This window comes from Micromonospora sp. DT46 (genome assembly GCF_049841735.1).
GTDB lineage: Bacteria > Actinomycetota > Actinomycetes > Mycobacteriales > Micromonosporaceae > Micromonospora > Micromonospora reichwaldensis.
In genome coordinates this window covers 475,908-532,084 of sequence record NZ_JBNCKW010000005.1, presented here as the reverse complement: position 1 = coordinate 532,084, position 56,177 = coordinate 475,908, and the positions used below count along the sequence as shown (strand labels likewise).

The following is a 56,177-nucleotide window of genomic DNA, read 5'->3' as shown; positions in this document are numbered from 1 at the left end:
ACCGCGGGGCTGGCGATGATGCGCCAGGAGCTGGGCGAGAGGGGCATCGGCCGGGCGGCTCCGGCGCGTCCCGCGACCCGCGCCTCCGGGTTGACCGCGTCGGCCGGTTACTGGGCCACCAAGGTCGACGCGGTCCGGCTGAGCGACGACGAGGAGCCCTGGATCAAGGGCGACGCCGAGATCTACAACCTCGTGGCCGGGTTCGGGTTGGACGGCAAGGTGAAGGTCGACCTCGTGCAGATGCCGTACCTGGATCACGACGGCACCACCTACTACCCGAACCAGCTGCTGGTGCACTTCTCGTCGTACAAGTACAACCTGGCCGACGTGGTGATGATGGAGGACGACGGGGACACCAACTACGCGGCCCTGGTCAAGGCCATCGCGGGCGCCCTGCTGGTGATCGTGGACGGTGGCGTGTACACCCCGGTGGTCAACGCGATCCTTGACGCCATCCCCACCTCCTGGTACACCGACGACCCGGACTTCGTGGACGCCTGGTACACCCTGAGCACCGCCAGCAGCGGCCGGAAGCACGGCGCGGGCGCCAACGGCTGGATGGACGTCACCCCGTACTGGGTCGCGCAGTTCTGACCGGCCCGCTCGACCCCGTTGGACGTCTTCGAGCAGCGGGTCTTCCCATCTACGTATTTCCATGCATTACAGTGACGCCGTGCCAGCCCGTACGGGTACAGGCGGCCCACGACGGCCTCCCGGCACCCCCTACTTTCCGTGGAGAGGTGCTCGTGATCAGTAACTCCTCAGCGCGCCGCCGCACCCTGCTGGCTGCCGCCGCTGGTTTCGTCGTGGCTCCGTGGGCGGCGACCGGCGTCGCGCACGCGGCGGTCCCGAAGGTCTACCTCGACCCCGGGCATGGCGGCACCGACCCCGGCGCCGTCGGCAACGGCCTGACCGAGAAGGCCCTGACCCTGAGCATCGCGCTTCAGACCCGCGACATCCTCAAGGCCAATTACAGCGTCGACGTACGGATGTCCCGCACCTCGGACATCACCCGCAGTCTCACGTACCGTACGAGCGACGCCAACGCGTGGGGCGCCACGATCTTCGTCAGCATCCACATCAACTCCGGCGGCGGTACGGGTTTCGAGAGCTACCGGTACCCGGGCACCTCCAGCGCCCTGCACAGTCCGGTGCACTCCCGGGTCCTGTCGGGCATGCGCACCGTCGGCTCGGTCACCGACCGCGGCCTGAAGACCGCCAACTTCCATGTGCTGCGCGAGACCGCCATGCCCGCCGTCCTGACCGAGAACCTGTTCATCGACACCGTGGCCGACGCGAACCTGCTCAAGCGCGCCGCCTTCATCACCGCCACCGCCCGAGGGCACGCCAACGGCATCGCCGCCTACCTCGGCCTCTAGGGTGCTGCGTCGCTGAATCGCCTGCCAGCCGCGGCGGGTCCGGCGAGGACGCCCGTCCGTGGTCCTGGCCGTACGTACGGGGGTGGCTGCTCGTTCAGGTCGGCAGCCACCCCATGTCTGGCCGTGACGGAGTCAGCCAGCGGCTTTGGCGACGATGCGACTGATCTCCTCTTGACCGAAGGCCCGCATGGTCGTGGTACGGACGTTGCCCGCCCCGCCGAGCCGCAGGAGCGCCGCGGAGGCGGTTTCGTCGTCCGGCGCCTCGACGATGGCCACGAGGTCGTACGGACCGGCGGTCCACCAGATGTTCAGGAGATTCGCCCCGAGCTTCTGTGTCGCTGCGGCGAAGGCCTCGGCGCGCTTCGCGGTGTCCTTGAAGCCTTGGATCCCCTGATCGGTCCAGTTCAGCAACGCGACATACGTCGGCATGGCCCTCCACCTCCACGAAGAGATCTCATCGTAAGGCAATTTCTGGGGCATAATGGTCGAAAGTGACCAGCCAGTCGGCGCCGGTGGTGGACTGGAGCGCGACCGGTGTGGCGTGACGAGCTGATGGCATTCCGTCAGTATGCAGCGGGTATGGTCGGAGTATGACTCGCCGCATCACGATCAGCCTGCCCGACGACGTGGCCGCGTACGTCGAGCGCACGCAGGGCACCACGTCCGGTTTCATCGCCGGGATCCTTCGGCGGAAGATGCGTGCCGACAGTCTTCGTGCGAAGTGGGCGCAGCTCGGCTACGTGGTCACCGACGAGGACGTCGAGCAGACCCGCGACCGCCTGGCGGCCCTCGCGCCCGTCAGCGACGAGCAGCACGCCCGCAACGTCGAGTGGCTCAGCCAGTTCGACAACGAGGGGACCGCCACCGCGTGAACGGTCTCGTCCTCGACACCTCCGCCCTGCTGGCGTACGCGTCGGGCACGAGCGTCGAGCCCGGTGCCATGCTGACCCTGGCCGAGGAGGATCCCGACCAGCAGGTGTGGATTCCGGCGCTCTGTCTCGGGCAGGCGCAACTCGAACTCGCGGGCACGCCCGCCGCCGCCATGCTCGATCTGCTGTTCACGGAGGACCGCGACATCCAGGTAGCGGTCTACGACGCTGCGACGAGTCGGCGGGTGGCCCGTATCGCGGCCGCGTTCACCGTGTCACTGGACGTCGCGCACGCGATCGCCACGGCGATCCTCTACCGGTGTTATCTGGTGACCCGGGACCGGAAGTCCATCGAAGCGGCGGCGCCGCCCGGCTTGGACGTCTTCGACATCGGCGAGACCTGGGACTGACGCGCACAGGTCGGGTGGTCCTCCGCTCTTGAGCCAGTCGGCGAACTGCCGCCGCTTCTCGTCGCCATGCCGACAGCCGGCCGGGTCCGAGTCTGTCCGCCCCGTCGGGGATAGTGGCGAGGTGGCTGGGTTGACCGTGGAGAGCGACGACGCGTACCTCTGGCTGGAAGATCTTGATGGCGCGGACGCCGCGCGGTGGGTGCGGGACCGCAACGCGGAGACCGTGGCCGCCCTGACCGGCGGAGAGGCGTTCGCGGCCCTGCGCGCCGAGCTCCGCCAGGTGCTCGACGCGGACGACCGCATCCCCTACGCCGGGTGGCGCGGCGACCACCTCTACTACAACTTCTGGACCGACGCGGCGCGCCCGCGCGGGGTCTGGCGACGGACGACGCTCGAGCAGTACCGCCGGCCGGAGCCGGAGTGGGACGTGCTGCTCGACCTGGACGCGCTGGCCGCCGAGGAGGGCGAGAACTGGGTCTGGGGCGGCGCGACGGTGCTGCGGCCCGGCTACGGGCACGCCCTGGTGAGCCTCTCCCGGGGCGGGGGCGACGCGGTCGTGGTGCGGGAGTTCGACCTCGACCGCCGCGTCTTCGTCGAGGACGGCTTCACGCTGCCCGAGGCGAAGAGCGACGTGGGCTGGATCGACGCCGACCAGATCTACGTCGCCACCGACTTCGGGCCCGGCTCGCTGACCTCCTCCGGCTATCCCCGCGTGGTCAAGCGGTGGCGGCGGGGCACGCCGCTGGCCGAGGCCGAGACCGTCCACGAGGGGCACGCCGACGACGTCGCCGTCTGGGCCTCGCACGACCCGACGCCCGGCTTCGAGCGCGACTTCGTGGGCCGCCGGCTGGACTTCTTCCGCTCGGAGCAGCACCTGCTGACCGCGACGGGGGAGCGGATCCCTGTGGCCGTGCCGGAGGACGCCGGGTGGGACGTGCACCGGGAGTGGCTGCTCGTCCGGCCGCGCTCGCCGTGGGCGGTCGGCGGCGTGACCCACCCCGCGGGCGCCCTGCTGGCTACCCGGTTCGACGCGTTCCTCGCCGGGGAGCGGGCGATGACGGTGCTCTTCCGCCCCGACGACCGTACGGCGCTCAGCGGCTGGTCCTGGACCCGTAACCGGCTGATGCTGGCCACCCTCGTCGACGTGAAGAGCCGGCTGGAGGTGCTGACGCCCGACGGGGAGGGTTGGCGGCGGGAGGCGCTGCCCGGGGTGCCGGAGTTCGACCACAGCGAGGTCGTGGACACCGACCCGGACAACGACGACGCCTACCTGCTCGCCTCGGAGGGGTTCCTCCAGCCGGCGACGCTGCGCCTCGGGCAGGTCGGCGGCGCGGTCGGGACGCTCAAGCGGGCACCGGCGTCCTTCGACGCGGACGGCCTGGCGGTACGCCAGTTCTTCGCCACCTCGGCCGACGGCACGCGGGTGCCGTACTTCGTGGTCGGGGACGCGGACGCGCCCGCCGGTCCGACGCTGCTCACCGGCTACGGCGGGTTCGAGATCCCCCTGACCCCGCACTACAGCGGGGTGATCGGCCGGGGGTGGCTGGCCCGGGGCGGCACCTACGTGGTGGCGAACATCCGGGGCGGCGGGGAGTACGGCCCCGGGTGGCACCGCGCCGCGCTGCGGGAGGACCGGCCCCGCGCGTACGAGGACTTCGCGGCGGTGGCGGCGGACCTGGTGAGCCGGGGTGTCACCACGCCGCAGCGGCTCGGGGTCGAGGGCGGCAGCAACGGTGGCCTCCTGACGGGGGTGATGCTCACCCGCCACCCGTCGCTCTTCGGGGCGGTCGTCGCGCACGTGCCGCTGCTGGACATGCGGCGCTACCACCGGATGCTGGCCGGCGCCTCGTGGATGGCCGAGTACGGCGACCCGGACGTGGCGGCCGACTGGGAGTTCCTGCGCGGCTACTCGCCGTACCACAACGTCGACGGCGACCGGGCGTACCCGCCGGTCCTGCTCGTCACCTCGACCCGCGACGACCGGGTGCATCCCGGGCACGCCCGCAAGATGGCGGCCCGGCTGCGCGAGCACGGCCACGACGTGGCCTACTACGAGAACGTCGAGGGCGGGCACGGCGCGGCGGCCAACAACGAGCAGCGCGCCTTCGTCTGGGCGCTGACGCTGGAGTTCCTGTGGCGAAAGCTGGCCGGGCAGACGCGCCCGCCCCTGCCGCGCCGGCCCTCGCCGGCCGCCCTGGACGAGCGGATCGCTCCCTGACCCGGACGCGACGCGATCCGGGGACGCTGCCGGCCGGCCGTGGGTGCCGGCGAACGGAACCGTCAGGCCGTCGGGGGCGGGGCGGGTAGCTCGTCGACCACCACGACCTCGGTGCCGGGGCGGACCTTCGCCAGCAGTTCCCGCTGCCCGCTCTTCGTCAGCCGGACGCAGCCGTTGGTGGTGTTCCGGCCCAGTTCGCCGTCGTGGTACCAGCTGTGGATGCCGATGTGCGCCCCGCGCAGGCCGGCCGGCACCGAGTCGGGGTCGTCGGGCACCGAGCCGAGGGCGTAGATGTCGACGCCCCCGTACACGCTCTGCGGCGGCGGGGTGCGGCCCAGGATGAAGGTCCGGCCCAGCGGGGTCTCCTGGCCGCGCTGGCCGAGGCTGACCTCCCAGCTGCGCACGGCCCGGCCGGCGCGGTACCAGGTGAGGCGGTGGTGCTTGCGTTCGATCACGATCTGGTCGGTCAGCGCCACGGTGGTGTGGCCGCCGGGCGGCAGCCAGGCGAGCGTGCGGTTGGCCGACGGGAGCAGCACCGCCGTCCAGCCGGCCCGCCGCTGGGCGATCGGCATGGTCAGCTCGACGCCGCTGATGGTGGGGTCGAGGAACGCCAGCGGCCGGCCGCCGGGAGCGGTGTAGGCGGCGATGCGGCGGGTCGGGTGCAGGCCCGCGGTCAGCGGCGTGGTGTCCATCGTGTCCTGATCGGCCGGGAAGCCGGTGGGCGCCGGGCCGTAGTCGACCACCGGCAGGTCGTCCGGCGCGGGCGCGGCGACGGGCACCCGCTCCGGCGCGGCGCTGGTCGGGGCCGCGCCGGTCGGCGCGGGCGGCCCGACGACGACGGGCGGCGCGGTGTGCTCGGCTCCGGGGGTCAGCACCCAGCCGGTGGCCCCGCCGGCCAGCAGGAGCAGGGGTACGCCGACGGCGGCGGCCAGCGCGCGGACGTGTCGCCGGTTCATTCGGTCAAAACGCACAAACTAACTGTAACGGGTGAACGGCGGCGAAACCCCGTCCCGGCCGGAATGCCGGCCGGGACGGGGTCCGCAGGGGTGGAGCCTCAGCTCAGCCGCGCGCCCACGTGGATGGCGATCGCGTCGTGGGCGGGCACGTTCGCGGCGAACCAGCCGCCGCCGTCCACGGTGATCACCGGCCCGCTGCACGTGCCGTTGCTGAAGGTGCCGTGGACGACGTCGCAGTAGCGACCGGCCGGCAGCCCGCTCTGGTATGACCGGCCGTTGACCGCGGAGTCCTCGTCGTTGATCGTGACGAAGCCCTTGCCGGACCGGCCGAAGGCGATGTGGTTGTTGCCGTTGTCGTACCAGTTGACGACGCCGGCGCCCTCGGTGGCGTTGCGGAAGCCGACCATGTTGGCGATGACCGGCCAGCGGTGCTCGCACTCCCAGCCGGAGTAGCAGGTGGCGTTCAGGGTCCGTCCGGAGCTGTCCGAGGGCGGGCCCTGGTCGCGCTGGCTGAACGTGTAGCTCGACATCACCGTCGGGGAGCCGTACGGCCAGGCGAGCATGAACGCGTTGGCCAGCGCGTAGATGCCCCGGTCGCGGTACGTCAGCACCCCGCCGACGTCGCGCTGGGTGTCGTGGTTGTCCACGAAGACGGCCGCCGACCCGCTGGGCAGGTGCCCCCACCCCTCGCCGAAGTTGCGCAGGTAGGCCAGCTTCTCGGAGCGGAAGACCCGGGCCAGGTCCTTGCCGTAGCGGAACTCGTGCACGTCGCCGTTGCCGGTGTACTCACCCGGCTGGATGGGCTCGCCGGCGCCGTGGATCACCTCCTGCACGATGTACGCCGAGCGGGACAGCTTGCCCCTGATGGCGGCGATGTCGGCGGCCGGCATGTGCTTGCTGGCGTCCATCCGGAAGCCGTCGACGCCCAGCGAGAGCAGGTCGTTGAGGTAGCCGGCGATCTTCGTCCGGACGTAGTCCGACTCGGTCTTCAGGTCGGCGAGGTTGACCAGCTCGCAGTTCTGCACCTCCCACCGGTCGTTGTAGTTGGCGATGTCGTCGCCGCCGTTGCGGCCGCAGTGGTGGAAGTCCTGCGTCTGGTAGATCCCCGGGTAGTCGTAGTGCCCGTACGACGAGCCGGCCCAGCCGGTGCCACCGTTGTCCTGCCCGGACATGTGGTTGACGACCGCGTCGACGACCACCTTCACCCCGGCGGCGTGGCAGGTGTCGACCATGGACTTGAACTGCGCGCGGGTGCCCTTGCGGGACTCGATCCGGTAGCTGACCGGCTGGTACGCCAGCCACCACTGCGAGCCCCGCACGTGCTCCTGGGGCGGCGAGACCTGCACCCAGCCGTAGCCCTTCGGGCCGAGGTTGGTGCGGCACTCGGTGGCCACCGACGACCAGTTCCACTCGAAGAGGTTGGCGATGACCTTCTTGCCACCTGCCGGGGCCGCGCCGGCCGGGGGAGTGGTCGCGGCGGTGGGGACGATCAGGCCGGCGATCACGCCGAGGGCGACGATCGCCGACAACCGTCGACGTCTCTGCATGGAGGACTCCTGACGGGGGATGGGGGACGGGACGGTGGCGAGGCCGGGAGGCCCCGGTGGTGCCGGGATCTTGCAGTACGGCTTGAAAATTTCCGAAAGGTTACAAGCGCATTGCAAGCGCTGTCAATGCATGGCCATGTATGGATGTCTTCGCGCTGCCGGCCTCGTACGACGGAGCAGGCGCCTGCGATCGAGCGGTCAGGTGGCGGAATCGAGCCAGCGCCGCCAGCTCGTGCGGGTGGGAGTCTGCTCGGGATGCGCGGCCACATGGAGGACGAACTGTGCCCGGAGCCGGACCAGGGGATCGTCGGCGGACGTCAGCATCCCCACCTCATGGAGGAACGGCGAGTCGTGGAGCTGACGGACCAGGCTTGCGTACAGCCAGTCCTTGCACCGGTACGGTCGCCCCAGTGCCGCGAGGATCAGCTCAGCGATCTGTGGCCTGACGGCCTCCGGGATACCGCCCCGATCGAGCCGGCGAAGGAGCACCTCCTTCGTTCCCCAGCGGGACCACATCCACGACTCCGGCGCTCCCCACTCGTCGGGATACTCCGCCTCCCACCGCAGGTAGAGGGCCACGATCGGCGCCCACCGTGCGCGGCCGGCGCGGTCGTCGTCCGAAGCGTCCCGGAATGCATCGAGAGGTCCGTGGATCGTCTGCGCCTGATGCCACCGGAAGTCGGCGCGCGCCTGGTCCAACCTCCGGCGAGCCGAGCCTGACCGGACCTCGACCGGTGGTGCGCTGCCCACAGACCGTTCGACAGGTGCAACGCTTCACTCGCCGCGGCGAGCAGTGCCTGATGCCGAGCCAGCGCATGGTGACGTACGACCGGATCGACCGCCACCAGGTCGAACAGCCAGGAGTAGTCGCCGCGCGGCTCCGCAGACACCATGGCAGCTTGCCATCCCCGCCCAACCAGGAAGCAGCGGCACCGACAGGCGTCAGCAGAGGTGTCGGCTCCGCCTGAGAACTCGTCAGGCGGAGCCGACGAGCAGCCCGCGATCGGCCATGAAGGCTCGCAACGTCTCCGCGTCCTCAGCGGACATCAAGCGGCGTGGGATCACGGTCGCCGGCATCCGGCCGACGTACACGATCCAGAACTCAGGGGTGTCCCGCACCCGAGCCACCCCGTCCCAGGCGATACCGCCGGACTCCGAGCCGCTGCGCATCATGATGTTGTCGTCGGTGATGTCGTAGGCGCCCTCGACGGCGTAGCGACCGGAGCGACGCCGGGCCCGCCACTGCACCCACGGCGAGTACAACATCGACAGCAGGCCACCCAGGACCATCGCCATGCACAGCGACGAGACCCGGTCACCCCACGAGAACCCCCGCGAGACGGCAAACCCGATCGCCCCGACCGCCACCAGTACCGCGCCGACGTAGCCGAACTTGCGCAACCGGACACTGCCGAGCGCAGCGGCCACGCGGCCCGGGTAGGCGGGATCGGCGGGGACGTCGAAACGGATGTGCACGCCAGAACGATAGTGCCCCCTACCGTCCGTCGGCAGCGCCTGACTCGCACCGGCTGGCCGTCAGCGGTAGGAGCGGGCACCTCGTCCCTGGAACGCTGGCAACCGGAGACAGCCGGGCGGCTGCGTCAGGTGATGGCCAACAGCACGGCTTGGCCGTTCACGGCTGCGGCGCGATAGAAGCGGCGCAGTTCGGTGAACTGCAACATGAGGTGGTCGAACTCGTCAATGCCGTTGGTCCAGATGGCCGGGTAGATGTCGGCGGCTGCCATGGCGCTCGGGTCGAAGCGGGCGCGCAGCGTCTCCACGTCCACGGCGTCGAGCCCGGTGGCGATGACCCGGACGGTGTACGGGTCCAGCAGCCGGGCGGGACCGTAGCCGCCATCCTGACCGATCTCGTCGCCGCCGAGAATCGCCGCGCCGGCACCCTCGCCGATCTCCCAGGCGGTGCCGGTGAGCAGGTAATGGATGCCGTGCCACGACTTGTCCAGATCGAGTTCCGGCTCGGGCATTTCGGCCTCGTCGTCGAGGTCGCCGTAGATCAGTTCGTCGACCGCCGTCGGGTCGGCGAGCACCGCAGCCATCTCTTCGACCGACAACCGGCGCCCGATGAACACCATGCCCAAGGACCGGCCCCTTCCCGTTGTCGTCGGCGGGCTGTCACGCTGACCGACAGATCTCAGGCGGCACCGTACCGCAGCCTCCGTCAGCGCTGAGAAGGAAAGCGGGCCGCACTCGCAATGACCTTCTCGCCTGCCTCGTCGCAGCAGGATCGGGTGGCACAATGCGCCTGTGTCGATCTCCGCGGAAGGCTCTCCCAAGGCTCGCATCGTCACGGCGTTGCTGCGGGACGGCAACCGGGTGCTGTTGTGCCACCGGTCTCCTCAGCGCCGTTGGTATCCCGACGTCTGGGACATGCCCGGTGGGCACGTGGATCCCGGGGAACTGCCCGGCGCGGCACTTGCCCGGGAGCTTCGAGAGGAGCTGGGCATCGACATCGCGGCACCGTCAGGTCCGCCCGTGCACGAAGTTCATACCGACACGTTCGACATGCAGATCTGGCTGATCGAAGCGTGGACGGGGTCTCCGGTCAACGCCGCGCCGGACGAACACGACGCCATCGCGTGGTTCACCGGGGACGCGCTCGGAGAACTGTCCCTGGCTCATGACAGTTACCTCGCCTTGTTCAGCAAGGTCCTTGGCGAGCATCGAGCCTGACCACGACCGGACCCTCTGAAGATCACACGCGGGCCCCCGCTTCGGCGCCGGTACGCGGAATTTCCGCGCGCCGGTGATCCGCCCGCCCTGCCCGTCCGTACTCGATGGGGAACAGGGCCGGCCGGTGGTGCGCCGCCGCGAGACGATCGAGGAGCAGATGGCCCGGGCACAACGGAACCAGAAGCCGCCCACCGTCCGGACCACCAGCACCAGCCGGGGGGCCCGCACCCGGTCCCGGCCCGCGGTGGCCCTGCTGACCCTCTCGGCGCTCGCCGCGCTGTGGGCCGCCACCATGCTGACCGGCGCCGGCTCGGCCGCGTACGCGTACGGCTTCTTCTTCACCGAGTTCTTCGCCGGGGTCGTCGCCCTCGTGGCGTTGAGCCTCACCGTGATGATGGGGCTGCTCGCCACCGACCGGCTGGTGCTGCTGATCCGGCACCGGGTGCTGCTCCAGTCCGCGCACCGGGCCACCGGCATCCTCGGCGTCGCCGGGCTGGTCTTCCACGTGCTCACGAAGATCGCCACCGGCCGGGCGGCGAGCACCGACGCGGTGGTCCCCTTCGTCGGTGGACGGGGCCTCTACGTCGGCCTCGGCACGGTGGCCGCCCTGCTGATGGTGAGCGTGCTCTGGACCGGTGTCGTCCGGGCCCGCTTCGCCGGGGTCGGTCCGAAGTGGCTCTGGCGCACCCTGCACTCGGCCGCGTACCTCTCCTGGCCGTTCGCCATCGTGCACGGGCTCAACGCCGGGCGGCCCGCGAAGCCCTGGGTGCTGCTGAGCTACCTCGCCTGCGTCCTGCTGGTCGTGCTGGCGCTGCTGGTCCGCCTCTCCGTCAGCCTCGGACGGCGCCGCCGGGAGCAGCACCAGGCCGCCGCGATGAACCAGGCCCTGGCCGGGCGGCCGGCCGAGGACGCCCCGCGCCGGTCGCTGTTGCGGGGCCGGACCCGAAGCGCCGACCGGGCGGCGGAGCCGGAGAGGCGCGCGGGGACCTGGGCCGGCACCACGATCGCCGGTACCACGGTCACCGGCACCTGGTCCGCCCCCGCCGCGCGGCGCCGCGACAGGGAGCGGTTCACCGTGCCGGCCGTGCCCGAGCCCGGCACGCTCCACGACCCGGCACGCCCGCGCCGACGTGCGGCGGAACTCGCCCCGGCCGGTCGGCGCCAAGTCGAGGAGGCGCCCACGTCGACCCGCCGCCGGCGCGAGGAGGAGCCTGCGTCGACCGGCCGGCGGCGGGGCGAGGAGGAACCCGTCCCCACCGGCCGCCGCCGCGCCGGCGAGAGCAGTCGCCAGGACCGGGCGGAGCGGGACGGGGTGCGGCGCCCCTCCGCGCCGCCCCGCCGCCGGGAGGAGGCCGAGGAACCCTGGGACAGCCCCCGCCGCTGGGAGCCGAGCGACCCGATCTCCGCCGGGCCCGTGTCCGCGGGTCCGGTGTCCGCGGGGCCGCGCAGCGGCGGCGGTCGGCACAGCGTCGAGGACGACCGGGACCTCGAACCGGACTACTGGCGGCCCCCGGTCCGGTACGTCCCCGAGGAGGTCCCGCTGCCGGCCGACGACACGCCGACCCTGGTCGACCTCGCGTCCCGGCGGGCACGCCGGGCCGCCGGCGAGAGCAGGTCCGTGCGCCGCCGCCGGGTCAACGCCGACGCCGTCGACGGGGCGTACTGGGCCGGGCTGCGGGGTGAGGCGAAGTGATCCGGACGACCGTGCCCCCGGTGGCCTGCGTCGGCGAGCCCCGGCTCACCGCCGGCTTCGCCGAGTTCGGCCGGCTCGACCTGCCCGCCCACGAGGAGGTGCACGGGCCGGTCGGGCCGATGGAACCGGCCACCCTGCTCCGGCTCGCCGAGGGCGTACAGCTCAAGGGCAAGGGCGGCGCGGGCTTCCCGTTCGCGAAGAAGCTCCGCGCGGTGCTGGAGTCCTGCGAGCGGCGGGACCTCCCGGCGGCGGTGGTGGTCAACGCCACCGAGGGGGAGCCGGCGAGCTGGAAGGACAAGGTGCTGCTCACCCGGGCCCCGCACCTGGTCCTCGACGGCGCCGCGCTGGCCGCGTACGCGCTGGACGCCGACGAGATCGTCGTCGGGGTGGCCGACGACGGGGTGGGCCGCGACTCCCTGACCGAGGCGCTGGAGGAACGCCGGATGCCGGCGCCCACCAGCATCGTCACCGTGCCGCACCGGTTCATCTCCGGCGAGGGCGGAGCCCTGGTCAACGGCATCAACGGCCTGCCACACATCCCGCCGGGCACCAAGCGACGCTCCAGCGACTCCGGCGTCGGCGGCCTGCCCACCCTGCTCTCCAACGCCGAGACGTACGCCCAACTCGCGGTCGCCGCCCGGCTCGGCCCGTACGAGTACGCGGCGCTCGGCACCGACGACGAGCCGGGCACCGTGCTGCTCACCGTCACCGGCGCGGCGGGACGCCCGGCGGTGGTGGAGTGCGCGGCCGGCACCGCGCTGCGCGAGATCCTCGACCTGTGCGAGGTGCCGGACGGGCCGGGCATCCTGACGGGCGGCTACCACGGCAGGTGGATCACCCGGGAGGCGGCCGACCGGGCGGAGATCTCCCGCAAGGGGTTGGCCGCCGTGGGCGGCACCCTCGGCGCGGGCATCCTCGTCCCGCTCGGCGCGGACACCTGCCCGCTCGGCGAGGCCGCCCAGGTGGTGCGCTACCTGGCCGGCGAGTCCGCGGGGCAGTGCGGCCCGTGCCGGATGGGCCTGCCCGACCTGGCCCGCGCCGTCGACCTGGCGGTCTCCGGCAGCGCCCCGGTGGAGGTGGTCCGCGCCGCCGCCGGCGACGTGAAGGGCCGCGGGGCGTGCAGCCACCCCGACGGTACGGCCCGGTTCGCGCTCTCCGCGATGGAGGTGTTCGCCGAGGACCTGCGGCTGCACACCACCGGCGAGGGGTGTGGCCGGCGGGTCCGGGCGGTGATGGGCCTGCCGGGCGCCCCCGACCCGAACCCGCAGCGGCTCACGCTCGACTGGTCCCGCTGCGACGGGCACGGGCTGTGCGCGCACGTGGTGCCGGACTTCATCCGGCTCGACGGGAACGGCTACCCCGCCTTTCCGCCCACCCCCGTGCCGACCTGGCTGCGCGAGGGCGCGCGCAAGGCGGTCAAGGTCTGCCCCGAACTCGCGCTGCGACTCACCCCCGCCCCCTGAGGGGGCGGGGGAGGCCGGCGGGTCAGCGGGGGGTGAGGCGGTCGGTGCCCAGGCGGGCCTGGAGGACCTCGGGGACCAGCACCGAGCCGTCGGGCTGCTGGAACTGCTCCAGGATGGCCGGGAAGAGCCGGCTGGTGGCCAGCGCCGACCCGTTGAGGGTGTGCACGAAGCGGGTCTGCTTGCCGCCCGGCTCGCGGTAGCGGATGGCCGCCCGGCGCGCCTGGTAGTCGCCGGCCCAGGAGACCGACGACACCTCCTTGTACTTGCCGGTGCTCGGCATCCACACCTCGATGTCGAGGGTCTTCTTCATCGACGCGCTGGCGTCGCCCGCCGACAGCAGGGTGCGCTGGTAGTGCAGGCCCAGCTTCTCGACCAGGCTCTCCGCGTGCAGGAGCATCTCCTCCAGCGCGGCGTCGGCCTGCTCCGGCAGGCAGAACTGGAAGATCTCCACCTTGTTGAACTGGTGGCCCCGGACGGTGCCCCGCTCGTCGGAGTGCGACCCGGCCGCCTCGCGGCGGTAGCAGGGGGTGTACGCGAACGCCTTCAGCGGCAGCTTCGCCGTCTCCAGGATCTCGTCCTGGTACGCCCCGAGGATCGCCGTCTCCGAGGTGGGCAGCAGGAACTGCCCGCGCGGGGCGGACTCCCGGTCCAGGTGGTAGACGTCGTCGTAGAACTTCGGGAACTGCCCGGCGGCGAAGCCGGCGGTGTCCAGCAGCAGGTGCGGCGGGAGCAGGAACTCGTAGCCGGCGCTGATGTGCTCGTCGACGAAGAAGTTGAGCAGCGCCCACTCCAGCCGGGCGCCCATGCCCGTGTACATCCAGAAGCCCGAGCCGCCGAGCTTGACCCCGCGCTCGTGGTCGACCAGGCCCAGCATCCGGCTCAGCTCGATGTGGTCGCGGACCTTCTCGATCGCCGGCGGCTCGCCGAAGGCCCGGACGACCCGGTTGGCCTCCTTGCCGCCCGGCAGCACGTCGTCGGCCGGCAGGTTGGGCAGCTCGCTCATCGCGGTGCGCAGCCGCGCCTGCACCTCGTCCAGCTCGGACTCCAGCTCGGCGAGCTGCTTGCGCCCCGCCTCCGGCGTGGAGACCTCCGGCTCGGTGCCGGCGCGCTTCGCCGCCGCGTAGGCGCGCGCCTCGGCCTTGCGGCGCTGCCGCTCGCCGTCGATGCCACTGATCAGGGCGCGGCGTTCCTGGTCGAGCCGCTGGATCTCGTCCAGGGCGCGGTTGACCTCGGCGGGATCCAGTCGCTTCGCCAGCGCGGTCGCCACCGCCTCGCGATCCTTCCGGATCAACTCCATGTCGAGCATGCTGCTCCGTACGCTCCGTCCGGACGTCGGGTGGACCCACCGATGCTACCGTCGCGGCCCGGTCGCGCCCGGCCCGGTCTCGACGACCCCGCCCGGCCGGCGTCGCGCCCCCGCGACGCCGGGCACTCGGCCCACGGCCGGCGCGGCGGTCAGAGCCGGATGGGCATCAGGATGGAGAACGCCTCGACGTCGTCCGCCCGGCGCACGGCCAGCGGGGCGATCGGCCCGTCCAGCTCCAGCAGCAACTGGCCCCGGCCGGCCGCGTCGAGGGCCTCCAGCAGGTAACCGCCGTTCACCCCGACGCGGAACGCGTCGGACTCCCCGGCCAGCTCGTCCGCCCCGAGCAGCCGCACCCCGCCCCGGCCGTCCGGGCCGAGCACGGTCACCGCGAGCGGGAGGCCGTCGTGCCGCCGGGTGACGACGGGGGCGTCGGCGCTGGTCAGGGCCGCCCGCAGGGCGTCGGCGTCGACCGTCAGCCGGTGCGCCGGACCGTCGTCGGGCGTCGGGCGGAGCAGCCGGCGGTGGTCCGGGAAGTCGTACGGCAGGACGGCGGCGTCGACCGTGCGGCCGGCGACGGAGACGGAGATCGTGCCGGCGGCCACCGTCAGCCGGGCCTCGGGGGTGCTCCCCGCGCCGGTGTCGAGCAGGGCCCGCACCTCGTCGACGAAGACGACCGGGGCGAGCACCCGCACCGCCGGCCCGTCGACCCGGGCGTCCGCCCGCGCGACGGCCAGCCGGTGCCGGTCGGTCGCCACCAGCCGTACGCCGTCGACGTCGGACTCGAACAGCACGCCGGCCAGCACCGGCAGGTCGGGGTCGGCGCCGACGGCGAAGCGGACCGCGTCCACGGCGGCGGCCAGGTCGGCGCGGGACAGGACGAGACGGGTGGTCATGGCGGGCTCCCCGGGATCGATCAGCGTACGGATCCGGGAGAGCTCCCTACGGGCGTCGGCGAGACCGTCCTCCAACCGGCGCAGGTGCGCGTCGAGCTGGCGGTGGATCTGGGCCGGCTCGGACCGCAGCGCGGCGGCGATCTCGGCGACCGGCATGCCGACCCGGCGCAGCCCGGCCACCAGCCGGGCGGGGCCCACCTGGTCGCCCGTGTACCAGCGGTAGCCGGTCACCGGGTCGACCAGGGCCGGGGCCAGCACCCCGGCCGAGTCGTAGAACCGCAGGGCGCTCACGGTCAACCCGCTGGCCCGGGCCAGCTCGCCGATGCTGCGCAGGTCGCTCTCCACGGCGCCGATCCTGTCGTCTCAACCTGGTCGAGGGTCAACCCGCGCCGGGCCGGGCGGCCCGACGGTCGGGCCCTGCGCTCAGCGTGGCCGGTCCAGCACCCGGAAGGTCATCCCCGCCCGCACCAGCCGGTCCAGCAGCGCGTCGCCCATCGCCGCCACCGGGGTGACCTGCCCCGCCGTGGCCGGCAGTTCGTCGCCGGCCAGGCAGAGCGCCGACTCGCCGAGCATCTTCGCCGTCTCGTCGTAGCCGGGGTCGCCGCCGGCCACCTCGGTCAGCACCCGCCGCCCGCCGCCCGTGGCGACGAACCGGACCCGGAACCAGGACTTCGCCCGCTGCTGCGGCGTCGGCCCCTGCCCGGAGGCGAGCCGGCCGAGCAGCCAGCGCCGGGTCGGCGGCAGCTTCACCAGCACCACCAGCCCGCCCAGCCCGACGCCGCCGGCCAGCACCGTGGGCAGCCGCTTCACGGCCGCGAAGTGCCGGTAGCGGAAGTCCGGCCCGTACTCCGGGCGGGCGGCGGCCGAGCGGCGAACCACCTGCGGGTCGATGGTCGGCAGCGGCACGATCCACATGCCCAGCTCCTTCGAGCGGGCGAGGCGGCCGGGCACCGCGCGGACCCGCCGCCCGGTCGGTCGCGGCTCGACCTGCCGCCGCTCGCGGGCCGCCCGGGATGCCTCGGCGGTACGGGAGAAGGCGGTGAGCGCCGAGTGGTACGTGCCGGCGGAGAACCGCCCGCCGGCCCGGACGAAGCCGTCGACGGTGATCGGCACGTCGTCCGGGAGGTGCTTGAGCGTGAACCAGACGCCCAGGTCGTGGGGGATCGAGTCGAACCCGCAGGCGTGCACGAGCCGCGCCCCGGTGCGCTCCGCCTCGGCGTGGTGGCGCACGTACATCAGGTCGACGAACTCGGGCTCGCCGGTGATGTCGAGGTAGTCGGTGCCGGCGCGGGCGCAGGCGGCGACCAGCGGCTCCCCGTGGTGCACGTACGGGCCGACGGTGGTGGCCACCACCCGGGCGCTCTCGGCGACCGCCCGCAGCGACTCCGCATCGGTGACGTCGGCGGTGAGCAGGGGCAGCCCGGCCAGCGCCGGGTCGATGGCGGCCAGCCGGTCCCGTACGGCGGCCAGCCTGCCGGGATTGCGCCCCGCGAGCGCCCAACGCAGCCCCTGCGGGGCGTTGCGGGCCAGGTACTCGGCGGTCAGCCCCCCGGTGAAGCCGGTGGCCCCGAAGAGGACGACGTCGTACGTCCGCTGCTCACGCATCCGCCGAGTCTGCCACCCGGCACGGCGGGCCGCAGCGTTGCGCCTCAGCCGGCGGCGGCCGGAAGATCGGGGCTGAGTACGGCGCGGACGCAGCCGTCGGCCCGGTCCCGGAACAGCGCGTACCCCTGCGCCCCCCGCTCCAACGGCAGCCGGTGGGTGGCCAGGTGCTCGGTACGCAGCTCGTCGCGGGCCATCCGCTCCAGCAGCATCGGGATGTAGCGCTGCCCGTGCTGCCGCGCGCCCCGCACCGTCAGCCCCTTCTGGGTGACCGCCCCGAGCGGGAAGGTGTCGACGAAGCCGGTGAACTCGCCGAGCAGGAAGACCGAGCCGCCCTTGCGGCAGGCGTGCACGGCCTCGCGGACGGCGGCCGGTCGCTCGGCGCCGCCGGTGAACCGCTCGGCCAGCGACCGGGGGCCGTGCCCGTTCCAGGCCGCCCCGACCGCCTCGACGCACACGTCCGGGCCCCGCCCGCCGGTGCGCTCGCGCAGCTCGGCGACGACGTCGGCGAGCCGGTGGTCGATCGTCTCCGCGCCGGCGTGCCGTTCGGCCATCCGCAGCCGCTCCTCCTCCGCGTCGACGACGACCACCCGTTCCGCGCCGAGCAGCCACGCCGCCCGGGCCGCGAGCTGCCCGACCGCGCCCGCGCCCCAGACCGCCACCACGTCGCCGGGGCGCACCTGGCCGAGGTCCGCGCCCATCCAGCCGGCCGGCGCGGCGTCGGAGGCGAACAGGGCGCGGTCGTCGCTGACCGCCTCCGGCACGGTGAACGCGCCGACGTCCGCGTACGGCACCCGGACGTACTCCGCGTGGCTGCCGGCGAAGCCGCCCATCGCCCGGGGCTGGCCGAACGCCCCGCCGGTGGGATGGCCCCAGGCCGCCTCGGTGACGGCCGGGTCGGCGCTGCCGTTGTCGCAGCAGGAGGGCAGGTCACGCCGGCAGTACCAGCAGCTGCCGCAGGCCACCGACGAGCAGACCACCACCCGGTCGCCGACCCGGTGCCGGCGTACCTCCGGCCCGGCCTCCACCACCTCGCCGAGGAACTCGTGCCCGAGCACGTCCCCGACGGCGAGGAACGGCACCCGACCGGCCAGCAGCGGCAGGTCCCCGCCGCAGGTGGCGCTCTGCCGGACCCGGACGATGACGTCGTGGCCGTTGCGCAGCTCCGGGTCGGGCACCTGCCGTACCGCCAGCTCGCCCGCGCCCACCCAGCACAGCGCCCTCACCGCGGCGGTCCCGGCGGACGGTCGGCCGGCCAGCGGTCCGCGCGGAGCACCTCGCCGGTCTCGGCGAGCTGCTTGACCTCCCACAACGCCCGCCGGACCAGCAAGCCGGGATCGTCGCCGACCAGGTGGGCGGCGAGCCCCGCCGGGGCCGCCGCGCCGGGCACCGGCCGGGCCGCCAGCTCCGTGCCCCGGCAGCCGGGGGCCGGCCGCAGCTCGACCTGCACCGCGCCGCCGAGCCGGCGCAGGGGCTCCGGCCAGCGGCCGCCGGGCAGCACCTCGCCGGGCGGGCGGTCGACGGTCACCACCTGCCAGCGCGCGGGTCGCGGGTCGGCGCCGGCCGCGCGGGGCCAGGCCGACCCGCGCCGCCGTACGGCCAGCGCCCGGCCCGCCGCCGCGACGGCGAGCGCCACCGCGGTCGCGCCCGCCAGCCGTCGTCTCCGATCCACCTCGGCCCCGCCTCCCGGTCCCCTCCCACGCCGGACGCGCACCGGCGCGCGCGGCCGGTCGCCCGCGTAGGACCAGGGTCGGCCGGGGCGGGGTGAAGCCGGCTCCCCCCGAAGGGGTGAACGGGCCCGCGCCGGGTAACCGCGGCCGGCGGGACCTGGGGGAGTGGACGCGTCGGTGGAGGGCGGGGCCGGATGCCGGAGGACGTACGGGACACGGGAGTCGTCGCGGTCGCACCCGGGCCGGCCGGCACACCGCTGCTGGCGTCGCGGCTGTGCCCCGCCCCGCCGCCGGAGCCGCTGGTGCTGCGGCCCCGGCTGCTGCGGGCGCTCGACGAGGGGACCGCCGGGCCGGTCACCCTGGTCCGCGCCCCCGCAGGGTGGGGCAAGACGACGCTGCTCGCCTCCTGGTTCCGGGCCGCCGGGGAGGCCGGCGCGCCCGGGGGCCGGGTGGGGCAGGGGCCGGTGACCGACGCCGCCCGGGGGCGCCGGGACGACGGGCCGGCCGGTGCCGCGCCGGGCGACTTCGGCGCGGCGGCGGGCGTACCGGCGGAACCCGGCCGGTTCCGGGCGGCCTGGGTCTCGGTGGAGACCGGCGACGACGGGGACCGGCTCTGGTCCTACCTCGCGGCGGCGCTGCGCACGGCCACGGATCCCGCCGACGACGTACCGGGCCCCGTGCCCGACCGGCCGCCCCGCCCCGACCAGTTGGAGGTGCTGGCCGCGGCCCTCGCCGCCCGGGAACGGCCGGTGCTGCTGGTCCTGGACGACCTGCACCGGATCACCGACCCCGAGGCACTGGCCGGACTGGAGTTCCTGCTCCGCCACGCCGAGCAGCGGCTGCGGCTGGTGGTCGGCGCCCGCGCCGGGCTGCCGCTGGCCGTGCACCGGCTGCGGCTGGCCGGCGAGCTGACCGAGGTCGGCCCCGACGAACTGGCCTTCGGCGACGACGAGGTCGCCGACCTGCTGACCGCGCACGGGGTGGCGCTGCCGGCGGCCGGGGTACGCCGGCTGCGGGAACGCACCGGCGGCTGGCCGGCGGCGCTCCGCTTCGCCGCGCTGGCGCTACGCGGGCAGCCGGACCCGGCCCGCTGGGCCGAGCAGTTCGGCGGCGACCAGCCGGACGTGGCCGGCTACCTGCGCGAGGAGGTGCTCGCGGGGCTCGACCCGGACGCGCGGGACGTGCTGCGCCGCTCCGCCGTCGCCGACGCGGTCTGCGCCGGCCTCGCCGACGCGCTGACCGGCCGGACCGACGCCGAGCAGGCGCTGGCCGGCCTGGCCGGCGACGGTGGGCTGCTGCGCCGCGACGACAGCCGCCCGCCCTGGTACCGCTGCCCCCCGCTGCTGGCCGACCTGCTGCACGCCGAGCTGGGCCGGCTGCCCGCCGACGAACTGCGCGACCTGCACCTGCGTGCGGCCGGCTGGTACGCCGACAACGGGCGGCCCGCCGAGGCGCTGCGGCACGCGCTCGCCGGCGGCGACCACGACCGGGCCGCCGCGCTCTTCGTGGCCCGCTGGCCGGAGCTGGTCCCGTACGACGGCGAGACGCCCGCCGGCCGTCCGCCCGCGCCCCCGCCGCCGGAGGCCGTGCGCCGCGATCCGGAGCTCGGGCTGGCCTGCGCCGCCGAGCGGGCCCGGGCCGGCGACGCCACCGCCGCCGCCGGGCACCTGCGCGACGCCGTCGAGGCCGCCCGGACGCTGCCGGCGCCGCGCCGGGACCGGTTCCGGCGGCTGGTCACCGCGCTGGAACTCACCCTGGCCCGGCTGGCCGACGATCCCGAAGCGGTACGCGCCGCCGCAGCCCGGCTGCTCGCCACCCGCCCCGCACCGTCCCCGGCGTCCCCCGACCCGTCCGTGTCCCCGGCGTCGCCCGACCCGTCCGTGTCCCCGGCGACCGATGGGCCAGCGGGGGACGCGGCGCCGTCGGGGAGCGCCGTCGACGGGCTGCTCGCCGCGCCGATGCCCGCTGAGCCGATGCCCGCCGAGCCGCGCGGCGCCGCCGCCGAGGACGCCGACGTGCGGGCGGTGGCCGGCACCGCGCTGGGTCTGGCCGACCTCGCGGACGGGGACCTGCCCGCCGCCGGCCTCGCCTTCGCCCGGTCGCTGTCGGCGGCCCGAGAGGCGGGGCGACCGCGTACGGAGCTGGTCTGCGCCAGCCGGGCGGCCCTGTTGCACGCCGTCCGGGGCGAGCTGCGGGCCGCCGAGACCCTCGCCAGGGACGCCCTCGCCATGCCGCCCTGCCACGGCTGGTCCTGCCGGGAGGACTGCGCCCACGCGTACCTGGCCCTGGCCCTGGTCGCGCTGCACCGGGACCAGCCCGAGGAGGCGGAGGCGAACCTGGCGCTGGCCGCGCCGGCCACCGGCGAGCCCGTGGTGGGGGCGGTGGCGGCGCTGTGCCGGGCGTACCTGCTGCGGGACGCCGGTGACCTGCCCGAGGGCCACCGGGTGCTGGCCGAGGCACGGGAGCGGCTGGCCGACCGCCCCCGTGCCGGCGAGCTGACGCACTGGCTGCTGGCCGCCGAGTCGGACGTACGCGGGGCACGAGGTGACCTGGGCGCCGCCCGGGAACTGCTCGGGCGGGCACCCGACGCGGCCGCCCCGCCGCTGGCCGTCGCCCTCGCCCGGGTGGAGTTGCGTGCCGGCGACCCGCGCGCCGCCGGGTACGCGCTGCCGGACTGGGAGGCGCCGGAGGCGGCCGGCTGGCCGCTGCCCGTACGCCTGGACGCCGCCGTGCTCGACGCGGTGCTGGCCGGGCGCGCGGGCGACGACCGGCGGGCCGGACGGCTGCTGGAACGGGCTCTCGACCTGGCCGGGCCGGAGGGGTTCCGGCGGGCGTTCACCCGCGCCGAACCCGGCGTCCGTGACCTGCTCGCCGCGCACCTGGACGCCGGTACCGCGCACTGGCCGATGGTCAGCGACCTCGTCCGGGGCGTCGACGCGCCGGCCGAGCGGGCCCCGGCGGAGCGGGGCACGGGGGCGCTGGACGAGCCGCTGACCGAGCGGGAACTGACGATCCTGCGCTACCTGCAGAGCATCCTGTCCAACGTGGAGATCGCGGCCGAGCTGTCCCTGTCGGTCAACACGGTCAAGACCCACGTGCGCAACATCTACCGCAAGCTCGACGCCACCCGCCGCCGCGAGGCCGTCCGCCGAGCCCGCGCCCTCCACCTCATCTAACCCACCCCACCTCGCCCCGTCCCTCCGCCCCTCCACCGCGTCGATCATGCAGTTGTGGTGGGCGGACTGCCCTCTGTCGCCCCATTTGCGGGGCACCAGAACTGCATGATCGACGGGGGCGGGCGGGGGGAGAGAGGGGCAGGCGGGGGTTACGGGGTGGCGGCGTCGACGGCCGTCAGGAGGTCCGCCAGGTCGTAGTCGCCGTCGTGGCGGGTGCCGTTGACGAACAGGGTCGGGGTGGCGTGGACGCCGCTGCGGATGCCGCCCACGAAGTCCCGCCGCACCCGGTCGCCGTGCGCCTGCCGCTCCAACTCCGCGGCGACCTCGTCGGCGGGCAGGCCGAGCTGCTCCATGCCGAGCGACAGGTGCACGGGGTCGAGCTGGTCCTGGTGCTCGTAGAGCCAGTCGTGCATCGCCCAGAACTGCCCGCGCCGGCCGGCCGCCTCGGCCGCCTCGGCGGCCTGCTCCGCGTACGGGTGCATGTTGGTGATGGGGAAGTGCCGGTACACCAGCCGCACCGTGTCGGCCCGCTGTCGCAGCAGCTCCCGCAGGTTCGCGTACGCGGCTCCGCAGAACCGGCACTGGAAGTCGGCGTACTCGACGATGGTCACCGGCGCGTCCACCGGCCCGCGGACGTTGTCGTGCCCGGTCACCGGGGTCCGCAGGCGGGCGGTGACCTGGAGTGGAGTGGTCATCGGGTCACCTCAGTCATGTCTCCCAGCCTGCTCCGTGACGGGGTGAGGGTGGCTCACCCCGCCCGGGTGGTCCGGCGCCCGGCTCAGCCCAGCACCGGGGCTACCGCGATGTGGTTCTGCACCTCGCGGATGCCCGGCGCGCACCAGACGGTCCGTTCCACCTCGGCCCGCTCCGGCATCGAGTGGACCAGCCCGCCGAGCAGCACGGTGTCGCCGTGCACCCGGACGGTGATCCGCTCCGCCTCGGTGGCGCCGTTGCGGGCCAGCGCGTCGACGATCCGTACCGCCAGGTCGTGCCCGTCCGGCCGGGTGTCCGGGCGGACGGTGATGCCGTTGCTGACCCCGCGTACGCCGGTCAACCGGGCCACGGCGCGTTCGGCGGCGCGACGCTGGTACTCCCAGTCCACCTCGCCGTGCAGCGTGACCCAGCCGTGCGAGACGGTCACGTCGAGCTGCTCCAGGGGCACGAACGCGTCCCACTCCAGCGTGTGCCCGGCCGCGGCGGCGATGTCCGGGTCGGCGCGTTCCGCGCCGGTGCCGAGGCGTACCGCCAGGTCGTTGGCGACCGCCCGGACGCGCGCCACCCGGTGCGCCGCCCGCTCGGCGGCCCACTTCTTGGCGTAGCTGTCCACCCGGCCGGTCAGGGTGACCACGCCCTCGGCGACCGTCACGCCGATCTCGTGCGGCCGTACCCGGGGTTCCCAGGTCAGCTCGTCGAGGACGGCCGACTGGATGTCCTGGTCGGTACGGCTGATCGTTTCGATGGCCATCTGTCACTCCTCACGGGATAGCTGCCGGTGCGCACGGGTTCGCCGGGACCGATCCTGGCGCCGGCCGGGGTGAGGGCCCCTCACCCGACCCGGGTGGCCCTTGGGAGCGCTTCCAGGCGGCCGGTCGGATCGGTTAGGGTAAGCGCGTTCCTCGGGTGCGGGAGCCGTCGCGCCGATGACCGGAGCCAGGGCAGCTCCGGCGCGATTCCGCACGTACCCGTTGCCGGGTCCGGCCGTCTCCACGTCGGCTCCCGGCGTCCGAACCCGGAAGGAACCGCAGATGCGCAGAAGTTACGCCGGCGCGGTCGTGTCCGCGCTGGTCGTCGCCGCAGCCGTCGTGGCGGCACCGTTCACCGCGGCCGGCGCGCCCACCGCCGCAGCCGCCGCCGAGCCGTACACCTGGAAGAACGTCCGGATCGACGGCGGCGGCTTCGTCCCCGGCATCGTCTTCAACCCCACCGAGAAGAACCTGATCTACGCCCGCACGGACATCGGCGGGATGTACCGGTGGACGCAGGCCACGCAGTCCTGGACGCCGCTGCTGGACTGGGTCGGCGAGGACAAGTGGGGCTGGAACGGCGTGGTCAGCGTCGCCACGGACCCGGTGCAGACCAACCGTGTCTACGCGGCCGTCGGGATGTACACCAACGACTGGGACCCGAACAACGGCGCCATCCTCCGCTCGGCTGACAAGGGCGCCACCTGGCAGGTCACCGAGCTGCCGTTCAAGAACGGCGGGAACATGCCCGGCCGGGGCATGGGCGAGCGGCTCGCCGTCGACCCCAACCGGAACAGCATCCTGTACTACGGCGCCGAGGGCGGCAACGGCCTGTGGCGCAGCACCGACTTCGGGGCGACCTGGGCGAAGGTGACCAACTTCCCCAACGTCGGCAACTACCGGGCCGACCCGAGCGACCCGAACGGCTACAACGGCCAGAACCAGGGCCTGACCTGGGTCAGCTTCGACAAGAGCACCGGTACGGCCGGCACCGCCACGCAGACCGTCTACGTGGGTGTGGCCGACAAGGAGAACCCGGTCTACCGCAGCACGAACGGCGGCGCCACCTGGGAGCGGATCGCGGGGCAGCCGACCGGCTACCTGGCGCACAAGGGCGTCGTCGACCCGGTGGGCGGCTTCCTCTACATCGCCACCAGCGACACCGGCGGCCCGTACGACGGCGGTAAGGGCGACGTCTGGAAGTTCAGCCGCGCCACCGGCGCGTGGACGCGGATCAGCCCGGTCCCGTCCACCAGCACCGACGCGTACTTCGGCTACAGCGGCCTCACCATCGACCGGCAGAAGCCGAACACCCTCATGGTGGCCACCCAGATCTCCTGGTGGCCGGACGCGATCTTCTGGCGCAGCACCGACGGGGGAGCCACCTGGACCCGGATCTGGGACTTCACCAGCTACCCCAACAGGTCCAAGCGCTACACCATGGACGTCAGCTCGGTGCCGTGGCTGACCTTCGGCAGCAACCCCGCCCCGCCGGAGGAGACCCCGAAGCTCGGCTGGATGAACGAGTCGGTCGAGATCGACCCGCACGACAGCAACCGCTTCATGTACGGCACCGGCGCCACCATCTACGGCAGCACCGACCTCACCAAGTGGGACACCGGCGGCCAGTTCACCATCAAGCCCATGGTCAGGGGCCTGGAGGAGACCGCGGTGCTCGACCTGGTCAGCCCGCCCTCCGGGGCGCCGCTGGTCAGCGCGCTCGGCGACATCGGCGGCTTCCGGCACACCGACCTGGACGCCGTGCCGCCGATGCTGTTCACCCAGCCCACCTTCACCAGCACCACCAGCCTGGACTACGCCGAAACGAAGCCGGCCGTGATGGTGCGCGCCGGCAACTTCACCGACGCGGACCGCCCCAACGACAGCCACGTCGCGTTCTCCACCGACGGCGGCGCCAACTGGTTCCAGGGCAGCGAGCCGTCCGGCGTCAACAGCGGCGGCACGGTCGCCGCGTCGGCCGACGGCAGCCGCTTCGTCTGGGCGCCGGGAGACGCCGGCCAGCAGGTGGTGCACTCGGTCGGGTTCGGCAACTCGTGGACCGCGTCGACGGGCATCCCGGCCAACGCGACGATCGAGTCCGACCGCGTCAACCCCAACAAGTTCTACGGCTTCAGCGGCGGCAGGCTCTACGTCAGCACCAACGGCGGGGTGAGCTTCACCGCCTCGGCCGCCGCCGGCCTGCCCAGCACCGGCAACGTCAAGTTCAAGGCGCTGCCCGGCAGGGAGGGCGAGCTGTGGCTGGCCGGCGAGGGCGGGCTGTGGCGCTCCACCGACTCCGGGGCCACCTTCACCAAGCAGGCCGGGGTGAACACCGCCGGCAACGTCGGCTTCGGCAAGGCCGCGCCCGGCCGGACGTACCCGGCGCTGTACCTGTTCGGCACCGTCGACGGCCGGCCCGGCGTGCATCGCTCGGACGACACCGGCGCGACCTGGGTGCGGATCAACGACGACCAGCACCAGTACGGCAACGCGGGCGAGGCACTGACCGGCGACCCCCGGGTCTACGGCCGGGTCTACCTCGGCACCAACGGCCGCGGCATCCTGGTGGCAGACCGGCTCGGCGGCACGCCCGACCCGACGCCGACCACCTCCACCCCGCCCCCGACGACCCCACCTCCGACCACCCCACCCCCGACCACCCCGCCTCCCACGACGCCGCCTCCGACCACCCCGCCTCCCACGACGCCACCTCCCACGACGCCGCCGCCGACCAGCGGTTGCACGGCGACGTACCGGGTCACCGGCTCCTGGCAGGGCGGCTTCCAGGGCGAACTGGTGGTCCGCAACGCCGGCAGCGCGGCGATCGCCGGCTGGACGGTGGGCTGGACCTTCCCCGACGGTCAGCAGATCACCCAGCTCTGGGGCGGCACCCACACCCAGACCGGGGCGACCGTCTCCGTCCGGGACGCCGGCTGGAACGGCGCCCTCGGTGCGGGCGCCACCGCCACCGCCGGCTTCCTGGGCAGTACGACCGGCGCGAACACCGCCCCGGCCACCGTCACCTGCACCGCCCGCTGACCGCCGCGCTCCGCCGACCGCGCACCCCCGTCCCCACCAGGGGCGGGACGTGCGCGGTCGTGCGGAGCGGCCGGCGGCCCGGGTCTCCTACCGGCGCGGACGGGCTCCGGCTGCCCGGGTCCGGTCGGCACCGCCTCCGGTTCGTGGCCGGGAGGGGAGGCGGGTTACCCGGCACGCACCGAGAGGGCCGGTGTCCCCGCAAGCCATAGGCTCGGAGCTTCGCCCGTCGAAGGAGGGATCCTCCGTGAGTCCGATCAGGACGGCCTACCTCACCGCCGCGCGTTCGGCGGTGGACCTGCTCGCCGACCCCGCCGTAGCAACCCGCTGGAACGAACCGAGCGCCCTGCCCGCGTTCGGCGTGGGGGGCCTGGCCGGCCACCTCGCCAGCCAGGTGCTCGGCGTCCCCGCCGTGCTGGCCGCAACCGTCCCCGCCGGCGACCCCGTGGGGCTGCTCGACCACTACGCGCGCGGCACCTGGCTCGGCGCCCCGGTCGACGCCACGGTGAACGTCGCCATCCGCCGCGCCGGTGACGGCCTCGCCGCCGACGGCCCGGCCGCTCTGGTCGACCGGTGCGCCGCCACGCTGCACGAGTTGACGGACGTGCTGGCGGCGGAGCCGTCCGATCGGGTGGTGCACGTCGCCCGTGGCCCGTGGTCGCTCACCCTGGACGACTACCTGGCCACCCGGCTGATGGAACTCGTCGTGCACGCGGACGACCTCGCGGTCAGCGTCGGCGTGCCCACCCCGGAACTGCCGGCCGAGACGGTCGACCCGGTGCTGACGCTGCTGGCCCGTCTCGCCGTACGCCGGCACGGGCAACCGGCGGTGCTGCGCGCCCTGAGCCGGGCGGAGCGGGCCCCGGCGAGCGTCGCCGCTCTCTGACGCCACCCTTGCAGGGCCGCGAGCCTTCAAACAGGGTGCGGGCCACGGGCCGCAAGCTGCGGGCTGCGAGCCGCGAGCTGCGAGCTGCGAGCCGCGAGCCGCGGGCCGCGAGCTGCGAGCCGCGAGCCGCGGGCCGCGAGCCGCGAGCTGGCGGGCCACGAGCCGCAGGCCTCTGAACAGGGCCGCGAGACGCGGGACGACGGCCGCCTGTGGCGGCACGTCACCTGAGACAGGCGCGGGCCCCGGCCGACCTCGATGGTCGACCGGGGCCCGTTCGTCGCGAGCGTGTGCCGGACCGGTCAGCCGTCGAGGCCGACGGGGGAGTTGGGTCGGTCGACGTCGACGAACTCGATGTCGTCCATCGCCCGGTCGCCCCGGCTGCCGGCGGCCCGCGCGGCGGTGCCGGCGGCCCAGCCGATCGCCGCGCCGACCAGCGTGGCGCCGATCAGCAGCGTCCAGGGCAGCGCCGGCCGGCGGCCGGCCAGCGCGTCGAAGGCCTGGGTGGCCCGGCGCCGGGCCTCGTCCGCCGCCGAGCCCACCAGGTCGCCGGCCTCGTCGGCGAGACCGGAGCCGCCTCGGCGGGCCGAACGGGCGGTGTCCCGGACGCTGTCGCTGGCGGAGCTGACCGCCGAGACCAGGTGCTGCCACGCCTGGTCCGTGATCCGCTCGGGCTTGCTGCGGCGGTCCAGCAGGTTGCTTCCGAACATGGTGGTTACCTCCTCGGGGCCGAAGCCGGCGGCCATTTCGACTTCGGCGTCGCACCGGCGTGTGACGGTTCGCTCGTTTCCGCCTGTGCCCCGTGGGGCTGCTCCGCAAACCCTCGTGCTGCGGGTGCGGCGGCCCGGGTGACGCCGGCGGGCGGCGCGCGGGCTCGGTGTCAGCGGACGGCGACCGCCACGGTCACGCCCCGCGCGAAGTCGTCGTCGCCGTCGTCGTCGTCATCGTCGCCCCCGCCACCGCCGAACCCGCAGGCCAGTACGAGGGCCAACAGCGCGCTGACGCCGGCCAGTGCGGCAAGTCTCCTGAGCATCGATCGTCCTCCCGGTCGCAGTCGTGTCTCCGAGCCGATGCTAGGCAGAGCGGGCAAGGCCCGGGGCCGAAGCGGTACGGGCCACGCCGGGGGGCCGGCTGTTGGGCGGTGCCGGCGGGAGCCGGCTACCCTGGGGCGCGACGTGTCAGCGGCAGCTGATCGTTGGTCGGACAAAACGTCAATAGTTCGGATAAGGGCGACTTGCTGTGCCCTGATCCGCGAATTGCTCATCCCGAGGGGTGGCGACCGAGGCCGTCAGAGGAATACTCTCGGTCGCGGCCCGCGTACTGATGAGGCGCCCGTCGGACGGGCGAGTGGAGGTGCTCGCGTGAGCCTGTCGATCGTGAAGTCGGTCCTGCCCGGTGGTGTCATCGAGATCGCCCCACGGGGGGAGATCGACGTCGACACCGCGTACGAGGTGCGCGAGGCGATCGCCGAGGTCCTGACCAAGGGGCGCCCCGGTCGGATCGAGCTGAACATGCGGCTCGTCACCTTCATCGACTCGGTCGGCATCAGCGCGATGGTCGCCGGCTTCCAGACCGCCGAGGTGAGCGGCGTCAAGCTCGTCGTCACCGAGCCGAGCCGCTTCGTGCACCGGCAGCTCTGGGTGACCGGCCTGCTCGGCCTCTTCGGCGCCCCCGAGCCCTACTACGCCGGCGCACCCACCCCCGAGGTCCTCCCGGGCGCCTGACCCCGCCCCCGCCGTCGTCGACGGTTCCGCTCCGGCCGCTAGGTCGGAGGCGGGCCGCTCAGGTGTCGCCGAGGCCCGACAGGTCGACGTCCGCCACCTCGGTGACCGCGCGGATCGCCGTCACCGAGGCGTACCCCTCGGCCAGCAGCGCCAGGTCGGTGCCGGGCTGCACGGCCTGCCCCGGCTCCTCCAGCGACGTGCGGACGAAGCCGTGCCCGGCCTCCGCCACCGTCATCTGCACCTGGCCGAAGGTGGCCAGCGTGCCCCGGCGCACCCCGCGCAGCCGGCCGTGCGGCAGGTCCGGAGCGTTCACGTTGAGCACGCTCTCCACCGGCCCGGCGGTGAGCCGGGGCAGCAGGTCCAGGGCGACCCGGGCGGCGGTCGGCCAGTGTCGCTCGGCGTCGCGTACCCGGGCGGCGGCGGCCACCGCGGCACCCCCGCTGGCAGCCGTGGCCTCCCCGGCCGAGAGCACGTCGAGCGAGACGGCCATCGCCCGGCAGCCGTTCGCGGCGGCGGTGAAGGCCGCACCCACCGTGCCCGAGTGCAGCACCGCGCGTCCGGCGTTCGCGCCCCGGTTGATGCCGGAGAGCACCACCGCCGGCGGCGGCCCGAAGGCGCCGTGCACGGCGATCAGCGCGATGAAGCCGGGGGAGCCGCCGACCGCGAACGCCGGCACCCCCGGCACCTCCGGCAGCGGGTGCTCGTGGACCACCACGCGCCCGTCGCGCTCCACGGCGGTCATCGCGGCGCTGGTGCCGCTCGCCTCCTCCAGCGGCGCGGCGACGACCACGTCCAGGCCCCGGTCCGCCGCCGCCCGCGCCAGCGCCTGGATGCCGGGCGCGGCGATCCCGTCGTCGTTGGTGACCAGTATCCGCAGCGTCATCGCTCGGCCGCCCGTTCGGCCAGCTCGTCGGGGCTGGTCCGCTCCTGCGGCCGGCTGCCGGCCGGTACGAGACGCACCCGGTCGACCAGGCCGGTGATCGAGTCGAGCCGGCCGGTGCCCAGGCCGTGCCGGGTCACGTTCAGCGCGCCGGCCGCCGCGCCGGTACGGATCGCGGTGCGCACGTCGCCGCCGCGCGCCACCACTGCCGCCACCCCGGCGGTCATCGAGTCGCCGGCCCCGCGCGGGTCGGCCGCCTCCAGCCGGGGCATCTCGACCTCGAAGACCTCGCCGTCGACCAGGGCGAGGGCGGGCTTGTCGGCCCGGCTCACCACCACGTTCTCGGCGCCGCCGGCGTGCAGGTCGTACAGGGCCCGGGTGAGCTGCTCCTCGTCCTCGCCGTCGGCGCGGCCGTCGGCGATCAGCTCCTCGTGGCTGACCTTGAGGAAGAAGACGCCGCTGTCCAGCACGGCGTCGAGGTGCTCGCCGCAGAGGTCGACCACCACCCGGCTGCCGTTGGCCCCCAGGTCGGCGGCGAACCGCCGGTAGAGGTCGGCCGGGACCAGGGACGGCTCGTTCGGCCCGCTCAGCACGCTGACCGAGGCGCGCAGCCCCTCGCCGAGCGCCAGGTTGTAGAGCTCGTCCAGCTCGTGCCGGCTGAGCGGCTGGCCGGGCACGTCCACGATCTCCTGCCGGGAGCCCTCGCGCCGATCGTGCACGTACCCGCCGCTGCCGGAGTCGCGGACCACCACCTTCAGGTGCACCCCCTCGCTGACCAGCAGCGGCTCCAGCACCTGGCCGATCTCGCCGCCGAGGGCGGCGCAGAGCACCACGTCGACCCCGAGCGACATCACCATCCGGGCCTGCCAGACGCCCTGCCCGCCGGGGTGCAGGTGCAGCTCCGGCGCCTCGCTGGGCTGGTCGACGGTCACCGTCAGCCGGGGCGTGGGCGCGAAGACCATCACGTGCCCGCTCATCCGTCGTACCCGTTCATGCGCCCATCCTCCGCCGGTCGACACGTGCCGTGACCATCCACCAGCTGACCGTAGTGTGGTCGGCGGCCGGGCGTCCGGACTCCGGGCGGGATCGGCGCGGCGTTGCCAGGGCGCCCGGCATGCGCGACGATCGGGCGACCACCGACGCTGGGGAGACGGCGTGCTCAGGCGAAGTTCCTTCAGCTACACCGTCCAGGCGCGCTGCTCCCTCCCGGACGCCGCGGCGCTGCTCGCCGACCCCACCCGGCAGGAGGACCTGCACCCGCTGATCGTCCGGGTCCGCCGGGTGCCGCCCCGTCCTGGCGCGCGGGCCAGCTACGACATCACCGATCGACTGGCCGCCGGGCCGGTGCGCCTGCCGATCACCTACCGGGCCGACGTCCTCGTCGACGATGCCGACGAGATCGTCACCGTGGCCCGGCAGTGGCCTGCCACCACGGTGCGCAACCACACCCGGCTGCGGGCGGAGCCCGACGGCGTGGTCCGCATCGAGGTCGAGATCACCCTCGCCGCGCCTGCGCCGCTCTTCGGCTACGCGTTCCGCCAGGCCCGCGCCGCCCACCTCGGGCTGGCCGCCCGCCTCGCCACGGCCCTCGACACGGGCCCGCCCGGGTCGCCGGCCGACTGACCGCCGGACGGTCCCGGCCGCGGTGGCCGTCGCGCCCCCGGTGACCCGCGACGGGCGGGGCACCGGGGCGCGGGCGTCAGTAGACCGACAGGTGCACGTGGTTGGTGTGGTCGCTGGACGGGTCGCCGTTGGCCCCGCTGTACGACTTCCATCCGCTGCTGGGCAGCCAGATCTGCCTGTACCAGATCACGTAGAGCACGGCGAGCCGGTCGGCGTTGCGCACGAAGTACGCCGACAGGTTGTTGCCGTACGTCCGGTCGCCGCCGGTGGCGTCGCCGCCGAAGCCGCCCTTCTGGGCCGCGAAGTCGCAGGCCCGGCCCTTCGGGTGTTCGCCCGAGCCGCCGGGGCGGTAGCAGGAGACGTAGCGGGTGAAGCCCGCCGCCTTGGCCTGGTTGAGCGCGTGCAGGGTGCGCGGGGTGATGCAGCCGTTGGCGGGGGTGGGGTCGTTGACGCTGCACGACTCGCGCGGCCAGGAGCCGTCGGAGTTGCGCGGGGCCGCCTTCGCCGTCTTGCTGGAGGTGCCGCCCGGCGAGGTGCCCGCCCCCGTGGACTGCTGCCGCTGTTGCTGCTGCTCGCGGTTGGCGACCGTCAGCGCCCGCTCGGCCTGTTCCTTGCGCTTGGCCATCACGGTGACCTGCTTGCGCTGCTCCCGGATCTCGCCGTCCAGGGCGAGCTTGGTGCGGGTGGCCTGGTCCCGGGTCTCCTGGAGTTCGCGCAGGGCCCGGTCCTCCTTGGCGGCCACCGCGTCGAGGGCGGCGGCGCGGTCCATGAAGCCGTCCGGCGAGCTGCTGTTGAGCAGGGCGGACGCCACGCTGAGCCGGCCGGTGCGGTAGGCCGCCCCCGCGATCTCGCCGACCTTGGCGGTGTGCGCGGCCAGCTCGACCTCGGTGGTCTTGAGCTGCGCGGCGAGCTGCTGTTGCCGCTTGGCCGACGTGTCGAGGGCGCGCTTGGCGTCGAGGTAGCCCTTGCTGGCGGCCTCCAACTGGGCCCGCAGGGCGGGGGTGCCGCCCTCCTCGTCCTGGCCGGGGGCCGCGGCGAGCAGGCCGGCCCGGGTGGCGGCCGCCGCCGGGGCGGCGGTGACCGGGGCCACCGCGGCGCCGAGGGCGAGCATCGTGGCGATCAGGGCCGCCGTCCGGGCGGCACGTCGTCGTACAGGTGCCATCACTGGCATTCACGTGTCCTTCCGTCAGCCGCCGACCGGGTTAGCTGACGGGTTCGGGACGGAAGATCCCTACCGCTGACGCGGATGCACCCCACGAACATGGTTCCCCGGTTCGCCCCGCCGGGCGATTAGGCGGCGGCCACCGCCGGCACCGGTGGGTGCCGCCTGGCGGAGGCCGAAGCCGAGCCTACCGGTGCCGGTGTGACTGATGCAGCGCAGGTGACGGAGGGTGTACGTCCACTAGCAGTCAAATCCGGCATAAGCGCACAATACTCTCCCAGATTTAAGGTTGTCCTCATTACCACTCAACCGACCCGCAGGCCCCGCGCGACGCTCCGGGCTCGATCTGCAACGTGGCGTGCTCGATGTGGAAGTCGTCGTGCAGCGCGGCCCGGGCGGCGCCCAGCACCGCGCCGACCTCCGCGCCGGGTGCCATGGTCAGGTGGGCCGAGGCCACCTCCATGCCGGAGGTGAGCGTCCAGACGTGCAGGTCGTGCACCTCGGCGACGCCGGGCACGGCGGCCAGCCGGTCGTGCACCGCGGTCACCTGGAGGTGCTCCGGCGCGGCCTGCACCAGGATGCGCAGCGCGGCCCGCCCGAGCCGCCAGGTGCGCGGCAGGATGAACACCCCGATCGCGACCGCCACCAGCGGGTCCGCCCACCACCAGCCGGTGGTGGCGATCAGCAGCGCGGCCCCGATCACGCCGAGTGACCCCAGCAGGTCGCCGAGCACCTCCAGGTACGCGCCGTGGACGTTGATGCTCTCCTTCGCCCCGGAGCGCAGCAGCGCGAAGGCGCCGATGTTGGCGAGCAGGCCGAGCACGGCGACCACCAGCATCGGGCCGGCCAGCACCTCCGGCGGGTCGCCGAAGCGGCGCACCGCCTCGATCACGACGTAGACCGCGACGCCGGAGAGCAGCATGGCGTTGGCCAGTGCGGCCAGCACCTCCAGCCGGTAGAGGCCGAAGGTGCGTTGCGGGTCGGCGCCCGCCCGCCGGGTGGCGGCGATCGCCGCGAGCGCCATGCCGATGCCGAGCACGTCGGTGAACATGTGCCCGGCATCGCTCAGCAGGGCCAGCGAGCCCGTGCGGAAGGCCGCCACCGCCTCCACCACCATGAGGCCGGCGAGCAGCCCGAACGCCGCCCAGAGCCGGCCCCGGTGGCGGTGCGCGGCATTCGCCACCGACCCGTGATGGTGGTCATGACCTGCGCCCACGCGCCCACCCTCCGTCAGGCGTCCGGATTCGCGTTCAATCTATGCTCACATCGCTATGTATGCAAGTAACGGCGGCTCAGCCGATCGGGTCGACGGTGGTCAGCCGCTGGGTGGCCCGGGACAGCGCCACGTAGAGCGTCCGCACCCCCGACCCCGGGTCGGCCCGGATCTCGCCCGGAGCGACGAGGACGACCCCGTCGTACTCCATGCCCTTGGCCTCCAGGCTGGTCACCACCTGCAAACGCGGCGCGCCGAGCCCGCCCAGCCAGCCGGCCACCTCGTCGCGGCGCGGCACCGGCGTGATCACCCCGACCGTGCCCTCGACCTCGGCGAGCAGCGCGTCGGCCGCCGCCACGACGGCGCTCTCCAGCTCCGCCGGCGGTACCGACAGCGCGACCGGGTCGACGCCGGTGGAGCGCACCGCCCGGGGCAGCGGCAGGTCCGGGTGCAGCCGGCGGATCTCGGCCGCCGCCACCGCGAAGATCTCCGCCGAGTTGCGGTAGTTCGTGGTGAGGGTGAAGTGGTGCCGCTTGCGCCGGCCCAACGCCTGGTCCCGGGCCCGGTTCAGCTCCTCCGGATCCCCCGTCCACGCCGTCTGCGCCGGATCGCCCACCACCGTCCACGAGGCCAGCCGGCCCCGCCGGCCGATCATGCGCCACTGCATCGGCGAGACGTCCTGCGACTCGTCGACCACCACGTGCGCGTACTCCCGGTAGTCGTCCGGGCGTTCCCGCGCCGCCTCGCGGGCGGCGCGCTGCCGGTCGGCGAAGGTGCTCAGCTCGCGTACCCCGCCGGCCAGCTGGAACGGGTCCCGCTTCGCCCGGGCGGGCTTCATCGGCTTGCCGAGCAGCGCGTCCAACTCGTCGAGCAGCGCGATGTCGGCGATCGTCAGCCCGGCGGCGTCGAGGCTGCGGTACGCGTCGGTCAGCAGCCGGATCTCGGCGCGGGAGAGGATCCCCTCGGCATAGCGGTGCAGCCGGTCCGGACGGGCCAGCCAGCCCAGCACGTGCCGGGGGTGCAGCCGGGGCCACCACGCCTTCAGGAACTCCCGGAACTCCGGCCGCTCGGCGATCTCGTCCTCGAACGCGCGTTGCTCGGGCAGCCGGCCCACGCCCAACCTGCGGGCCTGCGCCCACAGCGCCGCGAAGACCCCGTCGAAGCCGGCCCGGCGCACCTCGTTGCGGCGGGCGCCCCGGGGCATCGCCCGGTCCCGGATGCCGTCCAGCTCGCGGCGCTCCAGCCGGAGCAGCTCGCCCCGATAGAGCAGGCGCAGCTCGGTCGGGCCGCCCGGCACCGCGTCCCGGACCGCCCGCTCCAGCACCCGCCGCATCCGCAGCGAACCCTTCACCGCCGCCACCGCCGGCGGATCGGTGCGGGTGGCGGTCAGGCCCGCGAAGAGCGTGCCCAGCGAGTGCAGGGTGGCGGTGTCCTCGCCGAGCGAGGGCAGCACCGAGGCGATGTACTCGACGAAGACCGAGGACGGGCCCACCACCAGGATGCCGCCGCCGGCGAACCGGCTGCGGTCGGAATAGAGCAGGTACGCGGCCCGGTGCAGGGCGACGGCCGTCTTCCCGGTGCCCGGGCCGCCGGACACGATCGTCACGCCCGAGCCGGGGGAGCGGATGGCCTCGTCCTGCTCCCGCTGGATGGTGGCGACGATGTCCCGCATCCCCCTGCCGGTGGCCTTCGACAGCGTGGCCAGCAGCGCGCCGTCGCCGACCACCGCCATGTCGGCGGGCGCGGCGACGGGATCGAGCAGGTCGTCCTCGATCCGGGTGACCCGCTCGGCGGAGGACTGGATCGTGCGTCGCCGCACCACGCCCAGCGGCTGCGCGGGAGTGGCCTGGTAGAAGGCGGCGGCGGCCGGGGCCCGCCAGTCGACAACCAGGGTGGAGGCGTCGTCGTCGCGGATGCCGAGCCGACCGACGTGCAGCACCTGCCGGTCGAGCAGGTCCAGCCGGCCGAAGACCAGGCCCTCGTGCTCGGCGTCCAGCATGTGCCGCCGCCGTGCGGCGTGGAACACCATCGCGTCCCGTTCGACCAGCGCCCCGAAGTTGCCCACCCGGGCGAGCCGGTAGCCCTCCTTCTCGGCGCTGACCGCCGACCGGCGCAGCTCGGCCAGTCGGGCGTACACCCGGTCGAGATGCCGCTGCTCGACGGCGATCTCCTGTTCCAGGGTGGTCTGGTCGGTCACCGCTCGCTCCTCCTGACGTCGGCGGCGGGCGGCGCGAACCGTGCGAACCGCGCCAGGCCAACCGCAAGAGGGTACGGCCCGCACGCAACCAGCGGCGCCACCGGTGCGGGAAAGGAACCCGCGTCACGCCCGCAGGGGCCCCGTCGCGCTCTCCGCCGGGCCCGGTTCAGCCCGTGCCGGGCTCTCCGCCGGGCCCGGTCCAGTCCGCCCGGGCGGCGGCGGTGGCACCGGCCCCGGGGGCGGTGAGCACGCGACGGAGCACGCCGCCGAGCGCCGCGTTGACCTCGTCGGGGCGTTCCATCATCAGCATGTGTCCGGCACCCGGGCAGACGGTCAGCTCGGTCGCCGGCAGCGCGCCGGCGATCGACTCGGCGCAGGGCGGCGGGGTGAGCCGGTCCCGGTCGCCGACCAGGGCGGCGGCCGGCAGGTGGGCCAGCCCGGCGAGGGTGTCCAGCCGGTGCTGCGCCCCGATGGACGCGCGGAACCCGCCGATCGAGCGGAGGGTGGCGCGGGCCACCGCCGAGGTGACCAGGCGGATGTCGTGCGGATCGCAGCGGTCGCCGAAGAGCATCCAGCGGATGCTGGGACGCAGCGCGCGCAGCAGCGCCCGGGGCGGTCGCCAGGCCCCGCACCGGGCCAGCACGCCGGCCCCGGTGGTCTCGGCGAGCCGGATCAGCCGGGCGATCCGGGGCGAGAGGCCGTACGCGGTGTGCGTGTGGCCCTCGGCGGTGGTGGAGACGAAGACCAGCCCGGCCGTCCGGGCGGCGAAGTGCGCGGGGTGGCGGTGCGCGTACTCCATGATCGTCATGCCGCCCATCGAGTGGCCGACCAGCACGACACGGCCGGCTGGAGCCACCTCGTCCAGCACCGCGGCGAGGTCGTCGCCGAGCTGGGCCACGGTGGCGGTGGGCAGCGCCATGCAACTCGACCGGCCGTGGCCGCGGGCGTCGTAGGTCACCACCCGCACCGCGTCGCCGAAGCGTTGCCGCAGGTCGGCGAGCTGCCGGTGCCAGGCCCGCCCGTCCAGCGTCCAGCCGTGCAGCAGCACGACGGTGACCTCGGCGTCGGCCGGTCCAACCGCCTCGACGTGCAGGCGTACGTCGTCGGGAAGACGTACCTCGACGTGCTCCGGCATCGTCACCTCCCCAGGGCCGCACGGAACCGCAACACCGGGGATACCCGGTGGTAACACCGGCTACCCGTCATGAGACCACGGCAACCGTGTCGGTGAGAAGGTTCGCAACCCGCTCCGGGCGGCCGGCGGGCCCGCCAAGCTGAGGGCATGGGGTCGCCCCGGGCCGCGCTGGCCGAGCTGCTCGCCGGCAACCGCCGCTTCGTCAGCGGCCAGCCGGTGCACGGCCACGACGTCACCGCCGCCGCGGCGGCCTCGGGCGACCAGCAGCCGTACGCGGTCCTGCTCGGCTGCATTGACTCGCGGGTGCCGCTGGAGGCGATCTTCGACCAGACCTTCGGCTCGATCTGCGTGATCCGCACCGGTGGGCACGTACTGGACCGGGCGGTGCTCGGCTCCATCGAGTACGTGGTCGGTGAGCTGGGCGTGCCGCTGGTGATGGTGCTCGGGCACGAACGGTGCGGCGCGGTGGCCTCCGCCGTGGACGCGTTGCGTGGCGGGCGGTCGCCGGGCGGCGCGCTGGCCCACCTCGTCGACCAGATCGCCCCGGCGGTGACCGAGGTGGGCGTCGACGACCCCCGGGTGCACCCGATGGCGGTCCGCCGGCACGTGCTCCGTACGGTCGCCGCCCTGCGCGCCGACGACCGGCTCGCCGTCCCGGTCGCCGCCGGCCGCCTGACGGTGGTCGGCGCCCTCTACGACCTGACCACCGGCGAGGTGACCCTGCTAGAGCCGTAGAAGCTCCCCCCACCCCGTTGATCATGAAGTTGTTGTCGCGACACGCCGGGGCGGAGCGCAACAACTTCATGATCAACGGGGTGGAGGGGGCGGGAACGCGGAACCGCCCGCCGGGGGTGCCGGCGGGCGGTTCCGGTGTCGCGTGGGTGGGGAGGGTCAGCCCTCGAAGACGCCGGCCTCGACGAGGCGCTTCTCGGTGGCGTCCCAGCCGTCACCCGGGTGGGTGGTGTTGAGGTTGTTGATCTCGGCGCGGATCTTCGCGGCGTGGCCGGCGGCGGCCAGCACCCGGATCTCCTCGACGAAGGCGTCGGAGTCGGTGCGCAGGTGCGCGGTCTTGCCGTTGGTCAGGTTCCGCACGTAGGCGTGCTTGCCGCCGTTGAGCGGGATGAGGTACTTGAACTCGCCCAGCACGCTGAGGGCGCCACCCTGGCCAGCCTGGCCGGCCCGGACTGACGCGCGCGCGGTCTTAGAGGTGTTGCTCGCCACGGAGGTACTCCTTGCAAGACGTACGGGAGGACGGAACGTCCGGGGGCTGTGCGGACGACACCCTGGTGGGTGGGCCCGCGGAAGATGTGCGCGGCACAGGCCGCCGATGGAACTGTACACGACCGCGGTCCCTGGCTGGTCACCGCGTCGTGAGGGGTCAACCGGGGTGCCCGTCCGACTATTCCGACCCGCGAATTTTCCGATTCCCTGGCGCATCATCCGTCACACCAGTCATCATGTGTTCCAGCAACCACTCGGGTGGTCGAGGTCGTAGGGGAAGACGCACCTCGCTCTCCGGGAGGTCACCGTGCCAACGCGTGGCGTCGTATACGTCCACTCGACCCCGCTCGCCGTGTGCTCACACGTCGAGTGGGCGATCGCGCGCGTCCTCGCCGCGCCGGTCAACCTGCAGTGGACGGCTCAGCCCGTCGACCCCGGCGCACGCCGGGCCGAGTGCGGGTGGACCGGTCGTCCGGGGACGGGCGCCGAGCTGGCTGCTGCCCTCCGGCAGTGGCCCATGATCCGTTTCGAGGTCACCGAGGAACCGAGCCCCGGCGCCGACGGCGAGCGCTTCATGTACGTGCCCGGACGCGGCCTGTTCCGGGCGAGCGTCGGCGCGGCCGGCGACATCCAGCTCGGCGAGGACCGCCTGCGCAGCATCATGGCGGGCGCGCGGGCCCCCGAGGCCCTCGCGCACGCCCTCGACAAGGCGCTCGGCACGGCGTGGGACGCCGAGCTGGAGCCCTACCGGTACGCCGGCGACGGCGCGCCGGTGACCCTGCTCACCCGCGTCGGCTGACGCCGGGGCCCGGACCGGGGCCGACTCATCCTGGCGGGTGAAGGTCAAGTTGCCCCGATAAGGGGTGAACTGGTGGGATGGGCCGCGTGTCGACTACCCCGCGACGTGCCGGCGTCGCGTTCGCCGCTCTGACCGCACTGCTCGTCTCCGGGTGCTCCGGGCCGGCGGACCGCCGCCCCGACCCGGCACCGACGAGCGCCGCCGCCCCGACGGCCACCCCGACACCCGCCGCGAGCGTCCCCGGCACCGACCCCGCCGCCCGCGCCGCCGCCCTCGTGGCCTCGCTCGCCGACGAGGACCTCGTCGGCCAGGTGCTGATGCCGTACGCCTACGGCGACGCGGCCACCAGGGTCTCGCCCGGCTCGGCGGCCGGCAACCAGGCACTGGCCGGGGTGGACACCCCCGCCCAGATGGTCGAGAAATACCGGCTCGGCGGGCTGATCCTGGTCGGCTTCAGCGCCGACGACCCGACCAAGGGCAACCAGGAGACGACAAACGTCGACAACCCGAAGCAGGTTCGCGCGCTCACCGACGGCCTGCGCGCGGCCGCCGGTCGGCTGCCCGCCGGGCCGGCGCCCTTCCTGATCGGCACCGACCAGGAGCACGGCGTGGTCACCCGGATCACCGACGGCGTGACCCTGCTGCCCAGCGCCCTCGCCGCCGGCGCCGCCGGACGACCGGAGCTGACCGAGGCCGCCTGGCGGGCGGCCGGCACCGAACTCGCCGCGATGGGGATCAACCTCGACTTCGCCCCCGTCGCCGACGTGCTCGCCACCCGCAGCACCGTGATCGGTTCCCGGTCGTACGGTGCGGACCCGAAGGTGACGGCGGGGCAGGTCGCGGGCGCGGTCCGGGGCCTGCAGGCCGCGGGCGTCGCGGCCACCGTCAAGCACTTCCCGGGGCACGGGCACAGCGCCGCCGACTCCCACGAGGGACTGCCGGTGCTCGACCAGCCCCGCCGGACGCTGGAGACCGGGGCGTGGCCGCCCTTCTCCGCCGCCATCGACGCGGGCACGATGGCCGTGATGTCCGCCCACCTCGACGCGCGGTCGGTGGACCCGGGCACCGCGGCGACCTTCTCGCACAAGCTGCTCACCGACGTGCTCCGTGGCCAGCTGGGCTTCCAGGGCGTGGTGATCACCGACGGGATGAACATGCCGCCGGCCAAGCGCTGGTCGCCGGGTGAGGCCGCCGTGCGCGCGCTGAAGGCGGGCAACGACCTCATCCTCATGCCGCCGAACGTCCGTCAGGCGTACGACGGGCTGCTCGCCGCGCTCCGCGACAAGTCGCTGCCCCGGACCCGCCTCGTCGAGGCCGCGACCCGGGTACTGACGATGAAGTTCAAGCTGGCCGACCGGCCCACGCCCGAGCTGTCCACGCTGGCCGGCCCGGCGCACCGCAAGGCGGCGGAGGACCTGGCCGCGGCGGCGGTGACGGTGCTGCGGGGCGCCTGCGGCGGCGGCGTACGGGGGCCGGTGACCGTGACCGCCTCCGGCGGGCGCGAGCACACGCGGGCGGCGCTGACCGAGGCGCTCAAGGCGGCCGGGGTCAAGGTGGTGGCCGGCGGCGGCACGGTGGTGCACCTCGTCGGGTACGGCGACGGCGCCGGCGACCTGCGCGCCGACGCCGCCGTCACGGTCGCCATGGACACCCCGTACGTGCTGGCGAAGGCCAAGTCGCCGACCCTCCTGGCGACCTACTCCTCCAGCCGGGTGTCGATGACCGCCCTCGCCGGGGTGCTGGCCGGCAAGACCCGACCGGGCGGCCGGTCCCCGGTGCCGGTGACCGGCCTGTCCGCCACGACCTGCGGCGCCTGAGCCGCGTCAGTCCCGGTTGATCCGGGCCGACTGCTTGACCAGCTGGTACGCCGGCAGCAGCTCCACGGGGTCCGAGGTGTCCAGGCTCAGCACGATCGGACCGTAGAGGGAGGAGATCGCGATGGCCTGGTCGTGGACCGTGCCGCCGTCCTCCTTGGGGTAGCTCGCCTCGACGGCGTCGACGGTGCCGGCCTTCACCCGCCGGTACTCCGCGTCCGCGGCCTCCGGCGAGTAGGCGTCGAGGAAGTACTTGAGGTGCTCCTGTGCGCCGCCGGCGACCCCGTCGACCCGCCACACCCGCAGGAACCCGGTGGAGCCGGTCGGCCGGGCGTTGATCTCGCACAGCATGAGGGCCTTGCCGAGGCGGGGCTCGCCGAACTTCGCCGAGCCCTTCACCGCCTCGACCTTCCACCTCGCCGGCACCGAGAAGGTGACCGGCAGCTCGCAGGGCGTACCCTTGCCGCCCACCGTGGTCCCGGCGGGAGCCGCCACCACCTCGTCGTGCCAGGGCGGGCCGGGGGTCACCGTCGAGGCGGTGACGCTCGGCGAGGCCGACGGGGAACCACCGGCCGACGGTGCCTCCTTCCCGTCGGCGCAGCCGCCGGTCAGTCCGATGGTGAGCACCGCGAGCACGGCGGCGCGGGTACGACGTTGCATGGTGTCCATTCCCCGTTGACGACGAGAGCCGGCTCATCAAAGCGGCGCGGGGCGGCGGCGTCAATCCGGTTGATCTACGGTGCCGCGCGCAGGGCGGCCACCAGCCACTCCACGGCGGGCACCGCGGGCGGGAACGGGGGCCGCCGGTTGAGCACCCCGATCAGCTGCCAGTACCGCTCCACCTGCCGGTCGGTGAAGGTCGCGATGCCGTCGGCGAGCGCGAGCCGTTCGGCGCGGGACAGCCCCGGGTCCACCATCTCGTCGAGCACCGCCCGCGCCCGCCCGGAGTCCGGGGCGATCCCGGCGGCGAGCGCGGCGCGTGCCGGCTCGACGGAGGGCATCGCCGGCGGCGGGGACGTCGCCGCCGCCCCGGCCACCGCCATCGCCCGTACCCGAAGCCGGAAGGCGGGGTCGGCGACCAGCCCGGCCAGCTCGACCCAGGCGTCGACCTCCTCGTCGGTGGGCTCGTCGGGCAGGTCGGCGGGGAGCGTCCGCATCGCCCGGGCCAGCCCGTCGCCGCCGGGACCGGGCTCCACGCCACCGAAGACCTCGGCGACGAACTCGTCGATGATCCGTTGCCGCTCGCGGGCGGAGAGGCGGGCCAGGTCGTTCATCAGTCTCAACTCCTCGGTCGTGCTGCCACGTCGGGCGACCGACCGCAACACCGCCCGGCGCAGCCGCAGGGTGCGGATCTCCGCGTCCAGGGCGCGGCTGTGTGCCAGGGCCACCTCCCGGACGCTCGTCCGCCGCTGGAGGATCCGGCGGACGTCGTCCAGGCCGATCCCCAGCTCCCGCAGGCTCCGGACGAGGTCCAGCCGGGCCACGGCCGCCGCGTCGTAGAGGCGGTAGCCGCCGGTGGACCGGGCGGTGGGCGGGAGCAGGTCGAGGTCGGACCAGAAGCGGATCGTCCGGACGGACAGGCCGGTCCGGCGGGCGAGTTGCCCGATGGTGAACAGGTCGGTGCGGTCGGCCACGTCGACAAGCCTCCTGTCTCCAGCCGCTGGAGGGTCAAGCGGGAAAACCGGGTCGCCCTCGGCCGTCCCACCTGGCACCCTGTGCGCCCATGGGGACAGCAGAGGGTTTCGCGTACGTCGAGCGGCCGGACGGCACGGTCGTGATCACCCACCACGGCCGGGCGGCGGGCACCCTGCGCGGCGGCCGGGCGGCGGAGTTCCTCGCCGAGGTCGACGGCGACCCGCAGCTCGTGATGGCCCGGTGGACCGGCAACTACCGCCGGGGCAACGAGCGGACCGCCCGCCAGCACCCCCGCAACCGGGGCTGAACGACGCGCAAGGGCCCGCGCTCGTGCTGAGCGCGGGCCCCACGGCGGTCTGTGCGGCTACAGCGGGATGTTGCCGTGCGCGCCCCGGGCCGCCGGGGCGGCGGCGAGGGCTTCGGCGATGCGGCGGCGGGTCTCGGCCGGGGTGATCACGTCGTCCACGACGCCGATCTCGAGGGCCCGGTTGACGCCGCCGGCGATACGGGTCTGCTCCTCGACGAGCTGCGCGCGCAGCGTCTCGCGCTCCTCGGCCGGGGCGGCGGCGAGCTTCTTGCGGTGCAGGATGTTGACGGCGGCGCCGGCGCCCATCACCGCGACCTCCGCGTTGGGCCAGGCGAACACCGCGGTGGCACCCAGGGAGCGGGAGTTCATCGCGATGTACGCCCCGCCGTAGGCCTTGCGGGTGACCAGGGTGACCCGGGGCACGACGGCCTCGGCGAAGGCGTGCAGGAGCTTCGCGCCCCGGCGGACGACGCCGTCCCACTCCTGACCCAGTCCGGGCAGGTAGCCGGGGACGTCGACCAGGACGATCAGCGGTACGCCGAGGGAGTCGCACATGCGCACGAACCGGGCGGCCTTCTCGGCGCTGGAGGCGTCCAGACAGCCGCCCAGGCGCAGCGGGTTGTTCGCGATCACCCCGACGGTACGCCCGGCGAAGCGACCCAGGGTGGTCACGACGTTCGGCGCCCACTTGGCGTGCAGTTCCACCCCGGGGGCGTCCAGCAGCGCCTTCACCACCGGCTTCACGTCGTACGCCCGGTTCGTCTCGACCGGCATCTTCGCCGTCAGGTCGTGTCCCCCCTCGTCCTGGGCGGACACGTCGTCGGGCGACAGGCGCCCCTGCCGGCCGAGCAGCGCGGCGAGCTTGCGCGTCTCGGCCAGCGCCGTCTCGTCGTCGGCGCAGGTCACGTGGACCACCCCGGAGCGGCGGCCGTGCGGCTCGGGCCCACCGAGGCGGGCCATGTCGACCTGCTCTCCGGTGACGCTGCGGACCACCTCCGGGCCGGTCACGAAGATCCGACCCGCACCGCTCATCACCACGATGTCGGTCAGCGCCGGCCCGTACGCGGCGCCACCGGCCGCCGGTCCCAGCACCGTGGAGATCTGCGGCACCCGCCCCGAGGCCCGCACCATCGCCGCGAACACCTGACCCACCGCGTCCAGGGCGACCACGCCCTCGGCCAACCGCGCACCACCCGAGTGCCACAACCCGATCACCGGCACCCGCTCCCGCACCGCGGTGTCGATCGCGTCCACGACGTGCCGGCACCCCTCGGTGCCCATCGCCCCGCCCATCCGCGTCGCGTCCGTGGCGTACGCGACGACCGGCGAGCCCTCGACCTCACCGCGCGCCCACAGCACACCCGAGGTGTCCCGTGGCACCGACAGCCGCAACGAACCGGCGTCGAACAACGCCCGGAGCCGAACCTCCGGATCCCGATGGTCCGCGACGGACGAGGTGTCCACGCCAACGGCGGTGGTGGTCACGTGAGCCTCCATGGCTGTGGTCTCAGGCCCGCGTGAAGACGAGAGCCACGTTGTGCCCGCCGAAGCCGAACGAGTTGTTCAGCGCGGCGGGGATGTCCATGCGGCGCGCCTCGTTGGCGGCCACGTCCAGGGTGAGCCCGTCGTCGGGGTCCTCCAGGTTGATCGTCGGCGGTACGACACTGTCGCGGATCGCCAGGATGGTGGCGATCGACTCCAGCGCGCCCGCCGCGCCCAGCAGGTGACCGGACATCGACTTGGTCGAGGTCAGCACCGGGTGGTCACCCAGCGCCGCGCGCAGCGCGGTGATCTCCGCGACGTCCCCGACCGGGGTCGACGTGGCGTGCGCGTTGACGTGCACGATGTCCGCCCTGGCGACGCCCGCGTCCGCGATCGCCTTCGCGATCGCCCGGATCGCGCCCTCGCCCTCCGGGTGCGGCTGGACGATGTCGTAGCCGTCGGAGGTGAGTCCGGCGCCGGCCAGCCGGGCGTAGACCCGGGCGCCCCGGGCGGCGGCGTGCTCCGCCCGCTCCAGCACCACGATGCCCGCGCCCTCACCCAGCACGAAGCCGTCGCGGCCCTTGTCCCACGGCCGGGAGGCCCGCTCCGGCTCGTCGTTGCGGGTCGACATCGCCCGCATCGAACTGAACCCGGCGATCGGCAGCTGGTGGATGACCGCCTCGGTGCCGCCGGCCACCACCACGTCGGCCCGGCCGGCACGGATCATGTCCATGCCGAGCGCGATCGCCTCGGCGCCGGTCGCGCAGGCGCTGGCCACCGAGTGCACCCCGGCCTTCGCGCCCAGCTCCAGCCCCACCCAGGCGGCGGGGCCGTTCGGCATCAGCATCGGGATCGTGTGCGGGGAGACCCGCCGCGGGCCGGACGCCTCCAGGATGTCGTCCTGGGCGAGCAGCGTCAGCGCGCCGCCGATGCCGGAGCCGACGCTGACGCCCAGCCGCTCCGGGTCCAGCCCGGAGTCGGCCAGGCCGGAGTCCGCCCAGGCCTGCTGCGCCGCGATGATCGCGATCGCCTCGGACCGGTCGAGCCGGCGGAGCTTGACCCGGTCGATCAGGCCGGTCGGCTCGACCGCGAGCCGGGCGGCGATCCGGACCGGCAGTTGCTCGGCCCACTCCTGGGTGAGCGGACCCACCCCGGAGCGGCCGGCGAGCATGGCGTCCCAGGTCGACGCGACGTCCCCGCCCAGCGGGGTGGTCGCGCCGAGCCCGGTGACGACGACGTCGGTGTGAGCCATGATCAGGACTGCGCCTCGATGTAGCTGACGGCGTCCCCGACGGTCTTCAGGTTCTGCACCTCGTTGTCCGGGATCTTGACGCCGAACTTCTCCTCGGCCGCCACCACGACCTCCACCATGGAGAGCGAGTCGACGTCCAGGTCGTCGGTGAAGGACTTCCCCTCGGCCACGTCGTCCGGGTTCACCCCGGCAACCTCTTCGAGGATCTCGGCGAGGCCGGCGGTGATCTCGTCACGGGTCATTGCGGTTGGTTCCTCTCATCGTGGATCATTCGACGGCCGACGACGCCGACCGTCACTCCCCGGCGCAGCGGCCGGAGGGGCTTTCAGGGGCAGCGGACGACCTGACCGGCGTAGGTCAGGCCACCGCCGAAGCCGAAGAGCAGCACCGGGGCGCCGGAGGGCACCTCCCGCCGCTCGACCAGCTTGGACAGGGCCAGCGGCACGCTCGCCGCCGAGGTGTTGCCGGACTCGACGATGTCCTTGGCGATGATCGCGTTCGGGATGCCGAGCCGCTTCGCGATGCCGTCGATGATCCGGGCGTTGGCCTGGTGCGGCACGAAGGCCGCCAGCTCCGACGGGTCCACCCCGGCGCGCTCGCACGCCTGCCGGGCCAGCGGCGCCAGCTCCGTCGTGGCCCAGCGGAAGACCGACTGCCCCTCCTGCTGGATGGACGGGCGCCAGCCCTCGATGCGTACCGCGTCGCCCTTCTCCGGCACCGAGCCCCAGACCACCGGGCCGACGCCGGCGGGCTCGCCCTCGCCGACGGCCGACACCACGGCGGCCCCGGCGCCGTCGGCGAAGATGATGCAGGTGGAGCGGTCCGTCCAGTCGACGATGTCGGACAGCTTCTCCGCGCCGATGACCAGGGCGTTGCGCGAGGCGCCGGCCCGGATGGCGTGGTCCACGGTGCCCAGCGCGTACGCGAAGCCGGAGCAGGCCGTGTTGAGGTCGAACGCCCCGGGCGCGGTGATGCCGAGCTTGGCGGCGACCCGGCAGGCCACGTTCGGGCTTCGATCGGCGGAGCTGCACGTCGCCACCACGACCAGGTCGATGTCGGCGGCGGTGAGCCCGGAGTTGGCCAGTGCCTTGCCGGCGGCGGCGGCGGCCATGTCGGCGACCGTCTCACCGTCGGCGATCCGCCGGGTGACGATGCCGACCCGGTCCCGGATCCACTCGTCGCTGGTCTCGACCAGTTGGGCGATGTCGTCGTTGGTGACCACGCGGGAGGGCTGGTAGTGCCCCATCGCGACGATCCGACTGCCGGTCATCAGAGCTGTCCTTCCGTTCGCGACTGCGGGACTCGCAGGACCGGCTCATTCCTCGCGCTCACACGTGACCTCCGATGCGGACGAGCGGTTGGCCCGGCGCGACCGGGTCGTCGTGGTGGGCGAGCCACTCGGTGAGCACACCGCTGCCGTGGGCGGTCACCTCGACCGGGCCCTGCCGGGTGGCCACGTGGCCGACGACCTGGCCGGCGCGGAGCGTGTCGCCCTCGGTGAGCTCCCGCGCCGGCTCGAAGGTGCCGGCCGACGGGGCCACCACCACGCGGAAGTGCATGGTCGGCTCGTGGCCCGGCGCCATGCCGTGCCGGGCGATCAGGTCCCGGGCGGCGGGCAGGTCGTCGGGCGTGTTGAGGGTGACCACCTCGGGGGCCCCGGCCCCCTTCAGCTCCCGCTTGACCAGGCCCGCGAGGGTGCCGGCCGGGGGCAGCTCGATCACGCCGGTCACCCCGAGGTCGGCCAGGGTGCGCATGCAGAGGTCCCAGCGCACCGGCGCGGTGACCTGGCGGACCAGGCGCTGCACCATGTCGCGCCCGTGGTTGACCGCGGCCCCGTCGAGATTCGACAGCAGGATCCGGGCCGGGTCGCTCGGGGTGATCCCGGCGGCCACGGCTGCCAGCGCCGTCTCGGCGGGGGCCATGTACGGCGTGTGGAAGGCGCCGGCCACCTTCAGGCGGATCACCCGGGCCTTGGCCGGCGGCTCGGCGGCGAGCTTCTCCAGCCCTTCGACGGAGCCGGCGGCGACGAACTGGCCGGCGCCGTTGCGGTTGGCCGGGTGCAGCCCGTGCGCGACGATCGAGGCGAGCACCTCGTCGGGGTCCCCGCCCAGCACGGCGGCCATCCCGGTCGGCTCCAGGGCGCAGGCCGCGGCCATCTCCCGCCCGCGTACGCCGGCCAGGGTGATCGCCGCCTCCGCCGGGAGCACCCCGGCGAGCGCCGCCGCGCCCAGCTCGCCGACGCTGTGGCCGACGGTGAGCGTGACGTCGTACATCGGCAGGTGCTCGGCGGCCAGCAGCGCGGCGGCGACCAGCAGCGGCTGGGTCCGCGCGGTGTCCCTGATCTCGTCCGCGTCGGCGGCGGTGCCGAGGTGCACCAGGTCGACCCCGGCCAGCGCCGACCACCAGCGCAGACGTGCTTCGGCGCCGGTGAGGTCCAGCCAGGGAGTCAGGAAGCCGGGTTTCTGGGAACCCTGGCCGGGCGAGAGTACGGCGAGCACTCCTATGACTCTCCCGGATACGCGCGGGTAGCGCTGTGCCGCCCTCGACCAAACCGCACTAGAACCTTTGGAGGGTTCCTACAAAAATCGGCGGCGATCATCACCTGTGTGTGGTGTTTTGCTGGCGTTCGGGGTCATTGTCTGAGTTGGTACCACCGGGACCACCGGGTCGAGCCGACCGACGGTGAGGGCCACCTGGAGCGCGAAGGCGTCCCGCGCGGCGAGCGGCGAGAAGCCGGTGACGTCCGAGATCCGCCGCAGCCGGTAGCGCACCGTGTTCGGGTGCACGAAGAGGGAGCGCGCGGCGCTCTCCAGCGTGCCGCCGGCCGCGAAGAAGGCGTCGAGGGTCTCCAGCAGTTCCCCGCCGGCCCGCACCAGCGCGGCGTAGACGTCGTGCCGCAGCCGCCGGCGCGCCTCCGCGTCCCCGGCCAGCGCCCGCTCCGGCAGCAGGTCGTCCGCCGGCACCGGCCGGGGCGCGGTCGGCCAGGCCGGTGCGGCCCGGAAGCCGGCCAGCGCGGCGCGCGCCGACTCGGTCGCCTCGTCCAGGCTCGGCACGGCCGGACCGACCACCACCGGCCCGTCCCCGAAGGCGCCGAGCAGCTTGCCGGTGGCCGCGACCGGGTCGGCGGCGCCGCCCAGCACGATGACCAGCCGGTCGCCGTGCACCCCGCCGATCACCTCCGTGCCGATGCGCCGGGCCTGCCGGTGGACGGTGTGCAGCACGGCGGAGACCTCCCCGCCGGGGGAGCGGCCGACCGCCACCGCCACCGGCGGGGCGTCCGCCCAGCCGAGCGCCGCCGCCCGGCTCGCCAGCACGTCCGGCGAGTCGCCCCGCAGCAGCGCGTCCACCAGCAACGCCTGCAACCGGGCGTCCCAGGAGCCGCGCGACTCGGCGGCCCGGGCGTACACCCGGGCGGCGGCGAAGGCGATCTCCCGGGAGAACCGCAGCACCGCCTCGCGCAACTGCTGTTCCTCGCCCTTCGCCGCCAGGTGCGAGACCTGCTCCTCGACGACGTCGATCATCACCTTCACCAGCGCGACGGTCTGCTGGAGGCTGATCGATCGGGCGAGCGCCTGCGGCGCGGTGGCGAAGACCTCGTCCGAGACCTCCTGGGTGCTGTCCGCCGTGCCGCCGCCGTCGCGCAACCACTGCACCAGCGACCGGGCGCCGGCCTGGGCCACCAGCATCACCCAGGAGCGGTGGTCGGGCGGCAGGTCGCGGAACCAGGGCAACGCCTCGTCCATCCGGGCCACGCTGGCGCTGGCCAGCGCCCCCGCCGCCCGCTCGATCCGGCGCAGCGTGGCCGACAGTTCCGTCCCGCCCGGCTCGCTCACCGCCCCAGCCTGACACGCCCCGACCTGCGGCGGTGGGTCAGGCCGGCGGCGGGACGGGCAGTCCCAGCTCCTGGGCCAGGATGGCGGCCTGCACCCGGCTGCGCAGGTCCAGCTTGGCGAGGATCCGGCTGACGTGGGTCTTGGTGGTGCTCTCGGCCATCGCCAACCGGTCGGCGACCTGCTGGTTGGACAGGCCGAGCCCGAGACAGGCCAGCACGTCGCGCTCCCGGGGGGTCAGCGCGTCCACCGCCTGCCGGGCCGCGGCGGAGGTGGTGGGGGCGGTCGCCGCGAACTCGGTGATCAGGCGGCGGGTGACCGCCGGGGCGATGAACCCCTCGCCCCGGGCGACCGTCCGCACCGCCGCCACCAGGCCCGCCGCGTCGATGTCCTTGAGGACGAAGCCCGCCGCGCCGGCCCGCAGCGCCCCGAAGACGTACTCGTCGACGTCGAAGGTGGTGAGCACGAGCACGTCGGCGAGCCGGTCGGCGGCGATCTCCCGGGTGGCGGAGATGCCGTCCAGCCGGGGCATCCGCACGTCCAGCACCGCGACGTCCGGGCGCAGCTCCCGGCACAGCCGGACCGCCTCGGCGCCGTCCTCGGCCTCACCCACCACCTCGACGCCGGCCGCACCGGCCAGGATCAGCGCCAGCCCGGCCCGCACCGCCGGCTGGTCGTCGGCGAGCAGCACCCGGATCACCTCGGCCATGCCACGCCCCGTCCCCTCACGACGCCACCTCCGTCGGCAGCTCCACCCGTACCCGCCAGCGGCCCTCCGCCGGGCCGGCGGCGAACCGGCCGTTCAGCAGCGCCGCCCGCTCCCGCATCCCGATCAGGCCGGCGCCCGCGCCGGTCAGGGTGCCCCGGCCGGCGCCGACCGGGTTCTCCACGCCCACCACCACCCCTGCCGGCTCGTACGCGACCAGCAGGTCGGCCTCGCCGGCGCCGTGCTTGAGCGCGTTGGTCAGCGACTCCTGCACGATCCGGTACGCGGCCAGGTCCACCCCGACCGGCAGCGCGCGGGGCTCGCCGCGTCGGGTCGCCCGGACGGTCAGCCCGGCGGCGCGCACCCGGTCCACGAGGGCGTCGACCTCGCTGAGCCGCGCCCGGGTCGTCTCGTCGGTGGCGTCGACGGCCGCCCCGCCCTCCGCCGGTTCCCGCAGCAGGCCGATCATCTGCCGCATCTCGCCCAGCCCCTGCACGCTGCTCTCCCGGATCACCCGCAGCGCCGACTCGACCTGCGACCGGTCGAGCCCGGGCACGGAGAGCGCGGCCGTGGCGTGGATGGCCACCGCGCTCAGGTGGTTGGCGATCACGTCGTGCAGCTCCCGGGCCATCCGGGCCCGCTCCGCGCCGACGGCCTGCCGGCGGTCCAGCTCCACCAGCCGGGCCGTCTGCTCGGCCCGGGCCCGTTCGGCGACCGCCTGGTCCCGGTACTGCCGCACGCTGACCCCGGTGAGCACCGGCAGCACCCCGGCCAGCACCACGGGCGCCCCGATGCCCACGCCCCGCCAGTCGCCTCTCAGCAGCACCCCCACCGCCGTGCCGAGGACGCTCAATCCGATCGTGACCTGGAGCAGCCGGCGCCAGGTCCGGGCCGAGCCGAACACGCACGCGTCGTAGAGCACCTGGGTGTAGACGAGGACGGTGGCCAGCGAGCCGCCCATCGCGAGGTCGGCCACCACCGCCACCGTGCCGAGCGCCAGGCTGGCCCGGCTGGCGACCCGGCGCAGGCCCACCGCCGTGCAGACCACCGCCAGCGGCAGCAGGAACAGCGGTTCCGGCAGGTCCGGGTGCCAGGACAGTTGCGGCTGCGTGCCCAGGCCGTACAGGACCGCCCCGCCAACCAGGGAGGCGCACGCCAGCATGACGTCCCGCCCGCCCGTCCCGGCCCCCACCCACCCAGCCACCCTCACCCACCCACCCGCCCCCACCCCCCGATCCCACCACACCCCCACCCCGCCCGTTTCCGCCGATCATGCAGTCGTGGTGGGGGACGAAAGCTGCACCGGCGTACGAAATTCCCACCACGACTGCATGATCGCGAGGGAGGAGGCGGGCGCGGTGGGGGAGTCGGGTGGGGCGTCGGTGCCGGCCAGTACGGTGACAGGGCCCGTCGGAGCGACCCCGGCGGGCGGGGCGAGCGTGAGGAGACTCCGATGGCGCACGGGGAGGCCGAGCACGGCTGCGCCCAGGGCGAGCCCTGCCGGCCGGGCCACCACGAGCAGCAGGCGGCAGCAAAGCACCGCCGGCTGCCCGGAGGGCTCCCGGCCCACTCGCCGGAGCACCCGACCCGCGCGCCCGAGCGCCCCGAGGACGACGTCACGGTGCCCCGGCAGCGCGTCGCGGAACCGGCTCCGGCCGGCGAGGCCGAGTTGGCGGCGCTCCCGGGCTGCCGCAGCGACCTGCCCGGCTGGGCCGGCGCGCACCGGCACGGCCCGGTCCGCCCCCGGCAGCGCGTCACCCGCCGCGAGCGGCCGCCACGCCGCTGGTGCTGACCACGGCGGCGCCGCCCGGCGGCTAGCGTGACCGGTGTGAAGGCGATCGCGATCGACACGTACGGCCCGGCCGACCTGCTGACCGTCCGGGACCTGCCCGACCCGCCGGTCGGCCCGGACACGGTGCTCGTACGGGTCCGGGCGGCCGGGGTGAACCCGGTCGACTGGAAGGTGCGCGAGGGGCACCTGGCCGGTGCGATCCCGGGTCACTTCCCGCTCGTTCCCGGCTGGGACGCGGCCGGGGTGATCGAGGCGGTCGGGCCGGCGGTGACCGGGTTCGCCGTCGGCGACGAGGTCGTCGGCTACGTCCGACGCGACCACGTCCAGTACGGCACGTACGCCGAACTCGTCCCGGCGCCCGAGCGGACGTTGGCGGCCAAGCCGGTGCGGGCGTCCTGGGCCGAGGCGGGCGGCCTGCCCCTGGCGGGACTCACGGCGTACCAGGCGCTCCAGTCGGCCCGCACCGGCGCCGGCGACACGGTGCTGGTGCACGGGGCGTCCGGCGGGGTGGGCCACCTGGCGGTGCAGATCGCCCGCGCGTTCGGCGCCGACCGCGTGATCGGCACGGCCGGCGCGGCCAACCACGACTTCGTCCGGTCGCTGGGCGCCGAGCCGGTCGCGTACGGCGACGGGCTGGCCGACCGGGTCCGCGCGGTCGCGCCCGACGGGGTGGACGTGGTGCTCGACCTGTTCGGCGGCGACGCGCTCGACGTGTCGGCCGAGCTGATCACCCGTCCCGCGCGGCTGATCTCGACGGCCGACCCGGAGCACGTCACCCGGCTGGGCGGCAGCTATCTGTTCGTCAAGCCGTCGACCGTGGACCTGGGCATGCTCGCCGGGCTGGTGGACGCCGGCCGGTTGACCGTCCATGTCGAACGGACGTTCCCGCTGGCCCAGGCGGCGGACGCGCAGCGCCTGGTGGAGGCGGGGCACGTCCGCGGCAAGGTGGTCCTGGAGGTCTGACCCCCGCCCGGGGCGGGGTCGTGCGGCGGGGCGCCGGGTGACGGTGGGACCGGCGGGCGCGGGCTCAGCGGGTGTGGGCTCAGCGGGTGCGGCGGCGGACCAGCAGCGCGATCCCGGCGAGCCCCGACGTGATGACCAGCACCACCGCGACGTTGAGCAGCAGCAGCCGCTGCAACTCGCCGAGCGCCTCGTCGATGTCCTTGGCCGGGTTGAGGGCGTCCTCCGGGATGACCCGCTCGCCGCCGCCGACGCCCCCGCTGACGGTGTCGAACTGCCGCTCCAGCGGCACGCCCGCCGTGCGGAGGGTCTCCGACATGCTGAGCCGGCCGAGGAACCAGCCCGCGGCGGTCTTGCGGGCGTCCGGCTGCTTGGCCGGACGGAAGACGCGCGGCCCGCCGACCGCCTTCGGGTAGAGGTCGTACGTCTGCTTCGGCACGTCACCGGCGAACACCACGACGGTGTACTTCGGACCGAGATCGGCCGCCTTCGGGCCCTTGGGCTGCCCCGTACGGCCGAGGAAGTTGACCTGGTCGATGACCGCCACCACGTGCGCGGGCTGGGCCTCCGCGCGCAGCCGCAGCGGTTCCGCCAGCCCATGCCCGGTGATCTCCACTCCGGCCGGTGGGGTCTTCGGCGCCGCCGTCGCCGTCCCGGCGAAACCGAGCGACAGGACCGCCGCCGCGAGCCCGCCTGCCAACACCGCGACCAGCCGCCGCATCGTTCGGACCATCGCCGCCTCCTCGCCCCGTTCGATGGATGGCTTGCTGCAGGTCACGCGTTGGTTGGCTGACGGGGGTGACCGAACCCGTGCAGGGTGCCACCCTCAAGACTGCGCAGAACGTCGATCGGTTGCAGCTCGTGGAACAGTAATTGGAACTATCTGTGATCCCGGCCCGACCAATGAACGGTAGCCGTGGATCAGCGGGCGGATCGTACCTTTACGGAGGGGTTCATGGGGGGCAGGTTCCCACGTGTGGCGCTCACCTGGCCAGTGGTGGTCGGCGTGGCGATCGGTGTGTCGTTGGTGTTGCCGGCCGCGCCGGCGGCCGCCCACAACTCGCTGACCGGCAGCGATCCGCGCAACGGCGCGCGGGTGGCCGAGGCGCCGTCCCGGATCGAGCTGCGTTTCCTGGCGAAGGCGGACCCGAATACGACGAAGATCACAGTGACCGGTCCGGACAACGTGGTCGCGCTCGGCGGCGCGCCGGCCTTCTCCGGCTCGCGGGTGAGCGTCCCGTTCAAGCCCGGCCGGGCGGGGCTCTACATCGTCGGCTATCAGTTGGCGTCCAGCGACGGGCACCCGGTCTCCGGCGAGGTGCGGTTCACCCTGACCACCGGCACCCCCGCCGAGTCGCCGACCGGCGCGGGCACCGCCGGCCCGAGCGCCCCGGCGTCGGCCGTACCGCCTCCGTCCGGCGCCGCGCCGACCTCGGCCGCGCCCGGTCCGACGGGCGCGGGCACGCCGGGGTCCGCGGTGCCCGCGGCGAAGGAGAGCGACGACGCGGCCGGGCGCGGCTGGCTGTGGGCGCTCGGCGGCGTGCTTCTCCTCGCCGCCCTCGCCGCCGGCCTGCTGCTGCGTCGCCGCTCCGCCCGCCGCTGACCGGCACGAGCCCGGGACGCCTCAGCGCCCGGACCCACGGGTCCGGGCGCTGAGCGGGTACGCCGCCGTCAGGTACCACCCCGAGCCGGAGCCGGCGGTCGCGGACCGACGTGGCGACGGATCGACGTGGCGGTGGTGTCGCAGGCCGCCTTCCGGCGCGGGTGGGCCGTCCCGGCAGGGCGGTCGTGGCCGTCGGAACAGGCCCGGCTCAGAACAGGCGGACCCGGGCGGCGCGCAGCCGGCTCAGGGTGCGCTCGCGGCCGAGCACCTCCAGCGACTCGAACAGCGGCAGTCCGACGGTACGGCCGGTGACCGCGACGCGGACCGGCGCCTGGGCCTTGCCGAGCTTGAGCCCGCGCTCGGCGCCGACCGCCTCCAACGTCGACTTCAGCGTCTCGGCGTCCCACGACTCCAGCGCCTCGAACGCCGCCGTGGCGGCGTCCAGCAGCTCCGCCGAGCCCTCCTTCATCGCCTTGGCCCAGGCGGCCTCGTCGATCAGGGGCGCGGCGAGGAAGAGGAAGTCGACGTTCGGCACGATCTCGCTGAGCAGCGCGATCCGGGTCTGCGCCAGCGGGGCCACGGCCGCGAAGGCGTCCGCGTCGAACTCCTCCGGCTGCCACGGCGGCGGGGCGATGGTGCCGGTGCCCGTCAGCCACGGCCGGCAGGCCCCGACGAACTCCTCGACGGGCAGCGCCCGGATGTACTCGCCGTTGAACGCGCGGAGCTTCTTCTCGTCGAAGAACGCCGGGGAGGGGTTGACCTCCTCCAGCCGGTACTCCTGCTCGATCACCGACCACTCGACGATCTCCCGGTCGCCCGACGGCGCCCAGCCGAGCAGCATCAGGTAGTTGCGCATCGCGGCGGCCAGGTAACCCTCGTCCCGGAACGCCTCCAGGGCCACCTTGTCGCGGCGCTTGGAGAGCTTCTGCCGCTTCTCGTTGACCACCACCGGCACGTGCGCCCAGATCGGCGGCTTGACCCCGAGCGCCTCCCAGAGCAGCTGCTGCTTCGGGGTGTTGGGCAGGTGCTCCTCGGCCCGGATCACGTGGGTGATGCCCATGGTCATGTCGTCGACCACGTTGGCGAGCAGGAAGACCGGCGAGCCGTCGCCCCGGGCGATGACGAAGTCCTCGATCAGCTTGTTCTCGAAGGTCGGCTCGCCACGGATCAGGTCGACCACCACGGTCTCGCCCTCGTCGGGCGTACGGAAGCGCAGGGCGCGCCCCTCGCCGGCCGGCAGGCCCCGGTCCCGGCAGAAGCCGTCGTAGCCCTGGTACTGCGAGCCGGTGCGGGCCTGCACGGCCTCGCGGGTGCAGTCGCAGTGGTAGGCGCGGCCGGACGCGTGCAGCCGCGCGGCGGCGGCCCGGTGCTCGCCGGCGTACTCCGACTGGAAGTACGGGCCCTCGTAGCCGCCGCGCTCGATGCCGATCCAGTCCAGCGCGGAGAGGATGCCCTCGGTCCACTCCGGCTTGTTGCGGGCCGCGTCGGTGTCCTCGATGCGGAGCACGAACACCCCGCCCTGCTGCTTGGCGTAGATCCAGTTCTGCAGCGCCGAGCGGGCACCGCCGACGTGGAACATACCGGTCG

54 protein-coding genes and 1 riboswitch (2 of these 55 cut by a window edge) are annotated in these 56,177 nt (G+C 74.4%); of the genes, 20 read left to right on the top strand and 34 right to left on the bottom strand.

Features of this window, described 5'->3' with window-relative positions; genetic code table 11:
• Together ACLQ20_RS16735 and ACLQ20_RS16730 are read left to right on the top strand one after the other, a co-directional pair.
• A protein-coding gene (locus tag ACLQ20_RS16735; protein WP_425856312.1) for a DUF3103 family protein crosses the window boundary here: on the top strand, window positions 1-594 show its 3' portion. 534 nt of this gene lie to the left of the window's left edge; the window shows 594 of its 1,128 coding nt (coding positions 535-1,128); the start codon falls outside the window, past its left edge; its stop codon occupies window positions 592-594.
• Between the two features lie 146 nt (window positions 595-740).
• Window positions 741-1,379, top strand: coding sequence for an N-acetylmuramoyl-L-alanine amidase family protein (locus ACLQ20_RS16730; protein ID WP_305069285.1), 639 nt, complete (start codon window positions 741-743; stop codon window positions 1,377-1,379).
• A gap of 132 nt (window positions 1,380-1,511) precedes the next feature.
• Here ACLQ20_RS16730 and ACLQ20_RS16725 read toward each other — a convergent pair whose 3' ends face one another.
• A complete protein-coding gene (locus ACLQ20_RS16725) occupies window positions 1,512-1,808 on the bottom strand; it encodes a GYD domain-containing protein (RefSeq protein ID WP_151453713.1) in 297 nt (98 codons plus the stop codon).
• 161 nt (window positions 1,809-1,969) lie between these two features.
• On the opposite strand from ACLQ20_RS16725, the gene ACLQ20_RS16720 reads away from it, so the two are divergent.
• The 3 genes from ACLQ20_RS16720 to ACLQ20_RS16710 all read left to right on the top strand — a co-directional run bounded on the left by ACLQ20_RS16720 (window position 1,970) and on the right by ACLQ20_RS16710 (window position 4,876).
• A complete protein-coding gene (locus ACLQ20_RS16720; protein ID WP_425856309.1) occupies window positions 1,970-2,251 on the top strand; it encodes a hypothetical protein in 282 nt (93 codons plus the stop codon).
• Window positions 2,248-2,658 carry a type II toxin-antitoxin system VapC family toxin gene (locus ACLQ20_RS16715; protein WP_151453715.1) on the top strand — a complete coding sequence of 137 codons (411 nt, stop codon included), beginning with the start codon at window positions 2,248-2,250 and terminating at the stop codon, window positions 2,656-2,658. Before ACLQ20_RS16720 ends, ACLQ20_RS16715 begins: the two co-directional genes overlap by 4 nt.
• A 121-nt stretch (window positions 2,659-2,779) precedes the next feature.
• Complete coding sequence (locus ACLQ20_RS16710; RefSeq protein WP_425856306.1) at window positions 2,780-4,876, top strand: prolyl oligopeptidase family serine peptidase; 2,097 nt, start codon at window positions 2,780-2,782, stop codon at window positions 4,874-4,876.
• A gap of 62 nt (window positions 4,877-4,938) precedes the next feature.
• On the opposite strand, the gene ACLQ20_RS16705 is transcribed toward ACLQ20_RS16710, so the two are convergent.
• From ACLQ20_RS16705 to ACLQ20_RS16685, 5 genes are all read right to left on the bottom strand, one after another.
• A complete protein-coding gene (locus ACLQ20_RS16705) occupies window positions 4,939-5,847 on the bottom strand; it encodes a L,D-transpeptidase (RefSeq protein WP_425856303.1) in 909 nt (302 codons plus the stop codon).
• A gap of 83 nt (window positions 5,848-5,930) precedes the next feature.
• Complete coding sequence (locus ACLQ20_RS16700; protein ID WP_151456767.1) at window positions 5,931-7,379, bottom strand: alpha-amylase; 1,449 nt, start codon at window positions 7,377-7,379, stop codon at window positions 5,931-5,933.
• Window positions 7,380-7,577: 198 nt separating this feature from the next.
• Window positions 7,578-7,958 carry a hypothetical protein gene (locus ACLQ20_RS16695; RefSeq protein ID WP_425856300.1) on the bottom strand — a complete coding sequence of 127 codons (381 nt, stop codon included), beginning with the start codon at window positions 7,956-7,958 and terminating at the stop codon, window positions 7,578-7,580.
• Window positions 7,959-8,354: 396 nt separating this feature from the next.
• Window positions 8,355-8,855, bottom strand: coding sequence for a YcxB family protein (locus ACLQ20_RS16690; protein ID WP_425856297.1), 501 nt, complete (start codon window positions 8,853-8,855; stop codon window positions 8,355-8,357).
• Window positions 8,856-8,980: 125 nt separating this feature from the next.
• Complete coding sequence (locus ACLQ20_RS16685) at window positions 8,981-9,472, bottom strand: YfbM family protein (protein ID WP_327031275.1); 492 nt, start codon at window positions 9,470-9,472, stop codon at window positions 8,981-8,983.
• 172 nt (window positions 9,473-9,644) lie between these two features.
• On the opposite strand from ACLQ20_RS16685, the gene ACLQ20_RS16680 reads away from it, so the two are divergent.
• From ACLQ20_RS16680 to ACLQ20_RS16670, 3 genes are all read left to right on the top strand, one after another.
• Window positions 9,645-10,070 carry an NUDIX hydrolase gene (locus ACLQ20_RS16680; protein ID WP_425856295.1) on the top strand — a complete coding sequence of 142 codons (426 nt, stop codon included), beginning with the start codon at window positions 9,645-9,647 and terminating at the stop codon, window positions 10,068-10,070.
• Window positions 10,071-10,194: 124 nt separating this feature from the next.
• Window positions 10,195-11,763: a hypothetical protein gene (locus ACLQ20_RS16675; RefSeq protein ID WP_425856292.1), complete on the top strand. Its 1,569-nt coding sequence runs from the start codon at window positions 10,195-10,197 to the stop codon at window positions 11,761-11,763.
• On the top strand, window positions 11,760-13,226 hold the full coding sequence (locus tag ACLQ20_RS16670) for an NADH-ubiquinone oxidoreductase-F iron-sulfur binding region domain-containing protein (RefSeq protein ID WP_425856289.1): 1,467 nt from the start codon (window positions 11,760-11,762) through the stop codon (window positions 13,224-13,226). The genes ACLQ20_RS16675 and ACLQ20_RS16670 overlap by 4 nt, the downstream gene beginning before the upstream one ends.
• 22 nt (window positions 13,227-13,248) lie before the next feature.
• Here the strand turns inward: ACLQ20_RS16670 and serS are convergent, their stop codons facing one another.
• From serS to ACLQ20_RS16645, 5 genes are all read right to left on the bottom strand, one after another.
• On the bottom strand, window positions 13,249-14,532 hold the full coding sequence (gene serS, locus ACLQ20_RS16665) for a serine--tRNA ligase (RefSeq protein WP_132237168.1): 1,284 nt from the start codon (window positions 14,530-14,532) through the stop codon (window positions 13,249-13,251).
• Between the two features lie 149 nt (window positions 14,533-14,681).
• Window positions 14,682-15,758 carry a MerR family transcriptional regulator gene (locus ACLQ20_RS16660; protein WP_425856443.1) on the bottom strand — a complete coding sequence of 359 codons (1,077 nt, stop codon included), beginning with the start codon at window positions 15,756-15,758 and terminating at the stop codon, window positions 14,682-14,684.
• A 90-nt stretch (window positions 15,759-15,848) separates the two neighbouring features.
• The gene (locus ACLQ20_RS16655; protein WP_425856287.1) at window positions 15,849-17,030 is read right to left on the bottom strand and encodes a saccharopine dehydrogenase family protein; all 1,182 of its coding nucleotides are present in this window, start codon (window positions 17,028-17,030) and stop codon (window positions 15,849-15,851) included.
• Window positions 17,031-17,074: 44 nt separating this feature from the next.
• Complete coding sequence (locus ACLQ20_RS16650; RefSeq protein WP_151457412.1) at window positions 17,075-18,253, bottom strand: zinc-dependent alcohol dehydrogenase; 1,179 nt, start codon at window positions 18,251-18,253, stop codon at window positions 17,075-17,077.
• Window positions 18,250-18,699 carry a hypothetical protein gene (locus ACLQ20_RS16645; protein ID WP_151457413.1) on the bottom strand — a complete coding sequence of 150 codons (450 nt, stop codon included), beginning with the start codon at window positions 18,697-18,699 and terminating at the stop codon, window positions 18,250-18,252. Before ACLQ20_RS16645 ends, ACLQ20_RS16650 begins: the two co-directional genes overlap by 4 nt.
• A 192-nt stretch (window positions 18,700-18,891) precedes the next feature.
• Here ACLQ20_RS16645 and ACLQ20_RS16640 point away from each other — a divergent pair, with 192 nt between their 5' ends.
• Complete coding sequence (locus ACLQ20_RS16640) at window positions 18,892-21,873, top strand: LuxR C-terminal-related transcriptional regulator (RefSeq protein ID WP_425856283.1); 2,982 nt, start codon at window positions 18,892-18,894, stop codon at window positions 21,871-21,873.
• Window positions 21,874-22,022: 149 nt separating this feature from the next.
• Here the strand turns inward: ACLQ20_RS16640 and ACLQ20_RS16635 are convergent, their stop codons facing one another.
• Window positions 22,023-22,568 (bottom strand): DsbA family protein, encoded by a 546-nt coding sequence (locus ACLQ20_RS16635; protein WP_425856281.1) that lies wholly within the window; start codon window positions 22,566-22,568, stop codon window positions 22,023-22,025.
• An 83-nt stretch (window positions 22,569-22,651) separates the two neighbouring features.
• Entirely contained in the window at window positions 22,652-23,338 is a 687-nt protein-coding gene (locus ACLQ20_RS16630; RefSeq protein ID WP_151457639.1) for a BON domain-containing protein, read from the bottom strand.
• A gap of 280 nt (window positions 23,339-23,618) precedes the next feature.
• Between ACLQ20_RS16630 and ACLQ20_RS16625 the strand changes: the two genes are divergently transcribed.
• Window positions 23,619-26,375 (top strand): cellulose binding domain-containing protein, encoded by a 2,757-nt coding sequence (locus ACLQ20_RS16625; RefSeq protein WP_425856279.1) that lies wholly within the window; start codon window positions 23,619-23,621, stop codon window positions 26,373-26,375.
• A gap of 244 nt (window positions 26,376-26,619) precedes the next feature.
• On the top strand, window positions 26,620-27,258 hold the full coding sequence (locus ACLQ20_RS16620; protein WP_327029250.1) for a maleylpyruvate isomerase N-terminal domain-containing protein: 639 nt from the start codon (window positions 26,620-26,622) through the stop codon (window positions 27,256-27,258).
• A 299-nt stretch (window positions 27,259-27,557) separates the two neighbouring features.
• On the opposite strand, the gene ACLQ20_RS16615 is transcribed toward ACLQ20_RS16620, so the two are convergent.
• Both ACLQ20_RS16615 and ACLQ20_RS16610 read right to left on the bottom strand, forming a co-directional pair.
• On the bottom strand, window positions 27,558-27,965 hold the full coding sequence (locus ACLQ20_RS16615; protein WP_121400322.1) for a hypothetical protein: 408 nt from the start codon (window positions 27,963-27,965) through the stop codon (window positions 27,558-27,560).
• A gap of 170 nt (window positions 27,966-28,135) precedes the next feature.
• Window positions 28,136-28,288 (bottom strand): hypothetical protein, encoded by a 153-nt coding sequence (locus ACLQ20_RS16610; protein ID WP_192581635.1) that lies wholly within the window; start codon window positions 28,286-28,288, stop codon window positions 28,136-28,138.
• 328 nt (window positions 28,289-28,616) lie between these two features.
• On the opposite strand from ACLQ20_RS16610, the gene ACLQ20_RS16605 reads away from it, so the two are divergent.
• On the top strand, window positions 28,617-28,979 hold the full coding sequence (locus ACLQ20_RS16605) for an STAS domain-containing protein (RefSeq protein ID WP_088998998.1): 363 nt from the start codon (window positions 28,617-28,619) through the stop codon (window positions 28,977-28,979).
• A gap of 58 nt (window positions 28,980-29,037) precedes the next feature.
• Here ACLQ20_RS16605 and surE read toward each other — a convergent pair whose 3' ends face one another.
• Window positions 29,038-29,862, bottom strand: a complete 825-nt coding sequence (gene surE, locus ACLQ20_RS16600) for a 5'/3'-nucleotidase SurE (RefSeq protein WP_327029249.1) — start codon at window positions 29,860-29,862, stop codon at window positions 29,038-29,040.
• Window positions 29,859-30,836 (bottom strand): 1-phosphofructokinase family hexose kinase, encoded by a 978-nt coding sequence (locus ACLQ20_RS16595; protein WP_192581522.1) that lies wholly within the window; start codon window positions 30,834-30,836, stop codon window positions 29,859-29,861. Before ACLQ20_RS16595 ends, surE begins: the two co-directional genes overlap by 4 nt.
• Before the next feature lie 178 nt (window positions 30,837-31,014).
• Here ACLQ20_RS16595 and ACLQ20_RS16590 point away from each other — a divergent pair, with 178 nt between their 5' ends.
• Entirely contained in the window at window positions 31,015-31,482 is a 468-nt protein-coding gene (locus ACLQ20_RS16590) for an SRPBCC family protein (RefSeq protein ID WP_327029248.1), read from the top strand.
• Window positions 31,483-31,558: 76 nt separating this feature from the next.
• On the opposite strand, the gene ACLQ20_RS16585 is transcribed toward ACLQ20_RS16590, so the two are convergent.
• The 4 genes from ACLQ20_RS16585 to ACLQ20_RS16570 form a co-directional block, all read right to left on the bottom strand.
• Window positions 31,559-32,644 carry a coiled-coil domain-containing protein gene (locus ACLQ20_RS16585; protein WP_425856273.1) on the bottom strand — a complete coding sequence of 362 codons (1,086 nt, stop codon included), beginning with the start codon at window positions 32,642-32,644 and terminating at the stop codon, window positions 31,559-31,561.
• Window positions 32,645-32,657: 13 nt separating this feature from the next.
• Window positions 32,658-32,789, bottom strand: a riboswitch (cyclic di-AMP (ydaO/yuaA leader).
• A 153-nt stretch (window positions 32,790-32,942) separates the two neighbouring features.
• Window positions 32,943-33,860 carry a cation diffusion facilitator family transporter gene (locus ACLQ20_RS16580; RefSeq protein ID WP_151456406.1) on the bottom strand — a complete coding sequence of 306 codons (918 nt, stop codon included), beginning with the start codon at window positions 33,858-33,860 and terminating at the stop codon, window positions 32,943-32,945.
• Between the two features lie 76 nt (window positions 33,861-33,936).
• Window positions 33,937-36,054, bottom strand: a complete 2,118-nt coding sequence (locus tag ACLQ20_RS16575; protein WP_425856270.1) for a HelD family protein — start codon at window positions 36,052-36,054, stop codon at window positions 33,937-33,939.
• Between the two features lie 166 nt (window positions 36,055-36,220).
• Window positions 36,221-37,189: an alpha/beta fold hydrolase gene (locus ACLQ20_RS16570; RefSeq protein WP_225852391.1), complete on the bottom strand. Its 969-nt coding sequence runs from the start codon at window positions 37,187-37,189 to the stop codon at window positions 36,221-36,223.
• Between the two features lie 147 nt (window positions 37,190-37,336).
• On the opposite strand from ACLQ20_RS16570, the gene ACLQ20_RS16565 reads away from it, so the two are divergent.
• Window positions 37,337-37,924, top strand: a complete 588-nt coding sequence (locus tag ACLQ20_RS16565; protein WP_151456404.1) for a carbonic anhydrase — start codon at window positions 37,337-37,339, stop codon at window positions 37,922-37,924.
• 156 nt (window positions 37,925-38,080) lie between these two features.
• On the opposite strand, the gene ACLQ20_RS16560 is transcribed toward ACLQ20_RS16565, so the two are convergent.
• Window positions 38,081-38,410, bottom strand: a complete 330-nt coding sequence (locus tag ACLQ20_RS16560; RefSeq protein WP_358116338.1) for a hypothetical protein — start codon at window positions 38,408-38,410, stop codon at window positions 38,081-38,083.
• Between the two features lie 307 nt (window positions 38,411-38,717).
• Between ACLQ20_RS16560 and ACLQ20_RS16555 the strand changes: the two genes are divergently transcribed.
• The gene (locus ACLQ20_RS16555; protein ID WP_121400330.1) at window positions 38,718-39,209 is read left to right on the top strand and encodes a DUF3145 domain-containing protein; all 492 of its coding nucleotides are present in this window, start codon (window positions 38,718-38,720) and stop codon (window positions 39,207-39,209) included.
• A gap of 77 nt (window positions 39,210-39,286) precedes the next feature.
• A complete protein-coding gene (locus ACLQ20_RS16550; RefSeq protein ID WP_327029243.1) occupies window positions 39,287-41,026 on the top strand; it encodes a glycoside hydrolase family 3 protein in 1,740 nt (579 codons plus the stop codon).
• Between the two features lie 6 nt (window positions 41,027-41,032).
• On the opposite strand, the gene ACLQ20_RS16545 is transcribed toward ACLQ20_RS16550, so the two are convergent.
• Both ACLQ20_RS16545 and ACLQ20_RS16540 read right to left on the bottom strand, forming a co-directional pair.
• Window positions 41,033-41,683, bottom strand: coding sequence for a lipoprotein (locus tag ACLQ20_RS16545; protein WP_425856266.1), 651 nt, complete (start codon window positions 41,681-41,683; stop codon window positions 41,033-41,035).
• 74 nt (window positions 41,684-41,757) lie between these two features.
• Window positions 41,758-42,657 carry a MerR family transcriptional regulator gene (locus ACLQ20_RS16540; RefSeq protein WP_151456439.1) on the bottom strand — a complete coding sequence of 300 codons (900 nt, stop codon included), beginning with the start codon at window positions 42,655-42,657 and terminating at the stop codon, window positions 41,758-41,760.
• 89 nt (window positions 42,658-42,746) lie between these two features.
• Here ACLQ20_RS16540 and ACLQ20_RS16535 point away from each other — a divergent pair, with 89 nt between their 5' ends.
• Window positions 42,747-42,965 carry a hypothetical protein gene (locus ACLQ20_RS16535; protein ID WP_151456438.1) on the top strand — a complete coding sequence of 73 codons (219 nt, stop codon included), beginning with the start codon at window positions 42,747-42,749 and terminating at the stop codon, window positions 42,963-42,965.
• A gap of 57 nt (window positions 42,966-43,022) precedes the next feature.
• On the opposite strand, the gene ACLQ20_RS16530 is transcribed toward ACLQ20_RS16535, so the two are convergent.
• The 8 genes from ACLQ20_RS16530 to ACLQ20_RS16495 form a co-directional block, all read right to left on the bottom strand.
• The gene (locus ACLQ20_RS16530; protein ID WP_425856262.1) at window positions 43,023-44,462 is read right to left on the bottom strand and encodes an acyl-CoA carboxylase subunit beta; all 1,440 of its coding nucleotides are present in this window, start codon (window positions 44,460-44,462) and stop codon (window positions 43,023-43,025) included.
• 10 nt (window positions 44,463-44,472) lie between these two features.
• Window positions 44,473-45,699 carry a beta-ketoacyl-ACP synthase II gene (fabF, locus tag ACLQ20_RS16525; RefSeq protein ID WP_151456436.1) on the bottom strand — a complete coding sequence of 409 codons (1,227 nt, stop codon included), beginning with the start codon at window positions 45,697-45,699 and terminating at the stop codon, window positions 44,473-44,475.
• Window positions 45,700-45,701: 2 nt separating this feature from the next.
• Window positions 45,702-45,941: an acyl carrier protein gene (locus ACLQ20_RS16520; protein ID WP_007072348.1), complete on the bottom strand. Its 240-nt coding sequence runs from the start codon at window positions 45,939-45,941 to the stop codon at window positions 45,702-45,704.
• 83 nt (window positions 45,942-46,024) lie between these two features.
• Entirely contained in the window at window positions 46,025-46,969 is a 945-nt protein-coding gene (locus tag ACLQ20_RS16515) for a beta-ketoacyl-ACP synthase III (RefSeq protein WP_151456435.1), read from the bottom strand.
• 58 nt (window positions 46,970-47,027) lie between these two features.
• A complete protein-coding gene (locus ACLQ20_RS16510; RefSeq protein WP_151456434.1) occupies window positions 47,028-48,197 on the bottom strand; it encodes an acyltransferase domain-containing protein in 1,170 nt (389 codons plus the stop codon).
• Between the two features lie 78 nt (window positions 48,198-48,275).
• A complete protein-coding gene (locus tag ACLQ20_RS16505; protein WP_151456433.1) occupies window positions 48,276-49,532 on the bottom strand; it encodes a PucR family transcriptional regulator in 1,257 nt (418 codons plus the stop codon).
• Between the two features lie 37 nt (window positions 49,533-49,569).
• Window positions 49,570-50,238 (bottom strand): response regulator transcription factor, encoded by a 669-nt coding sequence (locus ACLQ20_RS16500; protein ID WP_327029238.1) that lies wholly within the window; start codon window positions 50,236-50,238, stop codon window positions 49,570-49,572.
• A gap of 16 nt (window positions 50,239-50,254) precedes the next feature.
• Window positions 50,255-51,439 (bottom strand): sensor histidine kinase, encoded by a 1,185-nt coding sequence (locus ACLQ20_RS16495; RefSeq protein WP_358116349.1) that lies wholly within the window; start codon window positions 51,437-51,439, stop codon window positions 50,255-50,257.
• Between the two features lie 249 nt (window positions 51,440-51,688).
• Here ACLQ20_RS16495 and ACLQ20_RS16490 point away from each other — a divergent pair, with 249 nt between their 5' ends.
• On the top strand, window positions 51,689-52,027 hold the full coding sequence (locus tag ACLQ20_RS16490) for a hypothetical protein (protein ID WP_151456536.1): 339 nt from the start codon (window positions 51,689-51,691) through the stop codon (window positions 52,025-52,027).
• Window positions 52,028-52,063: 36 nt separating this feature from the next.
• Window positions 52,064-52,990, top strand: a complete 927-nt coding sequence (locus tag ACLQ20_RS16485; protein ID WP_327029236.1) for an NADP-dependent oxidoreductase — start codon at window positions 52,064-52,066, stop codon at window positions 52,988-52,990.
• A gap of 79 nt (window positions 52,991-53,069) precedes the next feature.
• Here the strand turns inward: ACLQ20_RS16485 and ACLQ20_RS16480 are convergent, their stop codons facing one another.
• Entirely contained in the window at window positions 53,070-53,720 is a 651-nt protein-coding gene (locus ACLQ20_RS16480) for a hypothetical protein (RefSeq protein WP_151456535.1), read from the bottom strand.
• A 222-nt stretch (window positions 53,721-53,942) separates the two neighbouring features.
• Here ACLQ20_RS16480 and ACLQ20_RS16475 point away from each other — a divergent pair, with 222 nt between their 5' ends.
• Window positions 53,943-54,590: a copper resistance CopC family protein gene (locus ACLQ20_RS16475; RefSeq protein ID WP_358116354.1), complete on the top strand. Its 648-nt coding sequence runs from the start codon at window positions 53,943-53,945 to the stop codon at window positions 54,588-54,590.
• 208 nt (window positions 54,591-54,798) lie between these two features.
• Here ACLQ20_RS16475 and gltX read toward each other — a convergent pair whose 3' ends face one another.
• Window positions 54,799-56,177: the 3' portion of a glutamate--tRNA ligase gene (gltX, locus tag ACLQ20_RS16470; protein ID WP_425856254.1), read on the bottom strand. 31 nt of this gene lie beyond the right edge of the window; the window shows 1,379 of its 1,410 coding nt (coding positions 32-1,410); the start codon falls outside the window, past its right edge; it ends in the stop codon at window positions 54,799-54,801.

Coding starts and splice junctions, on each gene's coding strand:
- ACLQ20_RS16725 (WP_151453713.1), bottom strand. CDS start 1,808: ATGCCGACGTATGTCGCGTTGCTGAACTGGACCGATCAGGGGATCCAA.
- ACLQ20_RS16720 (WP_425856309.1), top strand. CDS start 1,970: ATGACTCGCCGCATCACGATCAGCCTGCCCGACGACGTGGCCGCGTAC.
- ACLQ20_RS16700 (WP_151456767.1), bottom strand. CDS start 7,379: ATGCAGAGACGTCGACGGTTGTCGGCGATCGTCGCCCTCGGCGTGATC.
- ACLQ20_RS16685 (WP_327031275.1), bottom strand. CDS start 9,472: ATGGTGTTCATCGGGCGCCGGTTGTCGGTCGAAGAGATGGCTGCGGTG.
- serS (WP_132237168.1), bottom strand. CDS start 14,532: ATGCTCGACATGGAGTTGATCCGGAAGGATCGCGAGGCGGTGGCGACC.
- ACLQ20_RS16655 (WP_425856287.1), bottom strand. CDS start 17,030: ATGCGTGAGCAGCGGACGTACGACGTCGTCCTCTTCGGGGCCACCGGC.
- ACLQ20_RS16640 (WP_425856283.1), top strand. CDS start 18,892: ATGCCGGAGGACGTACGGGACACGGGAGTCGTCGCGGTCGCACCCGGG.
- ACLQ20_RS16635 (WP_425856281.1), bottom strand. CDS start 22,568: ATGACCACTCCACTCCAGGTCACCGCCCGCCTGCGGACCCCGGTGACC.
- ACLQ20_RS16630 (WP_151457639.1), bottom strand. CDS start 23,338: ATGGCCATCGAAACGATCAGCCGTACCGACCAGGACATCCAGTCGGCC.
- ACLQ20_RS16625 (WP_425856279.1), top strand. CDS start 23,619: ATGCGCAGAAGTTACGCCGGCGCGGTCGTGTCCGCGCTGGTCGTCGCC.
- ACLQ20_RS16615 (WP_121400322.1), bottom strand. CDS start 27,965: ATGTTCGGAAGCAACCTGCTGGACCGCCGCAGCAAGCCCGAGCGGATC.
- ACLQ20_RS16610 (WP_192581635.1), bottom strand. CDS start 28,288: ATGCTCAGGAGACTTGCCGCACTGGCCGGCGTCAGCGCGCTGTTGGCC.
- surE (WP_327029249.1), bottom strand. CDS start 29,862: ATGACGCTGCGGATACTGGTCACCAACGACGACGGGATCGCCGCGCCC.
- ACLQ20_RS16595 (WP_192581522.1), bottom strand. CDS start 30,836: ATGAGCGGGCACGTGATGGTCTTCGCGCCCACGCCCCGGCTGACGGTG.
- ACLQ20_RS16585 (WP_425856273.1), bottom strand. CDS start 32,644: ATGGCACCTGTACGACGACGTGCCGCCCGGACGGCGGCCCTGATCGCC.
- ACLQ20_RS16570 (WP_225852391.1), bottom strand. CDS start 37,189: ATGCCGGAGCACGTCGAGGTACGTCTTCCCGACGACGTACGCCTGCAC.
- ACLQ20_RS16565 (WP_151456404.1), top strand. CDS start 37,337: ATGGGGTCGCCCCGGGCCGCGCTGGCCGAGCTGCTCGCCGGCAACCGC.
- ACLQ20_RS16550 (WP_327029243.1), top strand. CDS start 39,287: ATGGGCCGCGTGTCGACTACCCCGCGACGTGCCGGCGTCGCGTTCGCC.
- ACLQ20_RS16545 (WP_425856266.1), bottom strand. CDS start 41,683: ATGCAACGTCGTACCCGCGCCGCCGTGCTCGCGGTGCTCACCATCGGA.
- ACLQ20_RS16535 (WP_151456438.1), top strand. CDS start 42,747: ATGGGGACAGCAGAGGGTTTCGCGTACGTCGAGCGGCCGGACGGCACG.
- ACLQ20_RS16530 (WP_425856262.1), bottom strand. CDS start 44,462: ATGGAGGCTCACGTGACCACCACCGCCGTTGGCGTGGACACCTCGTCC.
- fabF (WP_151456436.1), bottom strand. CDS start 45,699: ATGGCTCACACCGACGTCGTCGTCACCGGGCTCGGCGCGACCACCCCG.
- ACLQ20_RS16520 (WP_007072348.1), bottom strand. CDS start 45,941: ATGACCCGTGACGAGATCACCGCCGGCCTCGCCGAGATCCTCGAAGAG.
- ACLQ20_RS16515 (WP_151456435.1), bottom strand. CDS start 46,969: ATGACCGGCAGTCGGATCGTCGCGATGGGGCACTACCAGCCCTCCCGC.
- ACLQ20_RS16500 (WP_327029238.1), bottom strand. CDS start 50,238: ATGGCCGAGGTGATCCGGGTGCTGCTCGCCGACGACCAGCCGGCGGTG.
- ACLQ20_RS16490 (WP_151456536.1), top strand. CDS start 51,689: ATGGCGCACGGGGAGGCCGAGCACGGCTGCGCCCAGGGCGAGCCCTGC.
- ACLQ20_RS16480 (WP_151456535.1), bottom strand. CDS start 53,720: ATGGTCCGAACGATGCGGCGGCTGGTCGCGGTGTTGGCAGGCGGGCTC.
- ACLQ20_RS16475 (WP_358116354.1), top strand. CDS start 53,943: ATGGGGGGCAGGTTCCCACGTGTGGCGCTCACCTGGCCAGTGGTGGTC.